Here is a 57,548-nt window from a genome sequence, read left to right as displayed (position 1 = left end):
CAGGCTGATGCGCCGGCGCAATACATCCGAGGCATTGGGTTCGCCATGTACCACATAGGTGTGTTTCGGCGGCCGCTTGAAGCCGCGCAACCACAGCATGATTTCATCGCAGTCGGCGTGTGCGGACAGGGTTTCCATCGGCACCACTTCGGCGCGAATCGGCACGTCCTTGCCGTGAATACGTACCGACGGGGCGCCTGCGATGATCTGCGCGCCGCGGGTGCCGCCCGCCTGAAAGCCCGGCACCAGCAGCGTATTGAGTGGGTTGGGCGCCAGCGCCTTGAGGTGGTGCAGCACCCGCCCGCCAGTGGCCATGCCGCTGGCGGCGATGATCACCGCCGGTGTGCGCTGCTGGTCCAGCTCGATGGAATCTCTGGTTGAGCGCACAAAACGCGTGACACGGCACATGCCTTCGCACTCTTCCAGGGACAACCGGTGTTCACTGCGAAAACGCTGGTACAAGCGCGTGACGTCGGTGGCCATGGGGCTGTTGAGGTAGATCGGCAGGTCGGGAATCGCGCGTTTTTGTTGCAAGCGATACAGGTGATACATCAGCAATTGCGCGCGACCGACCGCGAACGATGGCACCAGCGTGATGCCATGGCGCAGCGCGGTACGGGTGATGACCTCGGCCAGTTGATCTTCCGGGGATTCGTCGGGATGCCGACGGTCACCATAGGTCGACTCCACCAGCAGATAATCGGCCTGCTCGATCGTCTCCGGGGCAAACATCAATGGATCGTTCGGCCGCCCCAGATCCCCGGAAAACACCAGGGTCATGCCATCGGCGATGACTTCCACGGTCGCTGCGCCCAGAATATGCCCGGCTCCGCGCAACAGAATGCTCATCCCCGGGACAATGTCGACCCGGTGGTGCAACTGCACCGGCCGCAGCAATTTCAATGCCCGCTCAGCGTCTTGCTCGGTGTACAGCGGCAAGGCCGGAGAGTGTTTGGAGAAGCCGTGGCGATTGGCGAACTCGGCCTCTTCTTCCTGCAAGCGGCCGCTGTCGCACAGCAGGATTTTCACCAATTCACAGGTGGCTGGCGTGGCATATACAGGGCCACGATAACCGTTGCGTACCAATACCGGCAGGTAGCCGCTGTGATCCAGATGAGCGTGGGTCAGCACAATGGCTTCGAGGTCGCGAACCGGCAACTGGAACGGGTCCCAGTTGTGCAAGCGCAGTTGTTTATAGCCCTGGAACAGACCGCAATCGATCAGCACATGCTGGTCGCGATGTTCCAGCAAATACTTGCTACCCGTGACCGTGCCCGCAGCACCGAGAAATGTCATTCGCATGGCCGTTTCCTTGAGCATTCATGGAGCACTATTGATCGCTCCTTTGCGCTTGTGGGCAGTTGATTTTTATCAATCTAGGTCACACTGGTTCATCTTCTCTGTCGAGCCGCGGCAATGGCTTGATGATCGTCAGGCTGCAGGGCGACCGGTTCAATACGCTTTCCGCCGTACTGCCGATGAACATATCGATCCCGCGATGGTAGGTCGTTCCCAGCACCACCATGTCGAAGGCATGTTGTTGCGCGAAATGGGCAATGACCTTGGGAGGGATGCCATGCAGCAGATGGCGCCGTTGTTTCTCGACTCCGTAGCGTTCGGCAAGCGCTTCAAAGGCCTCCAACTGGGCATCGTTGACGGCGTCTTCCAAACTGCCATCGAGAGTCGCCGTCGGCACATTCACTTGCGCCTCCCCCAACTCCGACCAGCCGCTGACATTGAGCAGGTGCAAGGTGGCGCCGCAAGATTCGGCCAGGCTCGAAGCCAAGTCGAGAATCCGGTCATTGAGCCCCTGGGTCAGTTCCTCCAGATGGGACAAGTCGATGGTCGCCAGTATGCTCAACGGCTTGGGATTTGTGGCATCGATGACCAGGTGCAAGGGCGCCGGACAGTCGCGCAGCAACTGCCAGTCCAGCGGACGATGGAAGGCGCGATCGAGCGCTGATACGCGGTGGGTGTCCTTGATCACCAGGTCTGCATGGAAGTCATTCACGTACTCCAGCAGATGCGCCAGGGTTGGTCTGGCCCACACCACTTCAGTGCTCACTTGCACGCCTTCGCGTCGTTGAAACCGGGCTTGCTGCTCCAGCCATTGACGATGTACCTGCAAGTAACCCTCCCGCGCCTGGGCCATGGCGTCGTGGTCAAACAGGCCGGCCGCCGCCAGCGCCTGGACATAATCGAAAGCGACAATGTGCAGCATCGCACCGGTTGCACAGGCCAGGGCCCGCGCCCGATCGAACGCCGGGGTGCGGACCATTTCGGTCGGGGCAATCAATAGCAAACGTTGAATTTTCACCCTCACCCACCTCATCTGGATAGCTTCAGGTTGTGGCTCAAGTATCGGGGGGCTCTCGCCATGCGGCTCTGATTTTTATCAACTAATGGCCGGCCAGCGATCGGCTTACCGCGCGACGCTCGAACCCGGCTGCCTGACTCCCAGAATGCTGCCCGGTACCGAGTACAACGCCCGCTCGGTGTTGCTGCCAATCAACCGGTCGATCCCCACGCGATGCACAGTGCCCATCACCACCACATCCGCCAGGTATTGCTCGACAAACTCGCTGATCACCGGCACCGGCAGGCCCATGACAAAGTGCCGACGCTCGGGAGGAACACCGTAGCGATCCGCCAGGGTGATAAACGCCCGGTGCAGGGATTCGCGCAGCTCCTCGACGAAGTCCATGCCCCAGCCACCGGCGATCAGCGGCGCATCACCATTGAACGCCGGCGACAAGTCATAGGCGTACAGCAGGTGCAGCGGTGCATCGCATTGCAGCGCCAGTGCGTTGGCCGTCTGGATGATGGTGTCGTTCAGGCCACTGATTTGCGTCGCCGGATCGAACGGGTCCACGGCGGCCACGACCCGGTGCGGCAACCCGTAACGGACCTGATTGACCAGGTGCACGGGGATCGTGCATTCGCGCAGCAAATGGCAATCGAGCGGAGTGATGAACACCCGTTTGAGCGCCGGTTCCAGGGTGACATCCTTGATCAGCAGGTCGGGCTTGAGGTCTTCGACTGCCTTCAAAATGTCCAGCAACGGATGGGTGGTGAAGACCGCTTCAACCGTCACGTCCACGCCCTGCCCGCTGAGCCGCTCGACCTCGTCGGCCACCCAACGATGACAGTGGCGCAGATAACGCTGATACCCCGCCTCGTCGATTTTTTCTTCCCATAAATGAACAATCGGTGCCGGATCGACAAAGGCCCGCACATCCAGCGCGGCCCCGCTCGCCTTGGCCAGCGCGATGGCCCGGAGCAAGGCAGGAGACTGATGCAGGGTCCGGTCGGCGATCAGTAACAAACGTTGATATTGCCCCATCTCACACCTCCGCTCGAAACCGGTCCCTTACCCGCCGGCATGGGCCAAGACTGCGCTCGTTGCCCCCTCCCCGAGGTTGATTTACATCAAATACCCGCAAATGAACGCCCTCGTGACGGGTGTCTGATCCAGATCAGATTCAAGGGCTGCCAGTGGCGTAGAAAGGAATCAACCGCGTGATGGGTGAATACGCACCGACCTTTCAAACAAGATGGAGGATCATCCATGCTCACTGTCAAAGACCATAATGATCGGGCCGCGGCCGCCTATGCCGCAGTCCCCGGAAAATACTGGATCGAAGCGCTCAAGGACGGCCGCCATGTGCTGATCCGGCCACTGCTGGAAAAGGACCGCGAACTTGAATACGCCTTCATCAAGCGCCTGTCGCCCGAGTCCCGGCACATGCGTTTTCTCGCGCAGATCAACGAGCCCGGCGCCGCCATGCTCGATCAGTTGATGGACACCGATAACAAACAGCGCATGGCTTACATTGCGCTGGTTCACGAAAACGGCAAATTGATCGAAATCGGCATCAGCCGCTACGCCGCCACGTCGGAACATGAGTGTGAGTGCGCGGTGACAGTCGCCGATGAATGGCAGCATCTGGGCCTCGGCACCGCCTTGATGGAGCATCTGATCAAGGCCGCCCGCAGAAACGGCTTTAATCAGATGTATTCGATCGATGCTGCAAGCAATACCCCCATGCGCGACCTGGCCAAAGCCATGGGTTTCGAGCGGCACAATGACCCCAACGACAGCCGCCAGGTCATCCATCGTCTGTATATGTCATAAAAGCCGATTGCCCCACGACGTACCGGCCAACGGTCCGCCGTGGGGCAAGTCTACGTTCAGGGTTACAACGACCTGTCGGGTTTGATCGCCAGCACACTGCAAGGGGCTCGGTGCAAGAGCTGTTCGGCAGTGGTCCCCAATAGCTTGTTCAACCCCGAGTGCTGCACCGTCCCCATCACAATGACATCGGTGTGATGGTCCTCGACGAACTTGCAAATACTCGGCACTGGCGCACCTTCGATGAAGTGCCGACGCTGCGACGGCACGCCGTGACGCTCGGCCAGCGCCGTGAACGCCTGGTGTTGCGCCGTGCCCATGGCTTCGTAAAGACCGGAGGCCAACGGGAGTGCGCCAACGCCCATGTCCAGGGCATACACGGCTGTCCAGTCATACGCATGCACCAACTCGATCTGCGCCTCACACTGTTCAGCCAGCTTGGTGGCGGCGTCGATAATCTGGTCATTGAACATCAGGTCCTGCTCTTCGCTGCGCAGCACATCGACGATGGCCAGCACGTTACGTGGCCGCGCGTTCCGGGCGTTGGTCACCAGATGCACCGGCACCGGACAATCGCGCAACAACTGCCAATCCAGCGGGGTGAAAAACACCCGTTTCAACGCCGACTCTTCCTGGGCGTCCTTGATGATCAGACTCAGCGACATCTCGTTGACGAATTGCAGGATTTCCTCGTAAGGGTGCTGTACCCACACCACCTCGCTGGTGACCTCGACGCCGTGCTTGCTTATCAAATGGGCTTGCTCGGCAAGCCATTGCCGATGGGTTTGCAAATAGCCTTCCCGGGCCTGGGCAATTTGCTCGGGGGCGAACAGGCCGGCGACGGCCAAGGCCTGCAAGTAATCGAATGCCACGATGTGCAGCGGCGATTGCATCGCGCGGGCCAACGCGGCGGCCCGGTCGAACGCCGGAGTACGGGTCATGGAATGGGGGGCGATCAACAGTAAACGCTGAGTCTGCGACATGGGACACCTCGGCACGCGGCCATCTCGATGCAATGAGTAGAACCCTAGAGTGATCGCGGCAGATTCGGGCGACTTGATCTTTATCAGCTACAGCGCTCGGATGCCCGTTAATGCAGCAACATGCCCACCCACATCGCCAACGTCAGCAAGACCTGGCCGGGAATGACATACGCGGCGAACCGTCGCCCACCACTGACCCAGGCCACCAGGCATTTGCTCAGGGAGTTACTGCTGATGGCAACCAGCGTTGGCCCGGCAATGGCGTCGAACGGCAACAGCCCGGCCTTGGCCAGGGCGCCAATGGACGCCGTCGAAGAATGGGCATCGGCGAAACCGGTGAGCGTCGTCGTGACCATCACGCCCACTTCGCCAAAGTGATTGAGCACCATCGAAGACACAAAGGTAACGCCGGTCATGGTCAGTGCGATGACCAACGCCAGCTTGAGGTTGAACGCACCGCCGACCTTGACCGGCTGATTGTCGCCACTCGCAGGTTTGGGCAACATCAGGCTCAAGCCATACAGCGCCGTGGCGGCGGCACCCAACAACAGCGGCCCCCACATGTAGCGCAATAGACCGATGTCGACCGCCCCCAGGATCAGGCCGACCTGAATGATGGTCGCCAGGTTGGACAGCATCGCTGCCGCACTCAAGACTTTGATGTTGCCTGGCTCCTTGGCGACAAGGTGCCCCATCGCGGCGATGGTCGCGATGCTGGAAGCAAACCCGGAGGCGATGGCGCTGACCACATAGCCGTAACGGGCACCCAGGGTACGAACGGCAATATGCCCGACCGCCCCGACGGCCATCAGCAACACCGTCAGGGTGCAAATGGTGCGCAGATTGATGGCGGCATAGGGGCCGATAAAGCGATCCGGCGCCAATGGCAACACCACCAGGGCAGCGACCAACAGCACCAGACCGTCGCGCATCTCCCTTTCAGTCAATTGGCTGCGCGCAAAATGATGCAGTTTCTGGCGATACGTCAGCAGCCCCGCCACCACCACGCCGATGGCGATGGCCAGTTCGGGCGCGCTGTTACACAACGCCCCCAGTGCCAATACCGTGAATAACGCCACTTCACTGGTGACACCAGGGTCAGTGCCCAGGCTTCGCCAATAAGCCACAGTGACCAGCAAGGCCACCGAAACCGCCATGATGCCCACCAGCAAACCACCACCGATTTGCATCGCCACATAACCCAGCAACGCGGTGATCGCGAACGTACGCAATCCGGCACAGGCGCGACTGTCCCCCCGCCCCTTGTGCCGTTCACGTTCAAGGCCGACGAGCATGCCGATCCCCAGCGCAGCTGCCGCCCCTGCCAGGCCCAAGGTTTCGTTCATATGACTCCTGTCCGGGTATAAGCCACAACCCCAAGACTGCACCGGCATGACGCAGGAGAGATTGATAGTGGTCAATGTTTTATAGATGGACCTGGCGCCCCCCGCCACACGTCGGGCAGCAAGCTGGATCACTCGCCAGATTGATAAAGATCAATCCCGGCCCCCCGGTCAGCGGCAGGATAAAAGCCAGAGGACCACTGCCCAAACGCAGGGGTGCCAGTGAGTACAGGAATATCTACGATTATTGACGGGAGTTTGGTCATGTCTGAGCAATCACGCTTCATGCTGGTCGTCTCGCCCCTGATGGAAAACAGCCCCGCGTTCGACCGCGCCGCTGCATTGGCCAAGGCCTCGGGCGCGGCCCTGCATATCGTCGCCTTCGATTACCTGCAAGGGCTGGCAACGGCGAGCATGGTCAACGAACAAGCGCTGGAGGAGATGCGGCTGGGGTATGTCGAGCGCCATCGGCAATGGCTCGAAGAACAGGCCCGCCCCTTGCGTAAAATCGGGGTGCCCGTCACCACGGAGGTGATCTGGGTTGAACGACCTTTGCAGGAAATCCTCATTCATCTCAAAGAACAGCCGATGGCGGTACTGATCAAGGCACTGGAATACGAGTCGCTGCTGTCACGCATCATGTTCACGCCCCTGGATATCCATTTGCTGCGCGAATGCCCGGTACCGCTGCATTTTGTCAGCCACGTGAAGCACGCGCTGCCGCGCAAAATCGTCGCCGCGGTCGATCCCTTCCATAGCAATACCCAGTACAAGGATTTCAACGACAGGATTTTGCGCGAGGCCTCAAAACTGGCCAGCACCTGTAACGCCCAGCTCGACGTAATCTACGCCCACGATCTTTCATCCCTCAGTGCGGACGAGTTCGATTTCGACAGTAGCTCAGCGCTGTTTTCCCCAGGCAAAGCCAAGACACTGTTTGATGCTCAGGCCGATGCCTTCCGTGAACTGGCTGAGCGCAATGGTATTGCGCCAGAGCAACAGCACATGATCATGGGCAACCCGACCAAGGTTCTTACCCAATACGCCGACGCCTACGACATCGACGTGCTTGTCATGGGCCGGGTCGGCCACCGGGGCGTGGGTCGACTGGTGGGCAGCACGGTGGAGCATCTGCTGTACAAAATGCCGTGCAGTGTCTGGGTGGTTTCACCTGAGGAACTGTAGAGGGCTGTTTCGCACCTGGCCTACCAACCTTTCAGACAAAGGACATCACCATGAACGACTTGAGTCTGCGTCAGAGCATTATGGATGAGCTTGAATTCCAGCCTGAGATCGATGCCGCCAACATCGGTGTGACCGTGGACAATGGCGTCGTCACGCTCACCGGGCACGTTAAGAGCTACGCGCAAAAAGTCAGCGCGGAACGCGCGGTAAAAAGCATAAAAGGGGTACGGGCCGTGGCCGAAGAAATTCAGGTCAGGCCGATGAAAAGCGCGGGCACGGCGGACGACGCCATTGCCTCCCGCGCCTTGAATATCCTCACCTGGAGCTCCGACATTCCTGAGCAGGACATCAAAGTCATCGTGCAGAAAGGGTGGATCACCCTTGAAGGCGAAGTGGACTGGCAGTACCAGAAAGAAACCGCCGAGATGGCTGTGCGCAAGCTGTCGGGGGTGGTAGGCGTGGACAATCGGCTCGTCCTTCGTCCGCAAGTGAACGTGGACGATATCCAGCGTCGCATCGAAGAAGCCCTCAAGCGCAATGCCGAAGTCGATGCCAAGGAAATTCACATCAAGGTCGAAGGCGATGTGGTGAAGCTGGAAGGCAAGGTTCATTTATGGCGCGAGCGTAAGATCGCCGAACGTGCCGCCTGGTCAGTACCGGGGGTGAGGCAAGTGGATGATCATCTGCGCATTGCCTGAGTCAACGAGCCCGGGGAAACCCTAATTTCCCCGGAGCATCAAGGGTTTGCGGCGGGCCAGCGGGCTTCCCGTTCGTCGATTGCTCCCGGCAATCCTCCGAACGGAGCCCGTGCCCAAATGCACAACACCTATGCTTTATATATAAACCCCCATGGCGCCATTGACATGACTGAAGTCCGCCTGCTTCAGGGTCAACACCTCAAGGCTGCCTGTTCCAATTGCAGTGTATTAGAGTTTTGCCTGCCTTTTGGTCTCGACAAACTGGAACTCGAGCGCCTGGACAAGCTGATTTTGCAACGGTTCAAGGTCAGGAAAGGCGCCCCCCTCTACCGCGCAGGCGATCCCTTGCACTTGCTGTATGCGATCCGTATTGGCTCATTCAAGACCAGCGTGCTGTCGCTCGATGGCCGCGAGCAGGTCACCGGCTTCCAGTTGCCCGGCGAGATGCTCGGCCTGGACGCCATCAGCACCGATGAGCACGCCTGTAATGCATTTGCCCTGGAGGACAGTGAAGTCTGTCCCATCCATTTTTCTCAGCTGGAAAAACTCGCCCGGGAGCTGCCGGCACTGCAACACAACCTGAACAGGTTTCTGAGCCGTGAAATCGTCCGCGATCACGATCTGCTGATGATGTTGGGCAACATGAACTCGGATGAGCGTCTGGCCGCCTTTCTGCTGAACCTGTCGCTACGCTTGAGCATGCGTGGCTACTCATCCAGCGAATTCATACTCAAGATGCGGCGCGACGAAATAGGCTCCTACCTGGGGTTGCGCCTGGAAACCATCTGCCGGGGTATCGCCCATCTGCGGGAACAGGAGCTGGTGGAAATAGCCGGTCGTGAGGTCAAGATCCTGAACCTGCACGGGCTCAAGCAGTTGGTCGCCGGTTGCCATTCGGTGGCCCTCCACTGACGCTGCATAGCTTTTCAGCGCTTATCAAGGTAGCGAAACAACTCTTCCTCCTGATCGAAGTGCAGTCGCACGAGGGTATCCAGGCGGATCAACTGATGCTGGATCTCATCGACAGAAGCTGTTGCAGGGTCGGCACTGAAATCCGTGCTCATGCGCGCCAGCAAATGGATCAGGCGAAAGATCTCACGGTGGACGTGGCTCATCGCCGACATGGGGTCCTCGCCGGGCAGGCTTTGCGTCAACAGCGGATACAGGTTTTTTTCGTCGTCCCGTTCATGGCGGGCCAGTGATTCCTGCAGGTTTTTTACCAGCGCCAGCAAGTCGCTCTGCGCTTGCTCGAGTGGGCGCTGGGCGAAGTCGCTTGCCAGTTGATGCAGATCGCTGAGTACCGAAGCGAGCTGGTCGTGCTCGTCCTGCAGGTGATCGATATGCTCGGCGGCCAGCTTGCGTTGGCGCAAACCCGGTAACGGCCCCAATGCACGCAAGGCATTGAAGATGATCACCACGTCGATACCCTCCTGCACCACGGCACCGACCAGCGGTGGCAAGTAGCCGAAGGCGGCTACCCCCATGGCCAGCACCGACATGCCCATGCCGGCCAATACGCCTTGACGGGCGATGTGGCGAGTCTGACGGGCGATGTCCAGCGCCTCGACCAGACGGTCCAGGCGATCCACCAGCAGCACCACACCCGCCGCTTGCGCGGACGCCGTGGCACCGCTCGCCCCCATGGCCACCCCGACATTGGCCGCCGCCAGGGCGGGGGCATCATTGATACCATCACCGACCATCAGTGTGCTGGCATGCTGGCAGGCATCCTGTACCGCACGCACCTTGTCCCCAGGACTCAACCCGGCGCGCAACTCGTCGATCCCGGCCGACAATGCAATCATCTCGGCGGTTTCCACGCGATCGCCGGTGAGCATGACGATCCGCTCGATGCCTCTGTTGCGCAGTCGGCGCAGGGTCAGCGGGGTTTCCCGACGCAGTTTGTCGGAGAAGATCAGCAGGCCGGCGAGCGCCCCGTCCACTTCAATGAAGCTGCCGCTGCACGCCAGGTAATCCATGCGACGCAGCATGCTGGTGGCCCAGTCGCCAACCGGCGATTCATTTTGAACAAACGACAACGTGCCGAAGCGCACCCGCAGACCATCGATCAACCCGCAAAGACCGGAGCCCGGACTTTCCTCGACCGCCTGCGGCACGCTGAGCGCCAATCCACGCTGACAGGCCGCCTCGACAATGGCCTGGGAGATGGGGTGCGTCGAGGCCTGTGCCAGTGAAGCGGCCAGGCTCAGCAGACGCTGCGGATCGAGCGCTCCGTTGGTCTCGATCGATTGCAGACGCGCGTGGCCGCTGGTCAACGTGCCGGTCTTGTCGAGAAACACTTGCTTGACCTCGGCCAGCGCTTCCAGGGTGACGCCATCCTTGATCAGGATCCCGCGCCGCGCTGCCCTGGAAATACCTGACATGATCGAAATCGGTACAGCCAGGATCAACGGGCAAGGCGTGGCCACCACCATAACTGCCAGCGCGCGCAAAGAGTCGCCACTCAGGTACCAGGCGAGGCCGGCAATCAGCAATGTCAGCGGTATGAAGAACAACGCGTAACGGTCGGCCAAACGCACAAAAGGCGCGCGCGATCGCCGTGCGGCTTCAGCCAGGCGCACGACCCCGGCGTAGGTGCTCTGCGCTGCGGTTCGAGTGGCTGTCAGCAGCATCGGCGTACCGACATTGGTCACCCCGCTGGGCAGTAGCTCTCCTTCCAGGCGGGTGACCGGCAATGACTCGCCGGTGAGTGCCGACTCGTCGAGAATCGCCGTGGGGCTGAGTAGACGACCATCGACCGGTACCACTTCCCCCAGGCGCACAAGCAGCGTCTGATGCGGTTGGATCTGCTCGACCGGAATCTGTCGTAAATTGCCGTTCTCCTGCAGCCAGGCAACGCGTGGCGCCCGGTCGACCAGCGCACGCAGTTCGCGTTCGGCGCGTTGTTGGGTGAAGAACTCCAGGATGCGCCCCGACGCCAGCATCAAGGCAATCACCGCCGCCACCAGCGTCTGCTGAAAAAACAACGCGGCGGCAATCGACAGCAGAGCGATAAGGTCCACACCCGCTTCGCGCCGGGCCAGGCGCCTGACAATCTCGACGAGCAGCACCAGGGCCATCACCAGACTGCCCGCGGCCCAGCAAATCGAGGCCCAGTCAGACTTGTGAGCAAGCTGCGCAATGCCCCCGGCCAGCAGGGTCAGGGTGGTGAGCAGCAATAAAACCGGGTCCAGCCACTTACTGAACATCGATGTGGGTTCCTCAAGAAACGCTGCGCAGCCCTCGTTGTACAAATGCCTGCGGCTCATCGCCGTCATGGGTAGAGCTTAGGTCTGGAATGCCCGGCATGTTCGCTGCGCGCTATCAATTGAAGCCTCGTCTGGCGTTAGCGCAATGGCCGCTGCGGGACAAAATCGCTGTGTGCTTTCTTTCTGATTTAAATCAAACAGCCAGGGGCCGTTCACGTAGACATTTAGAGTCAGCGTTCACACCGTCATATCTGCGGTCAGCGCTCTTTCTTTCGTTTCGTGGAGGCCTGACATGGCGACTCATCTGCACGGCACGCAACCGATCCTCCCGCCGACTGCCCCCCAACCCCTGGCCGGCAGTTGGCGACAACTGGAGCCTAAACGCCTGTCCCTGAGCCTGCTGACGGCTCTGGTGATCGGCTCGATGATCGGCAGCGGCATTTTCAGCCTGCCGCAAAACATGGCCGCCAGTGCGGGTGCCGGTGCCATCCTGATTGGCTGGCTGATCACCGGCGTCGGCATGCTGTCGCTGGCACTGGTCTATCAAACCTTGTCCAGCCGTCAGCCGACCCTGGACAACGGCGTGTTTGCCTATGCCCGGGCGTTGGGCGGTGAGTTCCTCGGCTTCAACTCCGCCTGGGGCTATTGGATCAGCGCCTGGGTCGGCAACGTCAGTTACATGGTGATTCTGTTTTCCGCGCTGAGTTTTTTCTTCCCGCTGTTTGGCGAAGGCAACAACAAAGCGGCGATTGTCGGGGCGTCCGTGGTGCTCTGGTCATTGCACTGGATGATCCTGCGGGGCATGCGCACCGCGGCCAAAGCCAACGCCCTGACCACACTGGCCAAAGTCGTGCCCTTGCTGCTGTTTATCGGGCTGGTGATCGCTGCCTTCCAGCGTAAAACCTTCATGGTCGACTTCTGGGGTTCTCCCGCACTGGGCAGCACGCTGGATCAGGTCAAAAGCACCATGCTGGTGACCGTCTGGGTGTTCATCGGGATCGAGGGTGCCAACGTGTTTTCCGCCCGAGCGGCAGAACGCGTCAATGTCGGCCGTGCCACCGTTATCGGTTTCGTCATTACCTTGTTGCTGCTGATTGCGGTGTCCCTGTTGTCGCTGGGCATTCTCGGACAACCGGAGCTGGCGACCCTGAAAAACCCTTCGATGGCGGGCGTACTTGAGGCAGTTGTCGGGCCGTGGGGCGCGATGCTGATCAGCATCGGCTTGATCATTTCAGTGGGTGGCGCCCTGCTCGCCTGGACGCTGCTGGCAGCCGAATCGATATTCACCCCCGCCAAGGAAAAGGTCATGCCGGGCACGCTCGCCATGGAGAGCACCCGTGGCGTGCCCGCCAATGCGCTGTGGATCACCAACGGCTGCATACAACTGTTCCTGCTGCTGACGCTGTACTCGAGCGCCACTTACCTGACCCTGATTTCCCTGGCCACTTCGATGATTCTGCTGCCGTACCTGTTCAGCGGTTTGTACGCATTGAAACTGACCTGGCAGGGCCAGACCTACGCCGGCCACCGAGGCCTGCAACTGCGTGACATGGCCATTGCCTCGGTCGCCACGCTGTATTGCCTGTGGTTGCTGTATGCCGCCGGGCTTAAATACATGTTGCTCAGCGCTTTGCTCTACGCCCCCGGCTCGTTGATTTACCTGGGCACCATGAAAGCTCGTCAGGGACAAGCGCTCAACGGCCCCGAGACGGGACTGTTGATCATTATCTGGGTGGCGGCAGCCATCGCCGGCTGGATGTTGTGGTCCGGAGCACTGGCCTTGTAAGGGCGAGTGCCGGGTTGTTGTTTTGTCGTGGTGGGCCGAAACCAATGCTCGCGGCTCACCTTATTCGCCAAGAGGAGAAAAGAAAATGAGCAACTCCGTGAAGAAAGTACCCGTTCATACCGAAGCGAAAGCCGCTCCGCGCCCAAAGACAACTGAACTGATGCGCCCCTTCGAAAAGCTTCGGCAACAGGTCGACCATCTGTTCGAAGACTTCAGTCTTGGCTCGGGGTTGTCGCTGTTCAACCGTGGACTGTTCGATGTCGCCCCCCTGTGGGACCGGGAGTTGATCGGTCAGAGCATGCCTGCGGTAGACATCGTCGAGAAAGATAAAAGCTTCGAAATCACTGCCGAACTTCCCGGCATGGATCAGAAGGACATCGAGATCAAACTGTCCAATGGCAGCCTGATCATCAAAGGGGAAAAGCAAGAAACGAAGGAAGAAAAAAAGAAAGGCTATCATCTCAGCGAACGTAGCTATGGCTCCTTCGAACGGATGTTCAACCTGCCCAAAGAGGTGGATGCCGATAAGATCGAAGCCAGTTACAGCAAAGGCGTACTGAGCATCTCGTTGCCGAAAAAGCCTGAAGCCCTGAAGGCTGACAAGGTCGTGCAGATCAAAAGCAACTGAGTCCCGGGCCTGCCCCTTGTCGGGAAACCGACAAGGGGTTTTTTATGGGTACCAGACAACCTCGCCCTTCATCTCCTGAACGTTGTGGGGCTCTTATCGACCAACCAATGCCTTGAGCTCGGTCAGCGAGCGGGTATTGATCACGTTGTGTTTTTCCAGCCAGCCACGGCGTGCCTGAGCGACGCCATAACGCAAGTTGGCGAAATCAGCAGTGCGGTGTGCATCCGAATTGACGCTGATCAGCACACCTTCATCCTTGGCGTACTGGCACTGCAGGTCGAACAGATCCATGCGTTGCGGTTGCGCGTTGAGTTCCAGGCAGCAACCACGCTGAGCGGCAGCCTTGATGATTGCCGGCAGGTCCAGGTTCAGCGGGTCGCGTTCATTGATCAGGCGACACAGGGGGTGGGCCAGGATGGTGAAGTAGCGATGGTCCATGGCCCTTAGCAGGCGTTGGGTCTGTTGACGCAGCGTCAGGCCGAAATGACTGTGGACGGCGCCCACCACCAGATCCAGACGTCCCAGAATATCGTCGGGTAAATCCAGGTTGCCGTCTTCGAGAATGTCCACCTCGATACCCTTGAGCAACGTCATGCCCTGCAAGCGACTGTTAAGCGCATCGATTTCCTCGATCTGCTTCAACAATTGCTCGACACCCAGCCCATGGGCCACCCTGAGGGACTGTGAATGGTCGGTAATCGCCAGGTATTCCAGCCCGCCCCCCCGGGCCGCCAGCGCCATCTCTTCCAGGCTGTTGCCTCCATCCGAAGCGCGGGTATGCGCATGAAGGTCGCCTTTGAGGTCGGTCAGCTCAATCAGCCCAGGTAAATGGCCGGCCAATGCCGCAGCGACTTCGCCACGGTCTTCGCGCAGTTCCGGCGTGATCCACGGCAAGCCCAATGCCTGATAGACCGAAACCTCGGTGGTGCTGGCCAGGCGATTCTTGGCCCGGAACACGCCATATTCATTGAGCTTGAGCCCCAGCTTCTGAGCCCTCTGACGAATCGCGATGTTATGTGCCTTGCTACCGGTGAAATACACCAGTGCAGCGCCATACACCGCCGGCTCGACGACACGCACATCCACTTGCATGCCTGAGTTCAGCATGACGCTTGCACGCGTGTGCCCCTTGACCAGTACGGTGGAAATGTCCGGATGGCTGATGAACTGCGTGGTGACATCCACCGAAGGCGCTGCCGCCACCAGAATATCGATGTCGCCGACGGTGTCGCGCAGGCGTCGCAGGCTTCCGGCAGTGGTTGCTTGCTCGACTCCCGGCATCTGCTGCAGGTATTCGGTCAGTCTGCGCGCCATCGGCTCAATCAAAGCCAACGGCAAACGACGATCCTTTCCGATCCCCTTCTGCGCGGCACTCAACAGCCGCGCTTCCATCCGCTCACCGAAGCCGGGCAAATGGCGAATGCGACCCTGTTGAGCGGCCAGACAGAGTTGCTGCGCAGTTTCGATACCCAGGTCGTGATAAAGGTTTTTGACGCGCCTGGGTCCCAACCCGGCAATGGAAAGCAGCCCGACCAGCCCGGGTGGCAATGTCGAACGCAAGCGTTGGCGTAGCGAGCAATCACCGGTGGTCACGATTTCATTGATCTTGCCGGCAAGATCAACCCCGATCCCGGTCAGTTTGGGTAGCGGCTCGCCACGAGCGAGGGTTTTCGCCACGTCAAAGGTCAGCGCCCTCAGGGTCCGTGCTGCATTGCGGTAAGCCCGGATCCGGAAGGGATTGGCGTCCTCGATGTCCAGCAGGTCAGCGATTTCATCAAAAACCGCAGCGATATGATCGTTGTCGACCACCTGACCGCCGCTGGTCGGCGGCGGCAAGGCCGACGAAGGTGCCTGGAAAGGCGCGACAGCGTGCTTCATGGCATGACTCCCATCGCACAGGCTTCATGAAATCAGCATTACCGATCCAGCCTTCCCGGCATTGATATAGGTCAGACAGCAACCGAACACTCATCGGCCATTTCGTGCACCGACTATTGATAAAACTCAAATGCTCGACTGCATTCAGGCGTAGGAATGATTGAAGAGGCGGTACAGGCCCGCGACGTCGAATGGATCGAAAACAACCCCGTGCGAGCCCTGCCCTGACAGTCGACGTGATGCCGCGCCGCATCGCACGTCGGGCAATCCACCCTTATGGGGATGACGTTCATGAACACACCTTCCCAGAACATGCTGAACCAGCTGTATGGCACGCATACCCACATTGACGAGGCCTCCATCGTCCCGCTCTTGCGCCAATACGCCGAACCCCTGCCGGAACTGAATTCACCGGCCTTTGGCGAAATGTTCGACCGCTTCGCCGATGCGCGCGTGGTGATGATCGGTGAAGCCAGCCATGGCACCAGTGACTTCTATCGGACCCGGGCGGCGATTACCCAACGGCTGATCGAGCAACACGGATTCAATATCGTGGCCGTTGAAGCAGACTGGCCGGACGCGGGCCATGTAGACCGTTATGTCAGAGGGTTGGCGCGCTCGGCCTGGACGCGGCACATTTTCAGCCGGTTCCCGACCTGGATGTGGCGCAACACCGATGTGAGAGCGTTCACCCATTGGCTGCATCAATACAACCACCAACACGCACCTGAACAGCGCGTCGAGTTTCGCGGTCTGGACGTTTACAGTTTGCGCAATTCCATCCATGAGGTGCTGAGCTATCTGGACCGTGTCGACCCGCAACTGGCACACGAAGCACGGCGTCGCTATGGCTGTTTGACCCCGTGGCAGGATGATCCTGCGCTGTACGGCCACTTCGTCGAACGCGACGGCATAATGCCCTGCGAGCATGCGGTGGTCGAACAGCTCAATGCCATGCTGGCCGAGCAACTGGCCGGGGATATCAAGGACGATGAAGCGTTCTTCGATGCGACCCAGAACGCCCGGGTCATCCTGGCGGCGGAACAATATTACCGAGCGATTTATCGAGGTTCGACGGCCTCCTGGAACCTGCGTGACAGGCACATGTTCGACACGTTACGTGTGTTGCTCGAACACCGCGGTCCGCAAGCCAAGGCCGTGGTGTGGGCGCACAACTCCCATATCGGCAATGCGGCCGCGACGGAGATGGGCTGGAAAGGTCAGTTCAATATCGGTCAACTGTGCCGCAATGCCTACGGGCGCGATGTGGTTCTGATCGGCATGAGCACCGACCGTGGCCAGGTGGCCGCGGCCGACGACTGGGATCGCGAGATGCTCATCAAGGACATCCGGCCGTCCCGGCCAGACAGTTGGGAGCGCAAGTTCCTCGACGCCGGCGTCCCGGCTTCATTGACCGACTGGCGGGATCCACAGCGAAAAGAGCTGCGCCGGGCCCTGTCCAAACCGCTGCTGGAGCGGGCCATCGGTGTAATTTATCGACCCGCGAGCGAACGCTTCAGCCATTACTTCGAGTCAGTGTTGACCGAACAATTCGACGCCATGGTCTGGATTGAACAGACGCAACCGGTAACCGCGTTGCCCCTGCCAAAAAGCCAGGCGCTGGAACCGGAAGACGAAACCTTTCCATTCGGCATATGACAGGCATCGGACGGTGGTCGTCTGCTTGGGATGACTACCGTCGCAAATACTGCTCGAACCAGTCGCCGGCCAGTCTGGCGACTTCTTCGAGGGTTCCTGCTTCTTCAAAAAGATGTGTCGCGCCCGCCACCACTTCCAGACGCTGTTCGCACTGCAGGGCGCGACTGCTTTGCACATTGAGATTGAGCACCACCGGATCCAGCTCACCGACAATCTGCAAGGTCGGCGCCTTCACGCGGGACAGCGCCTCACCCGCCAGATCGGTCCGCCCTCCCCGGCTCACCACCGCATGCACCACGTCCGCCCGCTCGGCCGCTGCCAACAGTGCCGCCGCAGCACCGGTGCTTGCGCCGAACAATCCGATCGGTAGCGGTTGCAGTTCGGCGTCCCGACCAATCCAGTCGATCACCTTCACCAGTCGGTAGGACAGCAGCGCAATATTGAAACGCAATTCCCGGGTCTGGTTGTCCAGGTATTGCTCTGGCTCCGTGAGCAGATCGAACAGCAACGTGCCCAACCCCCGCTCAGCCAGCGACAGCGCAACCTGTTGATTACGCGGGCTTGAACGACCACTGCCGCTGCCATGAACGAACACCACCAGGCCGCCAGCGTGCACCGGCAGACGCAAGTCGGCAGACAGCTCCACGTTCCCCAGGTCCAGCTTTCGATAGCGAAGCTCAAACATCGGAGTTCTCCTGACCGGAAGCACTCGTGCCGGATTCTCTGCGCCAGGCCCGATGCAAAAGATCGATGACTTCTTCGTCCGAGGTCTGGGAAAAATTCAAATACCAATTGCCGATCGACATCAGCCACTCGGGAGTGAGCGGGCAGATCACCTCATCGACTTCGCTAAACAGCGCCTCTACCGTCTCCGGTGGCGCCACCGGCACGGCGATGACAATACGCGACGGTGCTTGCAGGCGCGCCGCCTGGACCGCCGCCATCATCGAGGCCCCGGTCGCCAGGCCATCGTCGACCAGAATCACCACCTGATCCTTGAGCGCCAAGGGGGCTCGCGAGCCCCGGTACAGGCGCTCGCGACGCAACAGCTCCTGGGTTTCCCGTGCCACCACGTTATCGAGCGTGCGCTGATCGATACGGTTCGCCCGCAGCGTATCGTCATTAACGATCTGGATGCCGCCACTGGCAATCGCGCCCATGGCGAACTCCTGATGGAATGGCACCCCGAGCTTGCGGACCAGCATCAGGTCCAGGCGAACCTCCAGGGCCGTGGCAATTTCATAAGCCACCGGCACGCCGCCACGGGGCAAGGCGAGAACGATGACATCGGGTCGATGAGCGTATTTGAGCAGCGGCTCCACCAGCCTTCGACCGGCATCAACCCGGTCACGCAGGAGGGTTTGCGTTGAGGGACTATGAATCACTTGAAAACCTCCCCAGGCGAGCACACCTGTCGGTTCGTATCACACAACCTTGACCTCTCCACGTCCTTGCGGGATCAAGCATCAGTTTTTATTAAAAATCCTCCGCTGGAGTCTCCTTGTCGTTGATTTTTATCAAGCTCGCGCGCAAGGCCAATCCTGTCCGCGCAAGGGACCGGGCATTTCATTTCGCCGTTGTTGATCAATATCAATCAGGCTGGGGCCCAATGGATTACGTTGCCAATAGTGGACAGCGCCGCCCCGCAGCGGCGCGCTATGGGAGACTGTCATGCCGACCTTATTTGCGAGCCCGCGATTGCGCCTGTACGACAGCGATGAACTCGATTCGGTGCTGCAGGCAATGGCGCGCCAGGCCGCGGCACTGTTGCCATCCACTCAAGTGGCACTGATTGGCATCCAGCGCCGCGGCGAACCTCTGGCGCAGCGTTTACAGCAGCATCTGTCACATCAGATCGGCCAGCCAGGACTGCCGCTCTACCCCTTGAAGGTCAAGCGCTATGCCGATGACCTCAAAGTGCTGCATGCCCACACCGAACTGACCGAAAACCCGCAGCTGGGCGAGCTGGACCTTGCCAGCACCACCCTGCTCGTTGTCGACGATGTGCTGTTTGAAGGCCACTCGCTCCTGCGTACCTGCGCGTATCTGGCGCAACTCGGTGCTCGTCGGGTCTACACGGCCGTATTGGTCGACCGGCACGTCTGCCAGCAGCCGATCCATGCCGATATCGTCGGCGTGCATCTGCAAGTGGCCGCCACTGACATCGTCGAATGCAACGTGCCCCCTTACGAAAGGGAGTTTTGTATTGAAGTCTGGCGGCATGGCGCCGCGCGATGACGGCGCAACATGCGTAATCGAACAGTGAGTAGCGCTTACTGTTTGCTTTTTTCGTCCTGGTCGCCTTCCATCATTCGTGGTCTGACCATGTGCATCGGCATCTGCCAACGGTCATTGCCGTAGAGCCGGTGATGCACCACCGTCCAGAACAGGTCGAAAATGGTTTTCTGCTCAGCATCCAATACCCCGTAGAAAGTTTTGGTACGCACCAGCGCAGCATCCATGCGCTCCAGATGCGCCTCCATCCACTTGGTTTGTGTGCGCAAACGCTCTATCTCTCTGGCCATTCTTTCGGGGGTCGTTTCATCCGTCGACGCCCTCTTCGTGCTCGCGCTTTCATCACGTTCGGCCTTGGCCTTTTCCTGATGCTGATTGGCGTCCGCCATGACCCCCGTGGCCCATATGTCCCAGGCAGCCATTTGCTCCGGCTTGAGATTGAGCTTGCCCTTGAGATCGTCCAGGGTTTGTTGCGTGTATTTGACCCAGTCGAAATCCTGAAAACGATGATACATGCCACCACCTTGCGCAGCAGACGTCGGCGGGTTGGCGAAGACGCTGGTAGAGGGCACCAGCAACACGCTTGCCGCCATCAAAATGCATTGGCCGATCAGGCTTGATCTGTTCATTTCAGTTCATCTCGATACCGTGGGTTGATTCGAGAATAGGAGTCGGCCTGGGGGTGTATCTGATCCACATCAGAAAACAGGCAGACCGCCGGGCAAGTGGATAAACGGTCGAGCTGCCCCGTAAGAAGAGCGGCCAACAATCGTTATCCAGGTGCTGTCACCCAATCCAGCGGATCACGGGTTCATTCCGGGGCACGGGCGCGGGGGCAGATTTCGGGTGACCCACGATGATCGGTGCCACTGGCGTCCACTCGGTGGGAAGGCCAAGTGCATGCTTTCCTTGCGCAGTACCGAGAAACCCCTGGGCAAAACCGATCCAGCAACTCCCCAGCCCTTCAGCGTACGCCGCGAGCATCAGGTTCTCGGCAGCCAGTGCGCAGTCTTCGACAACCCACTGACCCGGCGCGGTTCCCGAAATCAGGATGAGTACCGGCGCGTGGTAGAAGATTTGATAGTTTTCATCATCGAGCAACGTATGGAAGTGCTCGGGCTGGGCCTCGGCGGGTATTGTCGCCAACAGGTGAGCCTTCGCTTCGCGCGAGACCCGATCCAGCAGGCTCTGGTTGCGTATGACGGTAAATGTCCACGGTTGTTGGTTCATCGCGCTGGGCGCCTGCGCAGCGGCACTGATCAAACGACGAATGATGTCTTCATCAACCGCTTCTGTTGTGTACTCCCGTGTCGAGCGACGGCCCAAGATCGCCTTATTGATGTTCATGGGGGGCATACCTCAAAAGAGTGTCATATCCTTTATAAAGTCATCCGCCCACGAGGGCTTGCTGTTGATCTAAATCAAATCAAGGCACAACCGGCCTCCCGTTTTGTCTGACGACTCGCCCCCCTCGGAGCGGACCACATTGCGCGAAATTGATCTGCACCAGATAGACGATGAACGCTCAATACACACTGCAAGCGTCTGGCTCGCGCAGGAGCGCTGACATGTGCGGGAAAATCATGGCGTGTATCGGTGGGAGTGTCGCGTTCCGGCTGCTGATCCGCATCATGCTGACAAGCGTCTGCGCACTGGCCTGGAGCACGGGCGGCGCCGCACAGAACGCCACACAGAACGCCGCACAGAGCGTCGAGCCAGGCGTCACGATCCTCGTTTACCACCGTTTCTCGGACACGGCGGACGACTCGATGACCGTGCGCATGAGCACCTTCGAAACTCAGTTACGCGTCCTGCGCGAGCACGGTTATCACATTGTGTCGCTACGCGAAGTGGTCGACTGGCTGCGCAATCCCGATGCGACACTAGCGTCGAAGCCGGTGGCGATCACCATCGACGACGGGCATCGTTCGGTCTTCGACAAACTGCTGCCCGTCATCCAGCGCGAACGCTTTCCGGTGACCCTGTTTATCTATCCATCGGCCATCTCCAACGCGTCCTATGCGCTGACCTGGGAGCAGTTGCGAACCCTGAAGCAGACCGGGCTCTTCGACATCCAGTCGCATACGTACTGGCATCCCAATTTCAACGTCGAACGCAGGCACCGCACGCCGGCGGACTTCCAGCAATTCGTCCGTACCCAACTGCAAAAATCACGTCAACGCATCGAGTCGCAAACCGGTGCGCAGCAGGTCGACATGCTCGCGTGGCCGTTCGGTATCTATGACGACGAGTTGATCGCACTCGCCTCCGAAGAGGGTTACGCAGTGGCCTTCACCCTAGACGCGCGCAAGGCTGACCGGCACGCGCGACTGCTCGCCCTGCCGCGCTTTCTGATGAGTGATGCCTACGGCGCACACGCGTTCGCGCAATTGCTCGGTGAACCGGACACTCAGCCGACCGCGGGAAACTCGCGATGACCTTCATCCGCGCATTGAGGCGCTATGCGATCCCGGCACTGCTCGTCGTCACTGCCCTGCTGACCGGGCGAGGCGCACTGGCCGTCACCGGTGTCGTGCTCGACTCGAGCACGCAGAAACCGCTTGCCGACGCGATCATCACGACCTCTGCCGGCGTGATGCGTACCGACGAAAACGGGCGGTTCGAGACGGCCGAGGCGGTCGAGAGTGTCGCCGCCCGCGCCCCAGGGTATTTGCGCACCGAGGCCAAAGTGAGCGACGAAACGCCCGTGACGCTCGCACTGACCCCGTTTCGCCCCAAAGCGGTCTATCTGTCGGTGTTCGGCGTGACCAGTTCGACCCTGCGCAACAACGCTGTCAGCCTTGCTGAAAACACCGAGATCAATGCATTGGTGATCGACGTCAAGGGTGACCGTGGCCTGACGCCCTATCGCAGTGCGGCGCGCGAGGCGATCGGCGCAACGGCCCACTTGACCACACGGGCACCTCAGATGCGCGACTTGCCGGCATTGCTTGCCAAGCTGCGCGCGCAACACCCGTACCTGATCGCGCGCATCGTGGTGTTCAAGGACGATCCATTGGCCAGTGCGCATCCAGAGTGGAGCGTGCACACCGCTGACGGCCAGCCGTGGCGGGATCTCGAAAAACTGCAATGGATGGATCCGTTTTCGCACGAGGTCTGGCAGCACAATCTCGATGTCGCCGAGGAGGCCGCGCAGATGGGTTTCGACGAGATCCAGTTCGACTATGTGCGCTTTCCCGACAAGAGCGGGCTGCGCTTTGCCCTCCCCAACAACCGCGCCAACCGGACCGCGGCGATCATCGGCTTTCTGCAGGCCGCACGCGCACGACTCGCCCCCTACAATGTATTTGTCTCCGCGGACATCTTCGGCTACGTCTGCTGGAACCTCGACGATACGGCGATCGGCCAGCAAATCGAACTGCTGGGCGCGGAGCTCGACTACATTTCGCCAATGTTGTACCCGTCCGGCTTCACATGGGGGCTGCCGGGCTTTACCAACCCGACAGCCGACCCCGGCCAGATTGTCAGGCGTACCCTGACGGAGGCGATAAAACGCACCCACCTGCCGGGCGTGCGCTTTCGTCCCTGGTTGCAGGCCTTTCGTGACTATGCCTTCGATCGTCGCCCGTTTGACGCGGCCGCGATCAGTGCGCAGGTTCACGCCGCCGACGCAGCCGGCACCGATGGATGGATGTTATGGAACCCACGCAATCACTACGAGGCCGCCGATTTGCCACAGCGCTGAAGCGCTGGGCGATGCTGCTTGGCCTGGCGATGGCGGCGCACATTGCATGCGCCGCCGATCTCGATGCGACGGCGCGCCTGCAAGCCGCACAGATCGTCGAGGGCCAGATCGCCGCCGGACGCGTTCCGGGAGCTGTTGTCCTGATCGGTGACGCCACAAAAGTGTTCTATCGTCAGGCCTTTGGACAACGCACGACGACGCCCCCCCGCGAGCCGATGACGCTGGACACCGAGTTCGATCTGGCATCGCTGACCAAAGTCATCGCGACGACCACGGCCATCCTGCAACTGGCCGAAACGGGCCGCATCAACCTGGACGCCCCCGTTGCCCGGTATTGGCCGGCCTTTGGGGCGCAGGACAAAGAGGCAGTGAAGGTGCGTGACCTGCTTGCACACACGTCCGGGCTGCGCCCAGATTTGCCTGGGCGGCCACCCGGTGCGGGCCGCAAAGGTGTGTTGAACGCCATCGCGGCGCAACGGCTGCGCAACGCGCCGGGTGCCCAAGTCATCTACAGTGACCTGAATTTCGTGGTGCTCGGCGAGCTGGTCGAACGCATCACCCACAGCTCGCTCGACGCCTATTGCCAGGCTCACATCTTCGGGCCGCTGGGCATGCGCGACACGGTTTTTCTGCCGGATACCCTGCGAACGATACGTAGCGCACCGACACTCGCCACCAAGGCCGGCACGCTCCGGGGGCACGTACACGATCCGACGGCGCAATGGATGGGCGGTGTCTCCGGCAACGCCGGGCTGTTTTCCACGGCGGACGACCTTGCGCGTTTCGCGCAGATGGTGCTGAACCAGGGGCGCGCCGGCAGCCGGCAGATTCTGCGGCCGGCGAGCATCGCCGCCCTCGCGAGCGCCGCTTCGCCGCTCGAGAGTGTGCCGTGGCGCGGCCTCGGCTGGGAACTGGCCGCACCGTTCGTATCGAACCATGATCGTCTGCCGCCGATTGGCGTCATCGGCCATACCGGATACACCGGCACGGGGCTGTGGATTGATCTGGTGACCCGCCAATTCATCGTCATCCTGAGCAACCGGGTGTATCCCGATGACAGCGGTGACGCTCGCCCGCTTCGCGCGCAATTGCTCGCATTGATGGCCAGTCGCGGGGCACCTGCGAACAGCGCGCAAATCAGTCGGTTGCTGCCCTCAGCGTTGCCGGCCCTGCGTGCCGCCGATCGCCTGCCCACCTCGACGGGCCCGGTGCAGACAGGCATTGACGTGCTTGAGGCACAGCAATTTGCCCCGCTCGCCGGCCTGCGCGTGGGCCTGATCACCAATCGCAGCGGATTCGACGCCAAAGGCCGACGCACCGTCGACGTCCTCGCCCACGCGCCAGGTGTCAGGCTGGCGGCATTGTTCTCGCCGGAGCATGGGCTGAACATCGACGTGGACGAACGAGTCGGCGACACCCGCGACCCGGCGACGGGCCTCACCGTGCACAGTCTCTACGGCGCAACGCAGCGCTTCCCGGCCGGTTCGCTCAAAGGGCTGGATGCGCTGATCTTCGATATTCAGGACGCCGGCGTGCGCTTCTTCACCTATGAGACGACACTCGGCTACGCACTCGAAGCCGCTGCGGCGCAAGGCATTGCGCTGTTCGTGCTGGACCGGCCCGACCCGCTCGGCGCACAACGTTTCGGCGGCCCGGTGATGGACAGTCGCCGTGAATCGTTTACCGGCTATTTCCCTGCACCGCTGCAGCCCGGCATGACCGTCGGCGAGCTGGCGCGTCTATTCAATCGCAACAAGCACATTGGTGCGGATCTGCGCGTTGTGCCGATGCTGGGATACCAGCGCGCGATGACCTTTGCCGACACCGGGTTGGGATGGGTGCCGCTCTCACCGAACCTGCGCACGCTCTCCCAGCTGGACCTGTACCCGGATATCGGTTTACTCGAAGGCGCAAATCTGAGTGTGGGGCGTGGCACGCCGCATCCGTTCGAGTGGGTCGGCGCGCCGTGGATCAACGCGACCCGGCTCGCAAACGCACTGAATGCGTTTGACGTCGGCGCGCATTTCGAGCCGGTCGACTTCGTCCCCACCGAATCAAACTGGCACGGTCGGCTCTGTCATGGTGTGAGCATCACCCGCCTCTCAACGCCTGCGCAACGCCCTGTAGCCAGCCTGGGGCTGACCCTGCTCGCCACCTTGCACACGCTCTATCCCCACCTACTCGACCTGGCGGCGACCCGTGATTCAATCGGCTCGCAAAGCGTGTGGCAGGCGATTCGCGATGGCGCGACACCTGACGCGGCGCAAGCGCTCGACGCGGTGCCGCTTGCGCGCTTCGCGCGGCTACGGCAGGAGAACTTGCTGTATTGACCCGCCCGTCAGCGTCATCGACTACCTATCGATGGCGCCTGTCCGCCGGTTTTTTCCTTTTGCATCAGATACGCGACGAGCTTGTCCAGGGTGTCGACCTGTTGGTAATCGACTTCAGGAATGACCACCCCCAGGCTCCGATTCAGGGCCTCGATGAGGCGAAGCCAATCCATGGAGTCCAGATCAACCTCCTCGCGTAGCGGGCGGTCACCGGGTAATTGCTCGGGGTCGACTTCAGGAGCGATGCTCTTCAACGCGTTCAACACCTGATTGCGTACCGATAGCGGGTCCATGGGCTCACCCTCACAAATTCTCTGGGGTTTGTAACAAACGACGGACTTCCCCCAGGAAGCGTGCGCCGTAGTGACCATCGCTGACCCGATGATCGGCTGACAAGCTGCTGACGACGGTGGGCATCACACACAACTGGCCATCCTTGACCCAGGGCCGCTCGCCGATACGGCCGAAACCGACCAAGGCAACCTGGGGTGGGTAGATCACCCCCAGTACGCTGTCTACGCCCTGATCGCCGAGCTGGGTGACCGTGATGCCGGCGCCACCCAGTTCGGAGCTGCGCAGAGAACCGCTGCGGGCGCGCTCCACCAGGCTGGACAGCTCACGCATCAGATCGGTCAAGGATGTGTCGGCCACATGCCGCAGGACCGGGGCGACCAGCCCGCCCTGGCGCAAGGTGATTGCCACGCCAAGGTCTGTATCGGCTGCCGGTTTAAAGCCGTTGTCCTGCCAGGAACCGTTGAGTTGTGGATAGTCGCGCAAGGCCAACGCCACCGCTTTGAGCAGCAAGACACCGGGTAACAGGCGCTCCGGCAATGGGCTTTGCGCGTTGTGTGCCTGCAGCCAGGCCATGGCCTTATCCAGGGCAATGGTTTCGCTCAGGTAGTAATGGGGAATCTCGCGTTTCGAACGACTCATCGCCGCCGCGATCGTGTGACGCATGGCCTGGTTGCGGTCAGGTTCCGGCGCCACACGGGCGGCTGCTTCGACATCTTCCAGGGTCACCACGCCGTGTGGACCATGACCCTGCAACTGACTGGCATCGAGCCCCAGTTCGGCCGCGCGCTTGCGCGCTGCGGGGGAAATCTTCGGCCGCTGCGCAGAAAGGTTTTCCACCTCACGCGGCACAGGCGCGGGCGTCGCTGTCCGTCGCGCGCTCTGCGGACTTTCACCCGGTTCCAGCAACTGCGCGATGACGGTACCGACAGGCACCTTGGCGCCGACATCGATCAGCAGTTGCAACACCGTGCCATCGTGCCAGCACTCCACATCGATAGCCGCCTTGGCCGTATCGACGACGGCAATCACCTGACCACGCTTGACCGCATCACCGGGATGGACTTTCCATTCCAGCAACGTGCCTTCATCCATATCAGCTCCCAGCGACGGCAATTTGAATTCGATCATGGTTGCCCCTCCTGGCCCGATACCTGGACGCGGTACATGCCTGTCATCACGTTGCATTCCCCTCGCACAGCTCATGTGCGGCGGCGACGATCGTCGACACTTGAGGCAGTGCGGCTTCTTCAAGATGCCGGGGATAAGGCATCGGCACTTCGGCGCTGCACACCCGCGCTGGCGGTGCATCCAGTTCGTAAAAGCCCTGCTCGACGATCCGCGTGATGATTTCCGCTGCCAGGCTGCCGCTGCGCCAGCCTTCATCGACGACGAGGGCGCGGCGGGTTTTGCAGACCGAGGTCATGATTGTGCTGTCATCCAGAGGGCGCAGAACCCGCAGGTCGATGACTTCACAATCAATGCCCTCCCCGGCCAGTTGCTCAGCCGCCGTCAGGGCTTTGCCGAGGGTGCCGCCATACGCAATCAGGGTCAGGTCCTTGCCGACTCGACGGACCTTGGCGGCACTGATATCCAGAGCCTTCCAGTCGCCGGTATCACCCTCCATGTTGTAGAGCTGGGCGTGTTCGAAAATCAGCACCGGGTCCGGATCCAGCAGCGCAGGCCAGAGCATGCCGCGTGCATCCTCGACGGTCGCCGGGGCGAGAATTTTCAGCCCGGGGATATGCGCATACCAGCCTTCGAGGCTGTGAGAGTGTTGCGCCGCAAGCTGACGTCCCGCGCCCGTCGCCATGCGCACCACCAGAGGAACCGAGAATTGTCCGCCGGACATATGCCGCAGGGCAGCAGCGGTGTTCATCAGAGGATCGAGGGCGAGCAGGCTGAAGTTCACGGTCATGATTTCTACGATCGGCCGCATGCCCCCCAGCGCCGCCCCGATACCGGCCCCCACGAAGCCCAATTCGGACAACGGCGCATCTCGAATGCGTTCCGGGCCGAATGCTTCAAGCAGCCCCAAAGAGACGGCATAGCTGCCACCGTAACGACCGACATCTTCGCCCATCAGAAATACCCGAGAGTCCCGTTGCAACGCCTCACGCAGTGCCTCGCGCAACGCATCGCGGTAGGTCATGCGAGTGCTCATGGCGCGGCCCTCGGGGTGTAGACATCGCGAGACAGATCCTCCAGCGGTTCCAGGCTGGCGCTTTCGGCATAAGCGATGGCGGCCTCCACTTCAGCGTCCACCTGGGCCAGGATCGCCAGAAAACCGGGTTCGTCTAACAGGCCTTCGGCCTTGAGCCGGGCACTGTAGGTGTGAATCGGTCCGCGGGTCTTCCACTGCTCCACCTCGGCCTTGTCGCGATACAGCTGCGGGTCGAACATCGAGTGGGCGCGAAACCGATAGGTACGAAACTCCAGGAAAAAAGGCCCGCGCCCTTGCCGGATATGTTCAACCGCCTCACGGGTGGCTTCGTACACCGCGACCACATCCATGCCATCGACAGACCGGGTCTGGACCTTGTACGCCGAAGCTTTGGCACACAGGTCGGTTTGCGACTGCGAACGTTCCAGGGCCGTGCCCATGGCATAGAGGTTGTTCTCGCAGCAAAACAGCATCGGCAACTGCCACAAGGCGGCCAGGTTGATCGACTCGTGAAACGCCCCTTCCGCCATGGCACCTTCACCGAAAAAGCAGGTGGAGAGCCGTGATCCACCCTGCATACGCTCGGCCAGCGCCAGGCCGACAGTAAGTGGCAAGCCGCCGGCGACGATGGCATTGCCGCCGAAGAAACGTGTACCGGCATCGAACAAGTGCATCGAACCGCCACGCCCTCGCGAGCAGCCTTCCTGGCGCCCGTACATCTCGGCCATGATGGTGTTCATGGGCACTCCCTTGATCAGGGCATGGCCATGTTCGCGATACGTCGCGACCACCGCATCGTCGGCTGCCAGCGCATGCAAAGCGCCGACCGCCACCGCTTCTTCACCGATGTACAGGTGCAGGAAGCCACGGATCTTGCCCTCCCCGTACAGCTCGCCGGCGCGCTCCTCAAGACGACGGATGCGCACCATGTCTCGCAGCAAGTCGAGAGCAAAGTCCTTGGGCAACGATTGCAGGCTCATGACGGATTCTCCAGGCTGGAAGTATCGCCCTCCGGCAAACCCAGCTCCCGGGCCTTGAGCAGACGTCGCATGAGCTTTCCGCTGCGGGTGTGCGGCAGTGCCTGCATGAACGCCAGTTCCTTTGGCGCGACCACGGCACCGAGACGCTTGCGTCCATGGCCCAGCAATTCATCGTGCAGGGCCGGGCTGGCGGTGAATCCGCTCTTGAGCGAAACAAACGCCTTCACGGTTTCACCCAGCAGAGGATCGGGCTTGCCAATCACGGCAGCCTCGGCCACCGCCGGATGTTCCATCAGTGAGCTTTCCACCTCGAACGGGCCGATCAGGTGCCCGGCCGACTTGATGACGTCGTCGCCGCGGCTGACGAACCAGTAATAACCGTCGGCATCGCGACGCACCAGATCACCACTGAGGTACCACTCACCGACGAAGCTCTGTCGATAGCGCTCCTCTTGCCCCAGATAAGTACGGAACATGGCGGGCCACGGTCGTTTCAGAGCCAGTTCACCGACTTCATTTGCCTCGAGAAACACCAGCGAACCGTCCGCCTTGCGCTCGACGATGGCCGCCTCGACACCGGGCAACGGTTTGCCCATGGAGCCCGGTTTAATGGCCATCGAGACCGTGTTGGCAATCATGATTCCGCCGGTTTCGGTCTGCCACCAGTTGTCGTGGATCGGCAGCCCCAACACCTCTTTGCCCCACCAGACAGCCTCGGGATTGAGCGGCTCACCGACACTGGCAATAAACCGCAGACAGGGAAAGTGATGGCGGCGCGCCAAGGCGTCACCGGCTTTCATCAAGAGGCGAATGGCCGTCGGTGCCGTGTACCAGACCGTCACCTGTTGCTCTTCGAGAATCCTGTACCAGCGTTCGGCATCGAATTCGTTGCCCTCGACCACGCTGGTCACCCCCATCAGCAACGGCGCGAAAATCCCGTATGAAGTCCCCGTGACCCAGCCCGGATCGGCGCTGCACCAGTAAATATCTTCAGGGTGTAAATCCAGGGCGTATTTGGCGGTGGCCCGGTGCGTCAACGCGGCGCCGTGCACATGCAACACGCCTTTGGGGGTGCCGGTCGTCCCGCTGGTGAAGTGTAAAAGTGCGGGGCTGTCGACCGTTGTCCGGGCGATGTCAAAATCGTCAGCGGCTTCGGCCAGCAATCGATGCACGTTGAGGGTGCCCTCAACGGCGTTCGTATCCCCACCCTCGGCGTCATACAGCAGTACATGCTTGAGTGCCGGCAAATGCTCACGAACCGCCGCGATCTTGCGTCGATAAAGAGTTTCGCTGGTCAACAGCACGCTGCCTTCACCAAGACGCATCCGGGTTTCGATGGGCTCGGGGCCGAACGCGCAGAATAACGGCGAAACCACGCAACCGAGCTTCAAGCCACCGAGCACGCCCAGATACAGCTCCAGCCCTTGGCCACAGAGCACAAACAAGCGTTCACCGGGGGCCACGCCCAATGTTTTCAGCACATTGGCAAAGCGGTTAGTCAGCGTGCTCAGTTGCCCATAGCTGATGTCGCGGTGCCCGCCATGGCGATCGAGAATGCGCAACGCCGTATGTTCACGCTCCCCTCCCATTGCATGCCGATCCACCGCCTCATAGGCGAGGTTCATGCCACCCCCTGGCAATCCGGCCAATTCGAGCGCCTCCACCTGCCAAGAAAAGGCTGCGCGGGCTTGCTCGCTGTCCAGCCAATTGGGCTTTGTCGGCAAACGGGTGAGTTTCTTTTTGATCATCGGCAAATGCATGGGCTTCACCTCAACGGCTGTTCATCACAACCCGTCACCCAGGGGTGTGATCAACCGTGAACGGGACTGTCCCTAGACCGCCAGGACGCTGCAAGGCACCTGATACAGAATATGTTCGGTCGTGCTGCCCACCAGTTTGTTCAATCCATGGGACTGGACTCTGCCCATCACGATCACGTCCACCTGATTTTCCTCGGCAAACTCACTCAGCGCCGAGACCGGGTGCCCCAGAATGAAATGCCGGCGGTCAGAGGCCACACCGTACCGACCGGCCAGCGCCAGGAATGATTTCTCCAGTTCCCTGCGCAACTGCTTGGTCAGCTGCGACAGAGTCAGGCCGCCGCCGCCCATATCGCCCAGATAGTCTGTCGTGTCGCAGGCATACAGCAGGTGCAACTCGGCATTGCACTGCAGCGCAAGGCCATTGGCCTGCTGGATGATCCGGTCATTCAACTCTTTGTCGGCATCGGTACCCGAAGCGTCAACGGCGGCCACGATCTTGTGCGGCAAGGTATGGCCACTGCCGCCAATCAGATAGACCGGCACTGGACAGTGGCGCAGCAAGTGCCAATCCAGCGGAGTGAAGAACGCGCGCTTGAGCGCCGATTCATGCTGAACCTCCTTGATCAACAGGTCAGGCTGCATTTCCGTGACGTGATCCAGAATGTCCTGCTGCAGGTCATCGGCCCAGGCCACTTCTGCCGTCACCTCGATCCCCAGGCCACGGATATTTTTTGCCTGATACTTCAACCAGTCGCGGTGGTCCTGCAAGTAGGTCTCCCGCGCCGTTTCCCGCACGCCCTCTTCAAGCAGCGACAGAATATCCAACGACTTTATCAAGGCAGCGATATGCAAACGTGCCCCGCTGGCCTTGGCCAGGGCCGCCGCATGTTGTATCGCAGGAGACTGGCGCAGGGCCGGGTTGATGATCAATAACAACCGTTGATACTGGCTCATGATCTGACTCCAGGCAGGTGGGCTTCAACGCGCCATGGCCTGTTGCGAGGGCGCGGTCGGTGCGCCCTCGCTGGACCAGGCACCAGCGTCACCCCAGACTCCTCCGTTGGAATCGCTTTGGCGTTGATATAAATCAAATACCTTCGCCGGGCAGGTTACCGGCAGCAGCCCTCCATCATGAGTCGCTCTTGTTCATGGTTTTCAACCATTCCTGGTGGGCTTGACGGTATTTGTCATCCGCCAGTTTTTTCGCTGCAGAAAATCGCTGTATCGTCTGGGTCGAAACAGGCTCGCTCAACAACGCATAGGCTTGCTTGCTCAGTCGGTCGGCTTCGGAAAAGAGCTCCGCGCAACGATTGATTGATTCAGAACAGGCGGCGGATTTTGTCGTTGAATCATTGGCGATCATGGTCGTACTCCTCGATCCCGACCTCCTGTCATTTCTTCAAGTTTTGTAGCGTCGAGTACACCTTCCCCCGGTTCTACTCGTTACGCGTCCAGTCGATGTTCACCCCGAACTCGTCATCGCTGTACTGATAATCGGCGTGCCCCTTGAAGGCCGCTTTCAGTGCATGACCCAAGCGGTTCGCGAGATGGATGCCCGTGGTGGTCACAACCAGCGCGCCCTCGGAGTCGGCCAGGCCGATGATGCGCTCCAGGGCATGTTCCGCTTTTTCCTTTTTCTCGGTGTTTTCGATCAGGTTGATGATTTCGTTTCGATGCGCGGGCAAGAAGCTGCCCGATAGCGTGAGCGTACCCGCCGGCTTGTTGTCATTGGTACGCTGACAGGCTGGGCAGGTCACTGATTGCGCATCATGAACCACCGTGTTTTCAGGAACTTTCCAGGTCCAGTTACCTGCCTGGTAAGCGGCCCCACACTGCGGGCAGACGGCAGAGCCTTCGATTTTCGGCAAGCAATAAGGATCATGGGCCGGTGTTTTGAACAGCTGGTTTTTCTGACTCTGCTGAAACTTGTCCATGGTCTTTCCTCGCAAATGAGTTGGCTAAAAATCCCACGCGAACCGTGTTTTCAAATCGCCCCCCCTTCCAGTCAGGTTCACTGAAAACACGGTGGATTTGAAGATTTCATTTGGGCCCGGTTTGCTGCGGCGCAGGTTGATATTTGTCAATTCGGGCCAACAACCGACGGTCGATCATCCGAACGGTACGTACTGCGACTGCACGCCTGCCTGTGTGACTTTGTTGATAAAAATCAACGCTGCACGTGCCATTTCATAGAAGCTGAAACAATGCAGAACTCTTCAGGAGAACAACCTGATGGCTCACACTAAAATCCTGTTTCGTGCTGGCGCTCGCGAGAAAATCCTCAGCGGAGCCACACAATTGGCGGACGCTGTCCGGGTGACCCTGGGACCGAAATCGAAATCGGTGTTGATCCAGAATAAATGGGGCAATCCGACGGTCTGCAATGACGGCGTGACGATTGCCAAACGGATCGACCTGCTGGACCCCGAGGAGAATCTGGGTGCGCAAATGCTGCGTCAGGCGGCGGAACGCACCGGCGAGGCCGTCGGGGACGGGACCAGCACATCAACGGTGCTGGCCCATGCAATCCTGGCTGACGGCATCCGCAACGTCGTCGCCGGTGCCAGTGCGATCGACCTCAAGCGCGGCATGGACCGGGGGCTTTCTCTGGTCATGCAATCACTGCTGGCGCAATCGCGCCCGGTCAGCACCCCCAAGGAAAAGGCCCAGGTCGCCACGCTTTCGGCCCATAACGACGCGGTCATCGGTCAGCTGGTGGCCGACGCTCTGGAAAAGGTCGGCATTGAAGGCGTGGTCAGTGTCGAAGAGTCCAAGACCACCGAAACAGTGGTCGAGGTCATGGAAGGGATGCGCCTGGATCGTGGATATGTCTCGCCCTACTTCGTGACCGATACCGAGAAGATGCAGGCCGAACTCGACGATGCCTACCTGCTGCTCTGTGACCATAAGATCGGCGTGCTCAAAGACCTGCTGCCATTGCTGGAACTGATTGCCAAAAGTGGCCAGCCACTGGTCCTGATCGCCGACGACATAGAGGGTGAAGCGTTGACCACGTTGGTGGTCAACCATATTCGGGGGGTATTGCGCGCGGTGGCGATCAAGGCGCCAGGCTTCGGTGATCGACGCAAGGAAATGCTTCAGGACATTGCCGTTCTGACCGGCGCAACCCTGATCTCCAATGAGTTGGGGATCAGCCTCGAACAGGTGGAATTGAGCCAGTTGGGCCGGGCTCATCGCGTCGTGGTGCAAAAAGACAGCACCGCGCTGATTGGCGGCGCAGGTAAACGCGAAGCTATCGAGGCGCGCCTGCAACAGATCCGCGTGCAAATGGACAACACCACCAGCGATTACGACCGGGAAAAACTGCAGGAACGCCTGGCCAGGCTGTCTGGCGGCGTGGCGGTGATCCGCGTCGGCGCGCCTTCCGAAGCGGAAATGAAAGCGCGTAAGGATGCACTCGACGATGCGATTTCCGCGACCCGGGCAGCGATCGCCGAAGGCATTGTTCCGGGGGGCGGCCTGGCGCTGCTCAAGGCGGTGCCGATGATCGCAGCCGAGGAAGCCAGCCATGAGGGCGATGTCAAAACCGGCCTGCAGATTCTGCGTCGGGCTCTGGAAGCACCGGCCCGGTTCATCGCTGAAAACTCGGCGGTGGATGCCGGCGTGGTCATTGCCCGCATGCTCGCCGAACCGGGCAACGTGGGCTTCGATGCGGCAACCAATTGTTATGTGGACATGTACGAAGCCGGCATCATCGACCCGACCAAAGTGGTACGCATTGCCCTGGAAAATGCCGTGTCGGTCGCCAGTGTCCTGCTGCTCACCGAGGCGACCATGACGGATATTCCAGAAAAGGAATCGCCTGCCCAGCCACCGTTCCCTGAATGACCGGCACGAGGTGAGGTGATCCAGACCCGAGGTCTCTGTGCACATCATCCGGCGCCCTGCGCGAGGGAGAAGCTGAAGCAGGCTATCTTTATAGTAAACGGGATGGCCGCTGGCTTACCGATATGCGTTCACACTCTGAGCCAAGGCCATGAAAAAGAACGACCAGTGGAACCTGTCCTACTTGGCGATTGCTTTTATCGTCATGGGCCTCATGCAGGTCTTCTTTGTCGAGCGCCAGGCCGTGCAGCCCCTGCCCTACAGCCAGTTCATGCAATTGTTGAACGAGCAAAAAGTCAGTGACTTGCAGATCGACAAAGACCGGATCAGCGGCAAATTGGTGGAACCCATCGACGGACGCGACCGGTTCTCCACGGTGCGGGTCGATCCGTCGCTGGCGACCGAACTCTCCCAATCGGGCGTCGGTTTTACCGGGGTCAACGAAAACACCTTTATGAACAGCCTGTTGGGCTGGTTGTTGCCGTTCATAATGATCATGGTGTTCTGGCATTTCCTGTTTCGCGGGATGGCGGACAAACAAGGCCTTGGCGGGTTGATGAATGTCGGCAAGTCGCGGGCCAGGATCTTTGTCGAACGCGACACTGGAGTGACCTTCGCCGATGTCGCGGGCATTGACGAAGCCAAGGCCGAACTGGTGGAAATCGTCTCGTTCCTCAAGGACAAGGCCCGATACGCACGCCTGGGTGCGCACATCCCCAAGGGCACCTTGCTGGTGGGCCCGCCAGGCACCGGCAAGACCCTGGTGGCCAAAGCCATCGCCGGTGAAGCCGGTGTGCCGTTTTTCTCGATTTCGGGGTCCGAATTTGTCGAAATGTTCGTCGGGGTCGGTGCGGCCCGGGTCCGCGACCTGTTCGAACAGGCCCGCCAGGCCTCACCCTGCATCATCTTCATTGATGAACTCGATGCGCTGGGCAAGATGCGTGGCGTCGGCGTGTTGGGCGGCAATGACGAAAAAGAACAGACCCTCAACCAGTTACTGGCCGAGCTGGACGGCTTCGATCCCCGGGAGGGCGTGGTTTTGCTGGCTGCGACCAACCGGCCAGAGGTCCTTGATCCGGCGCTGTTGCGCGCAGGGCGCTTCGACCGGCAGATTCTGATCGACCGTCCCGATCGCAAAGGGCGGCAGTCGATTCTTAAGGTTCATCTGAAGAAAATCACCGTGGAACCAGGCCTCGATAGCGCACGTATCGCCGAAATCACTACTGGTTTCACCGGCGCCGACCTGGCCAACCTGGTGAACGAAGCGGCCATCGTCGCCACCCGTCGCGGCGCCGAGGCGGTCAGCCTGAACGACTTCACCGCCGCGGTGGAACGCCTTATCGCGGGGCTTGAACGCAAGAGCAGCCTGCTCGATCCCGACGAGCGCCGGGTGGTGGCCTATCACGAGATGGGGCATGCCCTGGCCGCCAGCAGCCTGCCGGCCATGGACCCGGTGCATAAAGTGTCGATTGTGCCCCGGGCCATCGGCTCGCTGGGCTATACCTTGCAGCGACCGACCGAGGATCACTTCCTGATCAGTTGCCAGACACTCAAGGACCGGATTGTCGTGCTGATGGCCGGACGCGCCGCCGAGGACCTTGTCTACGGCCAGATCTCCACCGGGGCCGCCGACGATCTGGGCCGCGCGACCGATATCGCCCGGCAACTGATCACCCGCTTCGGCATGAGCCCCGAGCTCGGACAATCGGTGCTGGAAAAGCAAACCCCAACGTACCTGGGAGATCGCATGGCCACGATGGGCGAAAAGGATTATTCGGAACAGACCGCCCGGGAAATCGACCTGGGTATTCGCGCCCTGCTCGATGAAGCCTACCAACGGGCCAAGGCGTTGCTCCAGAGTCGTCGAGCCGACCTGGACGAGGGCGCCCGCCTGTTACTGGAAAAGGAAACCCTCACGCCCGAGGAGTTCCCGGCGCTGATGCCATTCAAGCCCACCCCGGCATTACCAGCCCCATGACGCTGCGAACAATCGCCCGCAGACGGCGCCCTGCCCCCATCGCTGAAGGCTCATCATGTTCGCAGTCACGCTAATCAACACGTTGGTGGTGGTCATCACGGTGGTGATTCACTACGAATGCCTGCTGCGCCTGAACGATTGGCTGCCCAGGCTCAAACTCTGGAGCCGCTTCCGGATCGTCGTCGGGGTATTCGGCGCAATGGCGGCCCATGCGTTAGAAGTCTGGTGTTTCGCGCTGGTCTATTACCTGCTGATCCGCTCCGGTGAATGGGGCAGCCTGAGCGGCAATTTCGATGGTTCGTTCATGGACTGCGTGTACTTTTCCTTCACCACGTTCACGACTATCGGTTTCGGCGATATTTCACCCATGGGTAACCTCAAGTACCTGACCGGGTTGGAGGCACTGACGGGGCTGGTGTTGATTTCCTGGACCGCTTCGTTCCTGTTTCTGGAGATGCAGAAGTACTGGAAGAGCAAGTAACGCCCGGAGCCGTCCATCAGCCCTGATTGCCCGGCGCAGGCGTCCATTGCCACTCCATCACTTCGGGCATGTCCTGCCCGTGTTCGATGAGGTAAAGCTTGTGTTTCTCCATCGTCGCCCAATAGCGCGCCCGGGCGGTCTGGAGTTGATCGTGCAGCCTGGGCACGCGCTCGATGACATCCAGGGCCAACTGATACCGATCCAGATTATTGAGCACTGCCATGTCGAACGGTGTGGTGGTCGCCCCCTCGTCCTTGAAGCCGCGAACATGGAAGTTTTCATGATTGGTGCGCTTGTACAGCAGCCGGTGGATCAGCGCGGGGTAGCCGTGGAAGGCAAAGATCACCGGCCGGTCGACGGTAAACAATTCATCGAAGGCGCTGTCGGGCAAACCGTGGGGATGGTGGTACGACGGCTGCAGGACCATCAGGTCGACGACATTGACCACCCGCACCCGAAGATCCGGCACGTATTCGCGCAGCAAAGTGACCGCCGCCAGGGTTTCCAGGGTCGGAACGTCGCCGGCACAGGCCATCACCACGTCCGGATCGCTGTCATCGCGGCAGGCCCAGTCCCAGCGTCCGATACCGGCCTGGCAATGACGAATGGCGGCATCGATGTCCAGCCACTGCCACTCCGGTTGCTTGCCGGCCACGATCACGTTGATGTAGTTGCGGCTCCTGAGGCAGTGATCGGCCACTGACAGCAGGCAATTGGCATCGGGCGGCAGGTAGATCCGCACCACGTCCGCCGTTTTGTTCGCCACCAGGTCGATGAACCCCGGGTCCTGATGGGAAAAACCGTTGTGGTCCTGGCGCCAGACATGGGAGGTGAGCACATAGTTGAGCGAGGCCACGGGTTTGCGCCATGGCACTTCGGCGGCGGTTTTCAGCCATTTGGCATGCTGGTTGAACATCGAGTCGACGATGTGGATGAACGCCTCGTAACAGGAAAACACCCCATGCCGGCCGGTCAGCAAATAACCTTCGAGCCAGCCTTCGCACACCTGTTCGCTCAGAATCTCCATCACCCGGCCATCGGCCGACAGATTGACGTCATCAGGCCCCAGCGGCTCCATCCACGCCTTGGCACTGACTTCATACACCGCATCCAGCCGGTTCGAGGCGGTTTCATCCGGGCCGAACAGGCGAAAATTGCTCGACGTCAGGTTGCATTTCATCACGTCGCGCAAAAACCGGCCCAGCACCCGCGTGGCCTCTGCCCGCAGGCCACCGGGCGCCTCGACGTTCACCGCGTACTGGGTGAACCGTGGCAGATCCAGCGCGCGCAACAGCAGCCCACCGTTGGCGTGGGGGTTGGCGCTCATTCGCCGATGGCCGGTCGGCGCCAACGCCGCGATCTCGGGCAACAGGGTGCCATTGGCGTCAAACAATTCGTCGGGGCGGTAGCTGCGGAGCCATTCCTCCAGTTGCCGCAGATGCTGCGGCTGCTGGAAGTCGGCCAAGGGCACTTGATGCGCCCGCCAGGTGCCTTCGACCCGCTGGCCATCGACGAATGTCGGCCCCGTCCAGCCCTTGGGCGTGCGCAAGATCAGCATCGGCCACAGGGGCCGCTCCAGCGTCCGGGACGACGATCGTTGACGCGCGCCCCGCTGAATGTCGCGAATCTCCTGCACGATGGTGTCCAGCGTTCTGGCCAGGGTTTGATGAACCTCTGCCGGGTCATCGCCTTCGACGAAATATGGGTCGTAGCCATAGCCGTACATCAACGCCGACAACTCCTCCTCGCTGATGCTGGAGAGCACCGTCGGGTTGGCGATTTTGTATCCGTTCAAATGCAGAATCGGCAACACCGCCCCGTCACGCGCCGGGTTGAGAAACTTGTTGGAATGCCAACTGGCCGCCAACGCCCCGGTTTCCGCCTCGCCGTCGCCAATCACACACGCCACGATCAGGTCCGGGTTGTCGAACGCGGCACCGTAGGCATGGGCCAGGCTGTAGCCCAGCTCGCCGCCTTCATGGATCGATCCCGGAATCTGCGCCGACACATGGCTGGAAATGCCATACGGCCAGGAAAACTGCCGAAACAGTCGGGCCAGGCCATTGGTATTGCGCCCCACCGACGGGTAGAGCTCGGTGTACGTGCCTTCCAGGTAGGTCTGGGCCACGATGGCCGGCCCGCCATGCCCGGGGCCGGCGATGAAGATCATGTTCAGGTCGTGGGCCGTGATCAGGCGATTGAGGTGCGTATAGATCAGGTTCAACCCCGGCGTCGTGCCCCAGTGCCCCAGTAACCGTGGCTTTACATCCGCCAGCGTCAGCGGCACCGCCAGCAGCGGATTGTCCTTGAGGTAGATCTGCCCGACCGCCAGGTAATTGGACGCCCGCCAGTAGGCATCCAGCCCTTCCAGTTGCTCGGCACTCAGAAAATCGCTCATGACGTCCTCCGCCAGGGGCCCCGGTAAACCGGGAGACATGCGTCGATTCTGGGTGTCTGCACGGCCTAAGACTTGATTTACATCAAGTCTTGGGCCGTCTATCCCGGCTCAACAGGAACAAGATTTTCCCCGCTCATCGATTCTATCTGTAAACGCCCGATTGAAACGGGGGATCCGAACTATGCTCTAAGCTCCTGTCAGGGGGAGTTTTTGCGATGCCTGAAACCCGGCCATATCAACATCACTATCTGAAAGCCGCGTGCTCCAATTGCAGCGTTCTGGAGTTGTGTCTGCCGATTGGCCTGACCAGCAACGAAGTCGAACGACTGGATACCCTGATCATTCAGCGTGTAAAGGTTAAAAAAGGTGCAGCCCTGTACCGGGCCGGCGATCCGTTGCGCTCGCTCTACGCGGTGCGGATCGGTTCATTCAAGACCAGCATGCTGTCGGTCGACGGCCGCGAGCAGGTCACCGGGTTTCAGATCCCCGGCGAGATGCTCGGTCTGGACGCTATTAGCGACGATCATCACACTTGCAGTGCCTTTGCCCTGGAGGACAGTGAAGTCTGCCCCTTCAACTTCGCCCAACTGGAGAAACTCGCCCTGGAGCTGCCCTCGTTGCAGCACAACATGAACAAGATCCTGAGCCGGGAAATCGTCCGTGAGCACAACCTGCTGATGATGATGGGCAACATGAACTCCGATGAACGCCTGGCCGCCTTCCTCCTGAACCTGTCGCAACGGCTGAGCATTCGGGGGTACTCGTCCCGAGACTTTGTGCTGAAGATGCGTCGCGAAGAGATCGGCTCCTACTTGGGCCTGCGTCTGGAAACCATTTGTCGGGGCATCGCTCATCTACGGGACTCGGAACTGGTCGAGATTTCCGGGCGTAACGTCAAAGTGCTGAATCTGGACGGGCTCAAGCAACTGGTCGCCGGCTGCCACCGGGAATCCCCCCTGTAACGCCTTGCGGTGCATCGGCTTTTGGAGAATCGTCATGCGCGCCATGGTTCTGCATGCCCCCGGCCAGCCGCTGCAACGGGAAGAACGTCCCGTGCCGCAGCCCGGCGCGCAGCAACTGTTGATCAAGGTGTTGGCCTGTGGCGTGTGCCGCACCGACCTGCATTTAGTGGACGGTGAACTGCCGCAAGCAGTGCTGCCGCGGGTGCCGGGCCATGAAATCGTCGGTGAAGTGACAGCGGTGGGTGGCGACGTTTCGCCCGACTGGGTCGGCAAGCGCGTCGGCGTTCCCTGGCTTGGCTGGACGTGCGGTGAGTGCACGTTTTGCTGCTCGGGCCGTGAAAACCTCTGCGACCGGGCACAGTTCACCGGCTGTCATCGGGATGGCGGTTATGCCGACTACACGGTTGCCGATGCCCACTTCTGTTTCCCCCTCCCGGACGCGCTCTCGACCACCGAAGCCGCACCGCTGCTGTGTGCCGGGCTGATCGGTTTTCGCGCCCTGCAAATGGCCAAAGGTGCACGTCACCTGGGCCTCTATGGCTTCGGTGCGGCAGCGCATCTGGCGATTCAGGTGGCGCGGGGCCGGGGGCAGCAGGTGTACGCCTTCACTCGACCGGGCGACAGCGAGGGCCAGGCTTATGCCCGGACTCTGGGAGCCGTGTGGGCAGGCCCTTCGGATCAGCCACCACCGCATCCGCTCGACGCCAGCCTGATCTTCGCCCCCGTCGGTGCGCTGGTGCCGCTGGCGCTGGAGGCCAGCGTCAAGGGCGGTTGTGTGATTTGCGCCGGCATCCACATGAGCGACATCCCCAGCTTCCCCTATCGACTGTTGTGGGGCGAACGCAGCGTCCGCTCGGTGGCGAACCTGACCCGCGAAGACGGCACCGCGTTTTTTGCCGAACTGCGCCATACGCCCGTGCACAGCGACGTCACCTGTTTTGCCCTGGACGATGCCAATCAGGCGCTGGCAAGCCTGCGGGCCGGTCAGGTCAAAGGGGCGATCGTGCTCGTCCCCTGACGCTCGCCCCTGCCGTTCGGTGTTTTTTCCGGCACCGTCCACCAACAACGCTAGGCTTACGGATGACGTGGCGATGCCTCGTCATTCTGCAGGGAGCGCAAAAAATGGAATTAATTGACCGTTGGCAGCCTCTCTCTCTCAGGACAGCCTGTATCAGGGAGGAATGCCGCCATGCAGATTTCTAATCATTACAAATGGTCTGCCTTGGCAGCCATTGCACTGACCCTCTTCAGCGTACTGATATTTTTGCTGATCAAATCCTACTCGTACGACACATCGACCTACTTCGAGTCGCGCGACTTCGTGCGTCAACTCAAGCAATACGATGCCAATTGGAACGTGAAGCTCCTGCGAGCAAAAATCGGCATGAACAACAACCTGTTGCTGGTGGCGCCGCCTGAAGCGGAAGAGCGCTGGCAACAGCTCGATAGCCTCAACGCTGTCGGCCCGCTCCCGACCCTTTGGCAAACCCGACGTCAGGGTTATCTGGAAGCGGTAGAAAACAAAGCCCGGTTGGTTGAGCAATTCAAACAGCACAACACGGCCTTGCGAACAGCATTCGAGGCCCTGCCTACGCTGGAAGATGCCATTCGGGTGTTGCAGGAAGATTCCAACGACAAACTCTCGTCGGTGGATGCTCGGGCGGCGTCAGTGGTGTTCGACCTTACCTTGGACACCCTTGAGTACGCCCTCTATGTCAGCAGCGAACGGGCTGAGGAAATCTCCGGGCATCTGGAATACCTGAATGAGTACATCAATCAACTGCCGCCTGAACGGCGCCCGACTTTCACTGCACTTGTAGACGCTGTGAATGCCATTGTGCGAGAGCAGCCCATCGTCAATGACCTGGTTGATCGCATCAGTGTCATTCCGGTCGCACAGCAACTGGACAGCATCAACGAGTTATTGAACGAGACACAACGGCGCACAGCCGCGACAGATCGCCAATACCACCTCTACCTGGGGATCTGCGCTGGCATCATGGCGCTGCTGTTGCTGTACCTGGCGGCCCGTCTGATTCGCAGTTATGCGCTGATCAACAAGATGAACAACCAATTGCAGACAGCGAACGAGCGGCTGGAGCAACGCGTCGAGGAACGCACCCATGAACTGTTGGAAGCCGAGCGCGAACTGATCGACGCCGCGCGGATGGCCGGTATGGCAGAGATCGCGACCAACGTGCTGCACAACGTCGGTAATGTGTTGAATAGCGTTAACGTCTCCGCGGAATTGATCACCCGCAAATTGTCGACCAGCAAAACCCTCGGCCTGGGCAAAGCGGTAAAAATGATCAATGAACATGCCGAAGACCTGGGGCAGTTCATAACGCACGATGAAAAAGGCAAACTGCTGCCCCTTTACTTCAATCAACTGGTCGATTCCATCGCGACCGAGCAATCGAGCATCGTTGACGAGCTGGCGCAACTCACCAAGAGCATCGATCACATCAAAGATATTGTTGCCACCCAACAGGCCTATGCCGGCGCCGCCCGGCTGGTCGAGCCGTTGAATGTCGTCGATCTGTTCGAAGATGCGTTACGCATGAATTCCGGCGCCTTGAGCCGGCACCATGTCACGGTCATTAAAGACTACCAGGCCACACCGACCATCATCGGCGACAAACACCGACTGTTGTTGATCCTGATCAACCTGATCAGCAATGCCAAATATGCGATGTCCAGGGTCAGCGATCATCAGCGCCGTATGACGCTGGGCGTCAGGATTATCGATAACGCAACGCTGCGCTTCAGCGTAGAGGATCAGGGCGAAGGGATCGCCGCCGAGAACATGGCCCGCATCTTCAATCACGGCTTTACCACGCGCAAGGAAGGTCATGGTTTTGGCCTGCACAGTTGCGCACTCGCGGCGGTGGAAATGAACGGGCACCTTCGCGTCCATAGCGATGGACCCGGCCAGGGAGCGATTTTTACCCTGGAAATTCCGCTGGAGATGGCGCAAGTAATGCCAGCCGCCGTAAGCCTGTAGCCGTCAACCTGGCTACCCCACCAGCGCAATCAATTGCTGGCGCTGTGCATCCGTGAGCATCGGGCCGAAACCTGCACCGGCGTTTTCCGCCATGTAGCGCGGGTTGCCGGTGCCGGGGATGACGCAGGTCACCGCCGGATGAGCCAGCAGGAACTTGAGCGCCAGTTGCGCCCAGCTGTTGATCCCCACTTGCGCAGCCCACCCCGGTAGCGGTTTGCCTTTCAATCGAGCGATCAGGCCGCCGCCACCGAAGGGCCGATTGCAGATCACCGCCACACCGCGCTCACGACACAGCGGCAGAATTCGCTTTTCGACAGCGCGGTCGTCCAGGGCATAGTTGATCTGCAAAAAATCCATCGGCTCGCCTTTCAACACCGCCTCCACTTCGTCGTAGGCCGACGCCGTGTAATGGCTGATGCCGATGTAGCGGATGCGCCCTTCTGCCTTCCATTGACGCAAGGTCGGCAAATGGGTTTTCCAGTCCAGCAGGTTGTGAATCTGCATCAGGTCGATCCGGTCGGTCTGCAACAGTTTGAACGACTGCTCCATCTGCGCGATGCCTTCTTCGCGGCCACGGGTCCAGACCTTGGTGGCCAGGAAGGCCGGCGAGCGAGGGCGATGGATCGACAGCAGCTCACCGGTGGTCTGCTCGGCGCGACCGTACATGGGCGAACTGTCGATCACCTTTCCACCCTTCTCGAACAACGCGCTGAGCACCGCCTGCAGTTGCTTGTAAGCAGCGTCGGCTGGCGTGACATCAAAACCGCGATAAGTACCCAGGCCGACGATGGGCAACGGCTCGTTGCTGGAAGGAATGGCTCGGGTCAGCATGTTCTTGCCTCCGTGTGGCGAGGGGGCTTGCCCCCGTTCGGCTGCGCAGCAGTCGTAAACCATTGCATGTGGTGTACCGCGATTGCAGGTTTTGGGGCCGCTTCGCGACCCAACGGGGGCGAGCCCCCTCGCCACAGGTGCTCGCACCCACACGGGCATTGGGCGGCGCTTCTGCACAGCTGAAATTGCTGGACTACACTCTGGCGACGCTCCAGCAATAGCTGTCTCAAGGCCCGAAGCAGTCCATGCCGTCCACTAAACTTAGCCGAATGTCGCGAACCCTGGTGTCTATCTTCGCTTTCATTGCCGTTGCATACCTGCTGCTCTGCGTCGCGCTGTTCGTGTTTCAACGGGCCCTCATCTACTACCCGCAACCTCGCGCCATCGACACACCCGAATCGCTTCTTACCTTGTCAGTCGCCGACGCGCAGGTGCTGGTGACCGTCAGGCCGCACGACGGGCCGAAGGCGTTGATCTACTTTGGTGGCAATGCCGAGGACGTTTCCCGCAGCCTGCCCGGGTTTTCGCAAGCGTTTGCGGATCATGCGATCTACTTGCTGCATTACCGAGGCTACGGTGGCAGTACCGGGTCGCCGTCCGAGGAGGCGATTCAGCGTGACGCCATGGCCTTGTTCGACTATGTCTACAACAGCCATCCCGATATTGCAGTGATCGGACGCAGCCTGGGTTCAGGCGTTGCCGTGCGCCTCGCCAGCCAGCGCCCGGCGTCGCGGCTGATCCTGATCACGCCCTACAACAGCCTTGAAGACCTCGCCGCCCGCCAGTTTCCCTGGTTCCCGGTGAAATGGCTGTTGCAGGACAAATTCGAATCCTGGAAATACGCCGCTCACATCACCGTCCCGACGCTGTTGGTTGCGGCCGAGCACGACGAAGTCATACCGCGCGCAAGCACAGACCGGCTCTACACCCATTTCGCCAAAGGCGTGGCCTCGCTGCAGGTCATACCGGACACGGGCCACAACTCGATCTCCGAGAGCCCCAACTACCTGAAAATGCTAGGCGCCGCGTTGTGAGCACCCTCATACCAGCACGCCTTTAAGCAGGCGGTCAGAAAAACGAAGTAATTACTTAACGTTTTTTTTACAATCCAACTGGCAGGGTATACGGCTGCCATTTCTGCGGCTCATGATGTGCACTGCACAGAACTTTACCAATACAATGGAGCAAGGCATGGAGCCAATGGTGGCAAAAAGCCCAAAAAATATACTGATCAGCGAGTACTTACAGGGGATTGTGATGCAAAAGCGCCCTTTGCGCAGAATCGGAATCAGTCACGCACAGGCGCAGGCCTCATGACGGTTCTGGTTACTGGCGCCGCCGGTTTTATTGGGTATCACACCGTCAAGCGTTTGTGTCAAGAAGGCCTTGAAGTCGTCGGTATCGACAATCTCAACGACTATTACAGCGTAGAACTCAAACACGCACGGCTCAAAGAGCTTGAATCCTTGCCGGGCTTTCGTTTCCAGGCCTTGGACATCGTCGACAAACCGGCCTTGATGGCCTTGTTCACAGACCATGCTTTCACCGAGGTTGTGCACCTGGCCGCCCAGGCGGGTGTTCGCTATTCACTGGACAACCCGGATGTCTATGCGCAGTCCAATCTGGTGGGCTTTCTGAATGTGCTGGAAGCTTGCCGGCAACATCGCCCCGCGCATTTGATCTATGCCTCGAGCAGCTCGGTGTATGGCACCAACAGCAAAATGCCGTTCTGTGTCGAAGACGCCGTCGATCACCCCATTTCGCTGTACGCCGCCAGCAAACGCGCCAATGAACTGCTGGCGCACAGCTATTGCCACCTTTATGGCCTGAAGGCCAGCGGCCTGCGCTTTTTCACCGTTTACGGACCTTGGGGGCGCCCCGACATGGCGCTGTTCAAGTTTACCGAGGCGATCCTGAAAGGCTTGCCGATCGACATCTATAACCATGGCCAGATGTCGCGCGATTTCACCTATGTCGACGACATCGTTGAAAGCGTCGCCCGCCTGCGCTCCAAGCCACCGGTGCCGAACGAGCCGGGCGCTGGCGTAAACCGGATTTTCAACATCGGCCGTGGCCAACCCGTGCCACTGCTGGAGTTTGTCGACTGCCTGGAATCGGCGCTGGGCATCAAGGCCCAACGCAATTTCATGCCGCTACAGGCAGGCGATGTGATCAAGACCTGGGCCGACATTTCGGCGCTGGCCGAGTGGGTCGATTTCCGCCCTCAAGTGGCGGTTGAAACTGGCGTAGCGGAATTTGTGAAGTGGTATCGCCACTTCTATCAGATATAAAACGTTAGCCCTTGATAAAAATAGACCAGGGAGCAAGGGAGAGGACTCTATGAGCCAAGACATTTTTGTATCTGTATTGATTCCAGCAAAGAATGAAGCAAACAACCTCAAGCCGTTACTTGAGGAAGTCCACGCCGCATTGAACGGTGAGGCCTACGAAATCATTGTGGTGGACGATGGCAGCACCGACTCCACCCTGCATGAGCTGCGGCAGCTGAAAAACAATGGCCTGGACGCGTTGCGCATCCTGCGCCATGAGCGCTCGCTGGGGCAAAGCACCTCCCTCTACCACGCGGCAATCGCCGCCCGGGGGCAATGGCTGGCCACGCTTGATGGCGACGGTCAAAACGACCCCGCGGACATCCCCGGGATGTTGGCGCTGGTGCGCGGTGAAAAGGGTCTGGTCGACGTTCAGCTGGTAGCCGGGCACCGGGTCAACCGCCGCGATACCGCAAGCAAACGCTGGGCTTCGCGTTTTGCCAACGGGCTGCGTCGCCGCCTGCTCAATGACGATACCCCGGACACCGGCTGCGGGCTGAAGCTGATCGAACGCGCGGCGTTTCTGCGCCTGCCGTACTTCGACCACATGCATCGGTACATTCCCGCGCTGATCCAGCGTCACAACGGCCGAATGATCGTCCACCCGGTCAACCACCGGCCCCGCACCGCGGGCGTGTCCAAATACGGCAACATCGACCGCGCCCTGGTGGGTATTCTTGACCTGTTCGGTGTGTGGTGGCTGATCAAGCGCACGCGGTTGAACACCAACGCGCAGGAGATCGAAGGATGAACCTCTCCCGCGAAACCCTGTGGCTGGTGGTCGGCTTCGCTGGCCAGATCGCCTTTACCGGTCGCTTCATCCTGCAGTGGCTGTATAGCGAGTACAAAAAACGCAGCGTGATCCCGGTGAGTTTCTGGTACCTGAGCATTGTCGGCAGCGCGCTGCTGCTCGCTTATGCCATTTACCGGGCAGACCCGGTGTTCATCGCTGGCCAGGCCTTTGGTTCCATCGTCTATCTGCGCAATTTGCAATTGATTGCCCGCACCAAACACCTGAAGGACTGAGCCATGCGTAAAACCCTGTCGCCCAGCATCGAATGCCTGGGCCTGGTGCTGCTTGCCTTGCTGTTGATCGGCGCTGGCCTGGGGCTGCGTCAACCGCAAAACGTCGACGAGGAACGTTTCCTCGGCGTAGCGCTGGAGATGCTGCACAACGGGTCATGGTTCATCCCTCACCGCGCTGCGGAGATCTACGGCGATAAACCGCCGGTCTTCATGTGGATGGTGGCGTTCTTCGCGTGGCTCACCGGCCTGCCCGCCCTCGCCCTGTATATTCCGGGGATGTTGTCGGCGGCGACGGTCACGGCCGTGGTCTACGACCTGGGCCGCCGGCTGTGGAATCAGCGCATCGGTCGAATAGCCGCGCTGTTGTACCTGGCCACCTATCAGACTTACAGCATCCTGCGTACCGGCCAGATCGACAGCCTGTTGATTCTGTTTACCTCCCTGGGCCTGTACGGACTGGCGCGGCACCTGCTGCTCGGGCCAGCCTGGCGCTGGTTTTACGTGGGCTGCGCCGCCATGGGAATTGGCATAATCACCAAAGGGGTCGGCTTCGTCCCGGCCTTGATGCTGATTCCGTATGCCTACGCGGTGCGCAAAAACTGGTCCGGCGTGGTGGCCATGCCCGGCCAGAAGCGCAAATGGTTCCTGGGCTTTCTGGTGGCGCTCGGGGCTATCGCGATCTGGCTGCTGCCTCTGGCACTGTCCATTGTGCTCAATGGCACCGCGGAAGAAGTCGCCTATGCGCGAGAAATCCTGCTGCGCCAGACAGCGGGACGCTATGCCGCCGCGTGGGACCATCGCGAACCGTTCTGGTACTTCTTCGTCAACGTGATCCCGCAATACTGGCTGCCGTTGGTGCTGGCCCTGCCATGGCTGGTGCCGGCCTGGCGCAAGCAACTGCGCAAGCACGACGGTCGAGTGCTGGTGCTGTTGAGCTGGGTCGTGCTGGTGGTGCTGTTTTTCTGCCTGAGCACCGGCAAGCGCAAGTTGTACATCTATCCGGCATTGCCCGGTCTGGTGCTGGTGGCGGCGCCGCTGATTCCCTGGCTGCTCAAGCGCTGGTTCGGAAAACGTCCGCGCGGTATGCGGGTATTCCGGGCGATCGTGGTGGCCTGGTTCGTTCTGTGGTTCGCCCGCGGGTTCATCGAGCCGATCAAGGAAGGTCCGAACCCCCACGAAGCGATCATGGCGCAGGCGGCGACCATGACCCACGGTGCCGAGCTGGTGCTGGTCGACTGGCGCGAGGGCCACTGGTTATTCGCCCGGCAGCCGATCGTGCATTTCGGGATGAGCAGTTCCTCGGTCGAACAAGCGGCGCAATGGCTACGCGAACACCGTGATGCCTACGCCCTGGTCCCGGACGAAGTGCTGAGCAAGTGTTTCAATCCCGAGGCCGCTCATGAGCTCGGCGAAACGTCTCGCGCGCAATGGTCGATCGTCGGCGCCGATGCCGATAACGGCCAATGCCAGCCCGGACAACCCAAAAAGGTCTATCGCTTCAGCTGGGACAAGGACAAGTCATGAGCAAGAGAGGGAAGCTGGGGATATTGTTCATTGTTGTATTGCTTGGCGCCTACGTGGTTTCTGCACATTTCATGGTTCACCAGCAGCTGTATGCGTACTGGAAAACTCTTTGGCATGGTAATCAGGCGCCCGATAAAAATATCTGGCTGCCGGACTATAAAGCCGTGATCCAGGCCAAGCCTGTCGCGGACATCACCAATCTGTCCGGCATCGCCTATGACCCGGACCATGATCGACTGCTGGGCATCACCAATGGTGGGCCCATGCAGATTGTGGCCATGAACCGCAACGGCGATCTGCTTGAACGTTACCCGCTGATCGGCTTCCAGGACACCGAAGGCCTTGCTTACCTGGGTAACGGACGCGTAGTGATCGCCGATGAACAGTTGCAGCGACTGTACGTCATCACCTTGCCGGACAGCCCTGGCCCGATCCATGTCGAGAACGCCCCGTTCGTTGCCATCGAGATCAACCTGAGCGAACACAACAAGGGCTTTGAAGGCGTGACCTATGATGCGGCCAATGACCGTATCTTCGCGATCAAGGAACGCGATCCGCGGCAGCTGTTTACGGTCACGGGCATGCTGGCGTCCATCGGCAGCCCGTTGCAGGTGCACATCCAGGACTTGACCCACTGGATCGACCGTAGCGTCTTCGGCCTGGACCTTTCCGAGGGATACTACGACCCGCGGACCGGTCACTTGCTGTTATTGAGCGAGCAATCCAGCAACGTGACCGAACTGGACCAGGACGGCAACTTCGTCAGCTTCCGCTCCCTGCTCGGCCTGAATGACCTGAAAAAAACCATACCGCAAGCCGAAGGCATGACCATGGACACCTCCGGCGAGCTGTACATTGTGAGCGAGCCCAACCTGTTCTATCGGTTCTCCAAGTCCAAAGCTGCTGTGGCGGAAAATCAGCAGAAGCAATAATGGGTTTTGCACCGGATGGGCCGGCCCCGACCATCTATCGGACTAGTTTCCAATCTCTGCGCCATTGAGGACATTCCGGGTCTTTAATGGTTGCAGGATTCCAAGCCAGCCCCCCATCCCGACCAGAAATACGACGTCCAAGCGGGGCTGACACCTCGCACCCCACTGCGCACGCATCGGGAGACTCGTCATGAAAATCGTCGTGATTGGCGGTACCGGGCTGATCGGCAGGCAGCTCTGCAAAAACCTGCAAGACCTGGGGCATGAAACCCTGGCCGCATCACCGAGCACCGGCGTCAACGCCCTCACCGGCGAGGGCTTGCAAAACGCCTTGCACGGCGCCGATGTGGTGGTCGACGTGGCCAACTCGCCCTCCTTCGAAGATGCTGCCGTGCTCGAGTTCTTCGAAACCTCCGGGCGCAACCTGCTCGCCGCCGAGAAGGCCGCCGGGGTCAAACACCATGTCGCGCTTTCGGTGGTAGGCACCGAGCGCATGCTCGACAGCGGCTATTTCCGGGCAAAAATGGCCCAGGAACAACTCATCAAGAACTCAGGCATTCCTTACACAATCCTGCGGGCCACGCAGTTCTTCGAATTCATCGGGGCCATTTCCCACTCGGGCGTACAGGAAGGCGACACCGTGCGCTTGACCTCCGCCGCGTTGCAGCCGATTGCCGCAACCGATGTCGCGATGGCGCTGGCGAAAGTCGCGGTGCAAGCGCCGAGCAATAACACCCTGGAAGTGGCCGGGCCTGAGCGCTGGCCGCTGGTGGAGTTCGTGCGCTTGTTTTTGCAACACACCAACGACCCGCGCCAGGCCCAACCGGACGACACGGTTCCCTACTTCGGCGCGCCGATCGATGACCACTCGCTGACGCCGGGAGAGCACCCCATCGTCGGGCCGACACGCTTCGAAACCTGGCTCAAGAGCAATAGTTGAGGGGCCGTCGAGGGCCTAGGGGGCGTTCTCCATTAGTTTCCCCGCCGCGTTGTCGCCTTAAAGCGAGCCAGGCAAGGCGCAGGCTGCTGGGAATGGTTGTTCCCTTTCCAAGGCCTGCAACGCAGGCTGGCCCGCTTTAAGGCACGACCCGAAGGGCCGGGAAACTAATGGAGAACGCCCCCTAGACCAACCGCTCGATCTTCTGATGCTGCCAGACCATTTTGTAGTACAGCGTCTGCAGCATCAGCATGCCCAGATACGCCACTGGAAACGCCATCCACACCCCTGGCAGCCCGAAGCGCGTATCCAGCAGATACGCCACCGGCAACTGCACCCCGACCACGCAAACGATCGACACCGCGACCGGCACCAATACCGTGCCGCTGGCGCGCATGATGCCGCCGACAATCGCCTGAAAACCAAACACCAGCAGGCTCCAGAGCATGATGTGCAACAAGTGCTCGGCCATTGCCCGGGTGGAATCATCCGTAAGAAACAACCCCAGCAACCAGTGCGACAGCAGATACCCCAACAGCACCAGGCCACCGGTCAGGCACACATTGATCAACAACCCGGTGCGCAAAATCGCCCCCATGCGCTCAATGCGCCCTGCCCCGATCGCCTGCGCGCCAAGGATCGACGCAGTGATCGCAATTGACAGCGCCGGGAACTGCACGTAATTGACGATCTGCGTCACCGCCCCGTACGCCGCCGTCGCCTGGGAACCGTGCTGGTTCACCAGCGCCAGAATCACTAACTCCGACAACGACAGCACCACCATCTGCAACCCGGTCGGCAGCCCGATGCGCAACACCTTGCCGAGGATGACCCTGTCGAGCCGCATCGCCGCAAACATCTCCCGATCCGGCGCCAACGGATGCCCCTTGCGAATCAACCGCCACGCCAGCCACCCCATCGCCGACAAGTTACCCACCAACCCCGCCCACGCCGCACTCTGAATCCCCATCGGCGGCAGCCCCAACCACCCGAGAATCAACGCCGGCGTCAGCGCCAGCCCGACACACGTCGACACCACCAGCGCCAACAACGGCGACAGCGTATCGCTCACCCCACGCAGCAACTGCGTGAACAACACAAACACCAACAGCGACGGCAAAATCCACATCATCACATGGGCATACGCCACCGCATCGTCCAGCACATCCCCCGGCGTGCCCAACCCCTGCAACGCCGGCCGGGCAAACACACTGCCCAACACCGCCGCCACCAACCCGATCATCGCCCCCAACAGCAACGTCGAACCGGCGATGGCCTTCACCAGATGCGGCTCACGGGCGCCCCAGGCCTGACCGATCAACACCCCAGCACCGGCGCCGAGGCCAATGACCAGGGCGATGAAGAAGAACACCACGGGGAACATGCCGGACACCGCCGCTAACGCCTGGGTGCCGAGCAATTGGCCGATGTAGATGCTGTTGACGGTGCCGGACATGGACTGGAGGAAGTTGGAAAGGACCATGGGGGCGAGGAATAGGAGGTAGGTTTGCCAGAGGGGGTGTTGGGGTTTGGCTGGGGTTTGCATTGAGGGTCCGTCTCGGGTGGGGGCTGGCGTTTTGGAAATTCTACGCTAGGGGACTGGGAATAACGCGGTCCTGTTTTGTGGATTTGGATGTGTAATGGCCGCTTCCGGGCTAGGCCGAAAGCGAACGATCGACGGATGAGTGCGTGGTCGTTAAGCTTCTATTTTTCACGGAAGGTCGAGTGAGTGACGAAGGTTTACCAGGGAAGCTGCCTTTGTGCAGCGGTGAGTTACGAGATGCTTGTTCCGCCAAAAGCGGTGAATCATTGCCATTGCGGCCAGTGTCGGAAAAGCCACGGGGCGGCATTCGCTACTTACGGCAGTGTTCTACGCAGTGAGTTTCGGATCTTGAGCGGCGCATCTGATATCAAGTCCTACCCTTCGTCCGAATCTGTGCTTCGCCAGTTCTGTGCGCACTGTGGCTCGACATTGTTCTGGTCAAGAATTCAAGGCGAGTACGCCCATTGGATTTCTGTAGCTCTGGGCACGCTGGACACTCCCTTCATACCGCAGAAACAGAAACATATTCATGTTGCCTCCAAGGCACCATGGTATGAACTTCACGAATCGTATCCGCCGTGCGAATGAGCGCTAAGCAGATACGCAACGCTGCATGCTCCGGACTCCAACTTTCAACCAAACTGATCACGCCAGCTTTACATACAAGTCCTACACCAACCTCGGAAATCGCCCCTACCCCCTACTGGCGCGAAGAACCTATAGTCACCCCGCCGCCCACGAAGCGACCAGGTTTGGCGACCTGCAGATCGGATCAGTCCCTTTAAATCTGATTCGGAGTTTCACCTATGGATAGATACATGCCCCTCACCGGAATCGACCTGATCCCGGCCTCCCTGCTCATCGACACCCAAGCCCCACTCGACGTCCTGCAAGCCATGGCCGACTACCGCATCCGCGCGGTCACGCAGGTGCTGGAAAACATCGCCTTCCGCGCCGAGATCGGTTGCGACACGGTGGTGCTGTCGGATTTTGCCAAACTGCTGGCCATACCGTTGCGCGATGGTTGTGATTTGATGGATGTGATCGGCAGACGCTTGCGGGCGCAGGCCGCGGAATAAATGGAAACGGGCGCCTCGTCAGGCGCCCGTTTTGTTTTTTTCGAACCCGGCCAACACGCAGAGGTCGAAACCAGTGATGGCATCGCTACTGATCACAGGCCTCTGGCCTGCTTCATTCAAGGGCGACGCCAGTAGCTCACACACTTTAGGGTGCGCCGGATAATTTCAGCAGGCCCGGATTCTGCCGAGGGCAGGTGCTGACTGCTGCTCACATCCAATGCTCCCGTATCGGAGTACTAACATGACTCAGTCAATGCGGTTCTTCCTATCGATCGTCCTTGCGACAGCCTCACTGGCATCGGCAAGTTTCCTGAACACTGCTGGTGCGGCAACCGCCGAGGATCTGAATGTCGACTCTCGGCAAGCGTTGCAAACGCTCTACAAGGCCAGACCAGTTGCCGAAAAAATCTCACACGACGCTAAAGCGATTCTTGTCTTCCCGAAAATCATCAAGGCGGGCCTGGTGTTTGGCGGCAGCTATGGCGAAGGCGAATTGTTGATGGGTAAGAAAGTCGAGGACTATTACAACTCCGTAACCGGGTCCTGGGGGTTGCAGGCAGGCGCCCAGTCATATGGCTATGTGGTGTTCCTGATGACCGATAAAGCCGTGAACTATTTACGTGAAACCAAGGGTTGGGAAATTGGCGTAGGCCCCACTGTTGTTGTGGTTGATGAAGGGGTGGCGAAGAATCTGTCCAGCTCCACGCTGAAGGACGATGCTTACGCGTTCATTTTCGACCAGCAGGGATTAATGGCTGGGGTCAGCATCGAAGGAACCAAGATTTCCCGGATCAAGCGCTGAAACCGGTCGTTTGGCGCTTGCGGGCGCAAGCGGTGAAGTGAAATGAAAGCGGGCAGCCGAGTGGCGCCCGCTTTTTTATGTCCGCGATTCGTGATGCGTCAGGCCCCCTGGAGCGTTACTGCATGCTTTCGATCAAGACTTTCACCAAAACCACGGATCATCTCCAGCAACGACTTCACCCGCAGCGGCAGATTGCCGGCCGGGTACACCGCGTGCATCTGCGGGCTCTCACCGCTGCTGGAGGTGAGTTTGTACTCGGGACAGACCCGCAGCAGGCGCCCCGCTTGCACTTCGGGCTCTGCCAGCCAGTCCGCCAGGCGGGCAATGCCGAGGCCTGCCAGGGCCGCCTGGAACACCGCCGAACCGGAGTTGAAACGAAACTTGGGATGAGCCCGAACGCTGATGGCCTGCACCTCACTGCGAAAATTCCACTCTTTGAGAATCCGCGGCGCCGTGTGCAGGATCAGCGAGTGCGCCTCCAGCGCCTCGATGGAGTCGGGTATCCCGTACCGCTCCAGATACTCGGGGCTGGCGTACAGATAACGTGAATAACTCCAGAGTGGAAAGCCGATCAGGTCACTGGATTGCGGATACCCGCCGCGAATCGAGAAGTCCAGTTTGCTCTTGGCCGGGTCGATGGTTTCATCGGTGAAAATCCCATCGACGTTCACGTCCGGATAACGCTCGGCGTACTGCGCGATCAGCCGGGGCAATACCCCGTGCCCGAGAAACTCGGGGGCGGAAAAGCGGACCCAGCCGTAGGCCTGGCCACTGATGCCGGCCAGGTCTTCATCCGCCTCACGTTGCAGATCCAGCATTTTGTAAGCGTGAGGCAACAAGCGCTCACCCGCCTCGGTCAAGCTCACGGCATTGGAGGAGCGATTGAACAACTTGACTCCGACACTTTCCTCCAAGGCCTGAACTGCGCGGGTCAGCGCGCTGGGAGAGCGCCCCAGAGTTCGTGCTGCCGCGACGAAGCTGCGCTTGCGAGCCACCGTCGCGAAGGCTTCAAGTTCCCCCAACATATCCAATGCCATGCGCCACCTCGTTGCACTTTTCACAACGTGGCATTGCAACACAAAAAAAGCGCTTTGGTTAACCTTCCGTTCAACCCCGGACTCTCACCCACCTTTCACCGTCAGAGCCTGATTCCATGATCGATATTGTCATCCTTTGCGTATTCGCCTTCTCTGCCGGCCTGATCGATGCGGCGGTGGGCGGCGGTGGACTGATCCAGATACCCGCGCTGTTCAACGTGCTACCCACGGCACAACCAGCGGCGCTGCTGGGGACCAACAAGGTTGCGGCAGCCTGCGGCACTGCATTCGCCGCCCGATCCTTCGTGCGCAAGGTGGTGATCAACTGGAGTCTGGTGATCCCCGCCGCCAGTGCGGCGTTTGTCATGTCCTTCTTCGGAGCGGCCACGGTGTCGTTCGTGCCCCAGTCGGTGATCCGGCCAGCGGTGCTGGTGTTGATCGTGCTGATGGCGATCTACACCTTCTGGAAAAAGGACTTCGGCGCCCTGCACAAGCCCATGCACATCGGCACCAAGGAAAAACTGCTGGCGATCGTCATCGGCGGCGCCATCGGTTTCTACGACGGACTGTTCGGGCCCGGCACTGGCAGCTTCCTGATCTTCCTGTTTATCCGCTGCTTCGCCTTCGACTTCCTGCATGCCTCGGCGTCGGCCAAGTTGGTGAACATCGCCACCAACGTAGCGGCGCTGATGTTCTTCATTCCAACCGGTAACGTGCTCTACCTGATCGCCATCCCCATGGCCGCATTCAACATCCTCGGCGCGCTGACCGGCACCTGGCTGGCGGTTCATAAAGGCGTGCCCTTTGTCCGGGCGCTGTTCCTGGTGTTGCTGCTGATCCTGATCGGCAAACTGTCCTATGACCTGTTCGTGTAAGCGTGTTTTCTGCCGCTACACTCAAGCGGAGCAAGGCATTTCACATAGGCATTACGCCATTTCCATCGTCTATTGAGAGTGAGTCGTTCATGAACCGTCGATTGCTCACCGTTTTCATCGCGATTTCTCTTTCATGGACCAGTGCACAGGCCGGCTACTGGAAGGATTCAAACGGCAATCCAATCCCGGACTCTGAATCAAGACGAACCATCGGAGAGTTTGGTGGCTCGCTGTTAATCACTTCCGATCCCGACTGGGAGAAAAAGTGGAATACGCCGGCCGAAACCACTCCAGTATTTACCGAAGCCCAAATAGTCAGCCGAGGTGAAAGGATCTTCGCGCTTACGTTTTTTGCAAACCCGAAGCTCAATGCCAATCACGAAGCCAACATCACGTGCGATTTGAAAGCCACAAGGCCGAACGGTACAGAGTCGATCAATCAGCGAGATGCCGTTTGTTTTCAAGGGCGTCTTAAAGGGGATCCGAACAACATGTATCTCGCCGCCCCCGTGATCGGTTTCATCGGTGAGCCTGACGATCCCGTAGGCGTCTGGACGCTGGAAATCACCCTCAAAGACAACTTGCGCAAGGTAGTCATGCCGCTCAAAGCAACATTCACGCTGAAGTAAGTGGTTCTTTACACCGCTGACCGCCGTTGTCAGCCTGGCTGTAGCGGCATAGAGCATCACTCCCAGCACCGCCAGATTGGCTGGGGTTGTCCACCACGTTTCAACCATTGTTGACGTCGATAGTCACCATCACGTCAATGAAGTTCTCATAAAAAATCCCCGGCGTAACATCCGCTCCATACCCAACCAATAACACCCCGGAGCACACCATCATGAAACGCCAAACCCTTCTCAGCATCGCTTTCTCGGTTTTTGCAGTAAACGCTTTCGCCGCTTCCCCTGCTCACCCGGTCGTCGCTGAAGGCGGCTCGGATCGCCTGATTGAAAGCCGCGTCGCTGAAGGTGGTTCGGATCGTCTGATCGA

The 57,548-nt window shown here is 60.0% G+C and carries 52 protein-coding genes (1 of these 52 only partly in view); 29 read left to right on the top strand and 23 right to left on the bottom strand.

The features are described from left to right. The 3 genes from F475_RS09060 to F475_RS09050 all read right to left on the bottom strand — a co-directional run. Positions 1–1,302, bottom strand: the 5' portion of a protein-coding gene (locus tag F475_RS09060; protein WP_256597086.1) for an MBL fold metallo-hydrolase RNA specificity domain-containing protein. 66 nt of this gene lie to the left of the window's left edge; 1,302 of the gene's 1,368 nt are visible here — the first part of the coding sequence; its start codon is at positions 1,300–1,302; its stop codon lies beyond the left edge, outside the window. A gap of 79 nt (positions 1,303–1,381) precedes the next feature. Further along, positions 1,382–2,317, bottom strand: a complete 936-nt coding sequence (locus tag F475_RS09055; protein ID WP_111453750.1) for a universal stress protein — start codon at positions 2,315–2,317, stop codon at positions 1,382–1,384. Between the two features lie 105 nt (positions 2,318–2,422). Further along, positions 2,423–3,343, bottom strand: a complete 921-nt coding sequence (locus F475_RS09050) for a universal stress protein (RefSeq protein ID WP_111453749.1) — start codon at positions 3,341–3,343, stop codon at positions 2,423–2,425. A gap of 225 nt (positions 3,344–3,568) precedes the next feature. On the opposite strand from F475_RS09050, the gene F475_RS09045 reads away from it, so the two are divergent. Then, on the top strand, positions 3,569–4,135 hold the full coding sequence (locus tag F475_RS09045) for a GNAT family N-acetyltransferase (protein WP_086945372.1): 567 nt from the start codon (positions 3,569–3,571) through the stop codon (positions 4,133–4,135). A gap of 62 nt (positions 4,136–4,197) precedes the next feature. Here the strand turns inward: F475_RS09045 and F475_RS09040 are convergent, their stop codons facing one another. Both F475_RS09040 and F475_RS09035 read right to left on the bottom strand, forming a co-directional pair. After that, positions 4,198–5,115: a universal stress protein gene (locus F475_RS09040; RefSeq protein WP_111453748.1), complete on the bottom strand. Its 918-nt coding sequence runs from the start codon at positions 5,113–5,115 to the stop codon at positions 4,198–4,200. A gap of 107 nt (positions 5,116–5,222) precedes the next feature. Further along, on the bottom strand, positions 5,223–6,461 hold the full coding sequence (locus F475_RS09035) for a DUF4010 domain-containing protein (protein ID WP_096480726.1): 1,239 nt from the start codon (positions 6,459–6,461) through the stop codon (positions 5,223–5,225). 261 nt (positions 6,462–6,722) lie between these two features. Between F475_RS09035 and F475_RS09030 the strand changes: the two genes are divergently transcribed. From F475_RS09030 to fnr, 3 genes are all read left to right on the top strand, one after another. Then, positions 6,723–7,643 (top strand): universal stress protein, encoded by a 921-nt coding sequence (locus tag F475_RS09030; RefSeq protein WP_018928184.1) that lies wholly within the window; start codon positions 6,723–6,725, stop codon positions 7,641–7,643. Between the two features lie 50 nt (positions 7,644–7,693). After that, complete coding sequence (locus tag F475_RS09025) at positions 7,694–8,341, top strand: BON domain-containing protein (protein WP_064616928.1); 648 nt, start codon at positions 7,694–7,696, stop codon at positions 8,339–8,341. A 165-nt stretch (positions 8,342–8,506) separates the two neighbouring features. Further along, the gene (gene fnr / locus F475_RS09020) at positions 8,507–9,253 is read left to right on the top strand and encodes a fumarate/nitrate reduction transcriptional regulator Fnr (protein ID WP_111453747.1); all 747 of its coding nucleotides are present in this window, start codon (positions 8,507–8,509) and stop codon (positions 9,251–9,253) included. A gap of 14 nt (positions 9,254–9,267) precedes the next feature. Here the strand turns inward: fnr and F475_RS09015 are convergent, their stop codons facing one another. Continuing rightward, a complete protein-coding gene (locus tag F475_RS09015) occupies positions 9,268–11,550 on the bottom strand; it encodes a heavy metal translocating P-type ATPase (protein ID WP_111453746.1) in 2,283 nt (760 codons plus the stop codon). 292 nt (positions 11,551–11,842) lie between these two features. Here F475_RS09015 and arcD point away from each other — a divergent pair, with 292 nt between their 5' ends. Continuing rightward, complete coding sequence (gene arcD, locus F475_RS09010; protein ID WP_111453745.1) at positions 11,843–13,336, top strand: arginine-ornithine antiporter; 1,494 nt, start codon at positions 11,843–11,845, stop codon at positions 13,334–13,336. Between the two features lie 85 nt (positions 13,337–13,421). After that, positions 13,422–13,964: an Hsp20/alpha crystallin family protein gene (locus F475_RS09005; protein ID WP_111453744.1), complete on the top strand. Its 543-nt coding sequence runs from the start codon at positions 13,422–13,424 to the stop codon at positions 13,962–13,964. A 93-nt stretch (positions 13,965–14,057) separates the two neighbouring features. On the opposite strand, the gene polX is transcribed toward F475_RS09005, so the two are convergent. Then, on the bottom strand, positions 14,058–15,842 hold the full coding sequence (gene polX, locus F475_RS09000; protein ID WP_111453743.1) for a DNA polymerase/3'-5' exonuclease PolX: 1,785 nt from the start codon (positions 15,840–15,842) through the stop codon (positions 14,058–14,060). Between the two features lie 291 nt (positions 15,843–16,133). Here polX and F475_RS08995 point away from each other — a divergent pair, with 291 nt between their 5' ends. Further along, entirely contained in the window at positions 16,134–17,501 is a 1,368-nt protein-coding gene (locus F475_RS08995) for an erythromycin esterase family protein (RefSeq protein ID WP_111453742.1), read from the top strand. Between the two features lie 34 nt (positions 17,502–17,535). Here the strand turns inward: F475_RS08995 and F475_RS08990 are convergent, their stop codons facing one another. Together F475_RS08990 and F475_RS08985 are read right to left on the bottom strand one after the other, a co-directional pair. Beyond that, positions 17,536–18,186, bottom strand: a complete 651-nt coding sequence (locus F475_RS08990; RefSeq protein ID WP_111453741.1) for a dienelactone hydrolase family protein — start codon at positions 18,184–18,186, stop codon at positions 17,536–17,538. After that, the gene (locus F475_RS08985) at positions 18,179–18,883 is read right to left on the bottom strand and encodes a phosphoribosyltransferase (protein ID WP_111453881.1); all 705 of its coding nucleotides are present in this window, start codon (positions 18,881–18,883) and stop codon (positions 18,179–18,181) included. Before F475_RS08985 ends, F475_RS08990 begins: the two co-directional genes overlap by 8 nt. 289 nt (positions 18,884–19,172) lie before the next feature. Here F475_RS08985 and F475_RS08980 point away from each other — a divergent pair, with 289 nt between their 5' ends. Then, complete coding sequence (locus F475_RS08980; RefSeq protein ID WP_111453740.1) at positions 19,173–19,739, top strand: phosphoribosyltransferase family protein; 567 nt, start codon at positions 19,173–19,175, stop codon at positions 19,737–19,739. A gap of 35 nt (positions 19,740–19,774) precedes the next feature. Here the strand turns inward: F475_RS08980 and F475_RS08975 are convergent, their stop codons facing one another. Both F475_RS08975 and F475_RS08970 read right to left on the bottom strand, forming a co-directional pair. Further along, positions 19,775–20,365 carry a Spy/CpxP family protein refolding chaperone gene (locus F475_RS08975; RefSeq protein ID WP_177431098.1) on the bottom strand — a complete coding sequence of 197 codons (591 nt, stop codon included), beginning with the start codon at positions 20,363–20,365 and terminating at the stop codon, positions 19,775–19,777. A 157-nt stretch (positions 20,366–20,522) separates the two neighbouring features. Then, positions 20,523–21,083 carry a nitroreductase gene (locus F475_RS08970; protein ID WP_111453879.1) on the bottom strand — a complete coding sequence of 187 codons (561 nt, stop codon included), beginning with the start codon at positions 21,081–21,083 and terminating at the stop codon, positions 20,523–20,525. A gap of 284 nt (positions 21,084–21,367) precedes the next feature. On the opposite strand from F475_RS08970, the gene F475_RS08965 reads away from it, so the two are divergent. The 3 genes from F475_RS08965 to F475_RS08955 are packed head-to-tail and all read left to right on the top strand — an operon-like array spanning position 21,368 to position 25,772. Next, positions 21,368–22,174: a polysaccharide deacetylase family protein gene (locus F475_RS08965; protein ID WP_256597085.1), complete on the top strand. Its 807-nt coding sequence runs from the start codon at positions 21,368–21,370 to the stop codon at positions 22,172–22,174. Then, the gene (locus F475_RS08960) at positions 22,171–23,442 is read left to right on the top strand and encodes a putative glycoside hydrolase (protein WP_111453738.1); all 1,272 of its coding nucleotides are present in this window, start codon (positions 22,171–22,173) and stop codon (positions 23,440–23,442) included. Before F475_RS08965 ends, F475_RS08960 begins: the two co-directional genes overlap by 4 nt. Beyond that, on the top strand, positions 23,394–25,772 hold the full coding sequence (locus F475_RS08955) for an exo-beta-N-acetylmuramidase NamZ domain-containing protein (RefSeq protein WP_256597084.1): 2,379 nt from the start codon (positions 23,394–23,396) through the stop codon (positions 25,770–25,772). Before F475_RS08960 ends, F475_RS08955 begins: the two co-directional genes overlap by 49 nt. 14 nt (positions 25,773–25,786) lie before the next feature. On the opposite strand, the gene F475_RS08950 is transcribed toward F475_RS08955, so the two are convergent. The 8 genes from F475_RS08950 to F475_RS08915 form a co-directional block, all read right to left on the bottom strand. Beyond that, positions 25,787–26,065, bottom strand: a complete 279-nt coding sequence (locus tag F475_RS08950) for an acyl carrier protein (RefSeq protein ID WP_111453736.1) — start codon at positions 26,063–26,065, stop codon at positions 25,787–25,789. Between the two features lie 10 nt (positions 26,066–26,075). Then, positions 26,076–27,194 carry a dihydrolipoamide acetyltransferase family protein gene (locus tag F475_RS08945; protein WP_018928201.1) on the bottom strand — a complete coding sequence of 373 codons (1,119 nt, stop codon included), beginning with the start codon at positions 27,192–27,194 and terminating at the stop codon, positions 26,076–26,078. Between the two features lie 46 nt (positions 27,195–27,240). Continuing rightward, complete coding sequence (locus tag F475_RS08940) at positions 27,241–28,227, bottom strand: alpha-ketoacid dehydrogenase subunit beta (protein ID WP_111453735.1); 987 nt, start codon at positions 28,225–28,227, stop codon at positions 27,241–27,243. Then, positions 28,224–29,207, bottom strand: coding sequence for a pyruvate dehydrogenase (acetyl-transferring) E1 component subunit alpha (gene pdhA, locus F475_RS08935; RefSeq protein WP_064616914.1), 984 nt, complete (start codon positions 29,205–29,207; stop codon positions 28,224–28,226). Before pdhA ends, F475_RS08940 begins: the two co-directional genes overlap by 4 nt. After that, positions 29,204–30,967 (bottom strand): acetate--CoA ligase, encoded by a 1,764-nt coding sequence (gene acsA, locus F475_RS08930; RefSeq protein ID WP_111453734.1) that lies wholly within the window; start codon positions 30,965–30,967, stop codon positions 29,204–29,206. Before acsA ends, pdhA begins: the two co-directional genes overlap by 4 nt. 72 nt (positions 30,968–31,039) lie before the next feature. Next, positions 31,040–31,924 (bottom strand): universal stress protein, encoded by an 885-nt coding sequence (locus F475_RS08925; RefSeq protein ID WP_111453733.1) that lies wholly within the window; start codon positions 31,922–31,924, stop codon positions 31,040–31,042. Between the two features lie 175 nt (positions 31,925–32,099). Further along, the gene (locus F475_RS08920; protein ID WP_111453732.1) at positions 32,100–32,333 is read right to left on the bottom strand and encodes a hypothetical protein; all 234 of its coding nucleotides are present in this window, start codon (positions 32,331–32,333) and stop codon (positions 32,100–32,102) included. Positions 32,334–32,406: 73 nt separating this feature from the next. After that, a complete protein-coding gene (locus F475_RS08915) occupies positions 32,407–32,904 on the bottom strand; it encodes a BCAM0308 family protein (RefSeq protein ID WP_111453731.1) in 498 nt (165 codons plus the stop codon). A gap of 298 nt (positions 32,905–33,202) precedes the next feature. Here F475_RS08915 and groL point away from each other — a divergent pair, with 298 nt between their 5' ends. From groL to F475_RS08900, 3 genes are all read left to right on the top strand, one after another. Next, a complete protein-coding gene (gene groL, locus F475_RS08910; RefSeq protein ID WP_111453730.1) occupies positions 33,203–34,819 on the top strand; it encodes a chaperonin GroEL in 1,617 nt (538 codons plus the stop codon). Between the two features lie 148 nt (positions 34,820–34,967). Continuing rightward, the gene (ftsH, locus tag F475_RS08905; protein WP_111453729.1) at positions 34,968–36,794 is read left to right on the top strand and encodes an ATP-dependent zinc metalloprotease FtsH; all 1,827 of its coding nucleotides are present in this window, start codon (positions 34,968–34,970) and stop codon (positions 36,792–36,794) included. 55 nt (positions 36,795–36,849) lie between these two features. Then, entirely contained in the window at positions 36,850–37,275 is a 426-nt protein-coding gene (locus F475_RS08900) for a potassium channel family protein (protein ID WP_111453728.1), read from the top strand. A gap of 16 nt (positions 37,276–37,291) precedes the next feature. On the opposite strand, the gene F475_RS08895 is transcribed toward F475_RS08900, so the two are convergent. Further along, positions 37,292–39,673, bottom strand: a complete 2,382-nt coding sequence (locus F475_RS08895) for a phosphoketolase (protein WP_111453727.1) — start codon at positions 39,671–39,673, stop codon at positions 37,292–37,294. 215 nt (positions 39,674–39,888) lie between these two features. Here F475_RS08895 and F475_RS08890 point away from each other — a divergent pair, with 215 nt between their 5' ends. From F475_RS08890 to F475_RS08880, 3 genes are all read left to right on the top strand, one after another. Continuing rightward, positions 39,889–40,635: a cyclic nucleotide-binding domain-containing protein gene (locus tag F475_RS08890; RefSeq protein ID WP_111453726.1), complete on the top strand. Its 747-nt coding sequence runs from the start codon at positions 39,889–39,891 to the stop codon at positions 40,633–40,635. Between the two features lie 34 nt (positions 40,636–40,669). After that, a complete protein-coding gene (locus F475_RS08885; protein ID WP_028939745.1) occupies positions 40,670–41,653 on the top strand; it encodes a zinc-dependent alcohol dehydrogenase family protein in 984 nt (327 codons plus the stop codon). A gap of 171 nt (positions 41,654–41,824) precedes the next feature. Then, complete coding sequence (locus F475_RS08880) at positions 41,825–43,639, top strand: DAHL domain-containing protein (protein WP_111453725.1); 1,815 nt, start codon at positions 41,825–41,827, stop codon at positions 43,637–43,639. 12 nt (positions 43,640–43,651) lie between these two features. Here the strand turns inward: F475_RS08880 and F475_RS08875 are convergent, their stop codons facing one another. Continuing rightward, entirely contained in the window at positions 43,652–44,470 is an 819-nt protein-coding gene (locus tag F475_RS08875; protein WP_018928215.1) for an aldo/keto reductase, read from the bottom strand. A 245-nt stretch (positions 44,471–44,715) separates the two neighbouring features. Here F475_RS08875 and F475_RS08870 point away from each other — a divergent pair, with 245 nt between their 5' ends. The 7 genes from F475_RS08870 to F475_RS08840 all read left to right on the top strand — a co-directional run bounded on the left by F475_RS08870 (position 44,716) and on the right by F475_RS08840 (position 51,222). Continuing rightward, positions 44,716–45,504 carry an alpha/beta hydrolase gene (locus F475_RS08870; protein ID WP_064616903.1) on the top strand — a complete coding sequence of 263 codons (789 nt, stop codon included), beginning with the start codon at positions 44,716–44,718 and terminating at the stop codon, positions 45,502–45,504. A gap of 279 nt (positions 45,505–45,783) precedes the next feature. Then, a complete protein-coding gene (locus tag F475_RS08865) occupies positions 45,784–46,761 on the top strand; it encodes an NAD-dependent epimerase (protein ID WP_111453724.1) in 978 nt (325 codons plus the stop codon). A 49-nt stretch (positions 46,762–46,810) separates the two neighbouring features. Further along, positions 46,811–47,551: a glycosyltransferase family 2 protein gene (locus F475_RS08860; protein ID WP_018928219.1), complete on the top strand. Its 741-nt coding sequence runs from the start codon at positions 46,811–46,813 to the stop codon at positions 47,549–47,551. Continuing rightward, positions 47,548–47,826: a lipid-A-disaccharide synthase N-terminal domain-containing protein gene (locus F475_RS08855; RefSeq protein WP_018928220.1), complete on the top strand. Its 279-nt coding sequence runs from the start codon at positions 47,548–47,550 to the stop codon at positions 47,824–47,826. Before F475_RS08860 ends, F475_RS08855 begins: the two co-directional genes overlap by 4 nt. Positions 47,827–47,829: 3 nt before the next feature. After that, positions 47,830–49,350, top strand: a complete 1,521-nt coding sequence (locus F475_RS08850; protein WP_111453723.1) for a glycosyltransferase family 39 protein — start codon at positions 47,830–47,832, stop codon at positions 49,348–49,350. Next, positions 49,347–50,282: an SdiA-regulated domain-containing protein gene (locus F475_RS08845; protein ID WP_111453722.1), complete on the top strand. Its 936-nt coding sequence runs from the start codon at positions 49,347–49,349 to the stop codon at positions 50,280–50,282. The genes F475_RS08850 and F475_RS08845 overlap by 4 nt, the downstream gene beginning before the upstream one ends. A gap of 190 nt (positions 50,283–50,472) precedes the next feature. Further along, positions 50,473–51,222, top strand: a complete 750-nt coding sequence (locus F475_RS08840; protein WP_111453721.1) for an SDR family oxidoreductase — start codon at positions 50,473–50,475, stop codon at positions 51,220–51,222. A gap of 181 nt (positions 51,223–51,403) precedes the next feature. Here the strand turns inward: F475_RS08840 and F475_RS08835 are convergent, their stop codons facing one another. Further along, positions 51,404–52,765 (bottom strand): MATE family efflux transporter, encoded by a 1,362-nt coding sequence (locus tag F475_RS08835; RefSeq protein ID WP_111453720.1) that lies wholly within the window; start codon positions 52,763–52,765, stop codon positions 51,404–51,406. 183 nt (positions 52,766–52,948) lie between these two features. Between F475_RS08835 and F475_RS08830 the strand changes: the two genes are divergently transcribed. The 3 genes from F475_RS08830 (at position 52,949) to F475_RS08820 (ending at position 54,643) form a co-directional block, all read left to right on the top strand. Continuing rightward, complete coding sequence (locus tag F475_RS08830) at positions 52,949–53,350, top strand: GFA family protein (RefSeq protein ID WP_111453719.1); 402 nt, start codon at positions 52,949–52,951, stop codon at positions 53,348–53,350. 218 nt (positions 53,351–53,568) lie between these two features. Further along, entirely contained in the window at positions 53,569–53,841 is a 273-nt protein-coding gene (locus F475_RS08825) for a hypothetical protein (RefSeq protein WP_026331910.1), read from the top strand. A 241-nt stretch (positions 53,842–54,082) separates the two neighbouring features. Continuing rightward, a complete protein-coding gene (locus F475_RS08820) occupies positions 54,083–54,643 on the top strand; it encodes a YSC84-related protein (protein ID WP_086945340.1) in 561 nt (186 codons plus the stop codon). Positions 54,644–54,741: 98 nt separating this feature from the next. On the opposite strand, the gene F475_RS08815 is transcribed toward F475_RS08820, so the two are convergent. After that, entirely contained in the window at positions 54,742–55,680 is a 939-nt protein-coding gene (locus F475_RS08815) for a LysR family transcriptional regulator (protein WP_111453718.1), read from the bottom strand. 116 nt (positions 55,681–55,796) lie between these two features. Between F475_RS08815 and F475_RS08810 the strand changes: the two genes are divergently transcribed. Then, positions 55,797–56,555, top strand: coding sequence for a TSUP family transporter (locus F475_RS08810; RefSeq protein WP_019649478.1), 759 nt, complete (start codon positions 55,797–55,799; stop codon positions 56,553–56,555). 89 nt (positions 56,556–56,644) lie between these two features. Next, a complete protein-coding gene (locus F475_RS08805) occupies positions 56,645–57,184 on the top strand; it encodes a hypothetical protein (protein ID WP_177431097.1) in 540 nt (179 codons plus the stop codon). The last annotated feature ends 364 nt before the right edge of the window (positions 57,185–57,548 follow it).

Origin of the sequence: Pseudomonas sp. URMO17WK12:I6 (assembly GCF_003253625.1) — a bacterium.
Taxonomy (GTDB): Bacteria; Pseudomonadota; Gammaproteobacteria; order Pseudomonadales; family Pseudomonadaceae; genus Aquipseudomonas.
Note: the sequence above shows the minus strand (reverse complement) of the source record. Positions and strands in the feature narration are given on the sequence as shown.

What these genes read in the sequence shown, in the direction of transcription:
- F475_RS08885 (WP_028939745.1), top strand. Translation starts at nt 40,670, where the DNA reads ATGCGCGCCATGGTTCTGCATGCCCCCGGCCAGCCGCTGCAACGGGAA.
- F475_RS08970 (WP_111453879.1), bottom strand. Translation starts at nt 21,083, where the DNA reads ATGAACATCAATAAGGCGATCTTGGGCCGTCGCTCGACACGGGAGTAC.
- F475_RS08960 (WP_111453738.1), top strand. Translation starts at nt 22,171, where the DNA reads ATGACCTTCATCCGCGCATTGAGGCGCTATGCGATCCCGGCACTGCTC.
- F475_RS08850 (WP_111453723.1), top strand. Translation starts at nt 47,830, where the DNA reads ATGCGTAAAACCCTGTCGCCCAGCATCGAATGCCTGGGCCTGGTGCTG.
- F475_RS08980 (WP_111453740.1), top strand. Translation starts at nt 19,173, where the DNA reads ATGCCGACCTTATTTGCGAGCCCGCGATTGCGCCTGTACGACAGCGAT.
- F475_RS09025 (WP_064616928.1), top strand. Translation starts at nt 7,694, where the DNA reads ATGAACGACTTGAGTCTGCGTCAGAGCATTATGGATGAGCTTGAATTC.
- F475_RS09005 (WP_111453744.1), top strand. Translation starts at nt 13,422, where the DNA reads ATGAGCAACTCCGTGAAGAAAGTACCCGTTCATACCGAAGCGAAAGCC.
- F475_RS09040 (WP_111453748.1), bottom strand. Translation starts at nt 5,115, where the DNA reads ATGTCGCAGACTCAGCGTTTACTGTTGATCGCCCCCCATTCCATGACC.
- F475_RS08925 (WP_111453733.1), bottom strand. Translation starts at nt 31,924, where the DNA reads ATGAGCCAGTATCAACGGTTGTTATTGATCATCAACCCGGCCCTGCGC.
- F475_RS09035 (WP_096480726.1), bottom strand. Translation starts at nt 6,461, where the DNA reads ATGAACGAAACCTTGGGCCTGGCAGGGGCGGCAGCTGCGCTGGGGATC.
- F475_RS08940 (WP_111453735.1), bottom strand. Translation starts at nt 28,227, where the DNA reads ATGAGCACTCGCATGACCTACCGCGATGCGTTGCGCGAGGCACTGCGT.
- F475_RS08890 (WP_111453726.1), top strand. Translation starts at nt 39,889, where the DNA reads ATGCCTGAAACCCGGCCATATCAACATCACTATCTGAAAGCCGCGTGC.
- F475_RS09015 (WP_111453746.1), bottom strand. Translation starts at nt 11,550, where the DNA reads ATGTTCAGTAAGTGGCTGGACCCGGTTTTATTGCTGCTCACCACCCTG.
- F475_RS08915 (WP_111453731.1), bottom strand. Translation starts at nt 32,904, where the DNA reads ATGGACAAGTTTCAGCAGAGTCAGAAAAACCAGCTGTTCAAAACACCG.
- F475_RS08835 (WP_111453720.1), bottom strand. Translation starts at nt 52,765, where the DNA reads ATGCAAACCCCAGCCAAACCCCAACACCCCCTCTGGCAAACCTACCTC.
- F475_RS08805 (WP_177431097.1), top strand. Translation starts at nt 56,645, where the DNA reads ATGAACCGTCGATTGCTCACCGTTTTCATCGCGATTTCTCTTTCATGG.
- F475_RS08950 (WP_111453736.1), bottom strand. Translation starts at nt 26,065, where the DNA reads ATGGACCCGCTATCGGTACGCAATCAGGTGTTGAACGCGTTGAAGAGC.
- polX (WP_111453743.1), bottom strand. Translation starts at nt 15,842, where the DNA reads ATGAAGCACGCTGTCGCGCCTTTCCAGGCACCTTCGTCGGCCTTGCCG.
- F475_RS09045 (WP_086945372.1), top strand. Translation starts at nt 3,569, where the DNA reads ATGCTCACTGTCAAAGACCATAATGATCGGGCCGCGGCCGCCTATGCC.
- F475_RS08860 (WP_018928219.1), top strand. Translation starts at nt 46,811, where the DNA reads ATGAGCCAAGACATTTTTGTATCTGTATTGATTCCAGCAAAGAATGAA.
- F475_RS08900 (WP_111453728.1), top strand. Translation starts at nt 36,850, where the DNA reads ATGTTCGCAGTCACGCTAATCAACACGTTGGTGGTGGTCATCACGGTG.
- F475_RS08975 (WP_177431098.1), bottom strand. Translation starts at nt 20,365, where the DNA reads ATGAACAGATCAAGCCTGATCGGCCAATGCATTTTGATGGCGGCAAGC.
- F475_RS08995 (WP_111453742.1), top strand. Translation starts at nt 16,134, where the DNA reads ATGAACACACCTTCCCAGAACATGCTGAACCAGCTGTATGGCACGCAT.
- F475_RS09030 (WP_018928184.1), top strand. Translation starts at nt 6,723, where the DNA reads ATGTCTGAGCAATCACGCTTCATGCTGGTCGTCTCGCCCCTGATGGAA.
- groL (WP_111453730.1), top strand. Translation starts at nt 33,203, where the DNA reads ATGGCTCACACTAAAATCCTGTTTCGTGCTGGCGCTCGCGAGAAAATC.
- fnr (WP_111453747.1), top strand. Translation starts at nt 8,507, where the DNA reads ATGACTGAAGTCCGCCTGCTTCAGGGTCAACACCTCAAGGCTGCCTGT.
- pdhA (WP_064616914.1), bottom strand. Translation starts at nt 29,207, where the DNA reads ATGAGCCTGCAATCGTTGCCCAAGGACTTTGCTCTCGACTTGCTGCGA.
- F475_RS08990 (WP_111453741.1), bottom strand. Translation starts at nt 18,186, where the DNA reads ATGTTTGAGCTTCGCTATCGAAAGCTGGACCTGGGGAACGTGGAGCTG.
- F475_RS08840 (WP_111453721.1), top strand. Translation starts at nt 50,473, where the DNA reads ATGAAAATCGTCGTGATTGGCGGTACCGGGCTGATCGGCAGGCAGCTC.
- ftsH (WP_111453729.1), top strand. Translation starts at nt 34,968, where the DNA reads ATGAAAAAGAACGACCAGTGGAACCTGTCCTACTTGGCGATTGCTTTT.
- F475_RS08810 (WP_019649478.1), top strand. Translation starts at nt 55,797, where the DNA reads ATGATCGATATTGTCATCCTTTGCGTATTCGCCTTCTCTGCCGGCCTG.
- F475_RS08955 (WP_256597084.1), top strand. Translation starts at nt 23,394, where the DNA reads ATGGAACCCACGCAATCACTACGAGGCCGCCGATTTGCCACAGCGCTG.
- F475_RS08875 (WP_018928215.1), bottom strand. Translation starts at nt 44,470, where the DNA reads ATGCTGACCCGAGCCATTCCTTCCAGCAACGAGCCGTTGCCCATCGTC.
- F475_RS08920 (WP_111453732.1), bottom strand. Translation starts at nt 32,333, where the DNA reads ATGATCGCCAATGATTCAACGACAAAATCCGCCGCCTGTTCTGAATCA.
- F475_RS08895 (WP_111453727.1), bottom strand. Translation starts at nt 39,673, where the DNA reads ATGAGCGATTTTCTGAGTGCCGAGCAACTGGAAGGGCTGGATGCCTAC.
- F475_RS08825 (WP_026331910.1), top strand. Translation starts at nt 53,569, where the DNA reads ATGGATAGATACATGCCCCTCACCGGAATCGACCTGATCCCGGCCTCC.
- acsA (WP_111453734.1), bottom strand. Translation starts at nt 30,967, where the DNA reads ATGCATTTGCCGATGATCAAAAAGAAACTCACCCGTTTGCCGACAAAG.
- F475_RS08870 (WP_064616903.1), top strand. Translation starts at nt 44,716, where the DNA reads ATGCCGTCCACTAAACTTAGCCGAATGTCGCGAACCCTGGTGTCTATC.
- F475_RS08815 (WP_111453718.1), bottom strand. Translation starts at nt 55,680, where the DNA reads ATGGCATTGGATATGTTGGGGGAACTTGAAGCCTTCGCGACGGTGGCT.
- F475_RS08965 (WP_256597085.1), top strand. Translation starts at nt 21,368, where the DNA reads ATGCTGACAAGCGTCTGCGCACTGGCCTGGAGCACGGGCGGCGCCGCA.
- F475_RS08880 (WP_111453725.1), top strand. Translation starts at nt 41,825, where the DNA reads ATGCAGATTTCTAATCATTACAAATGGTCTGCCTTGGCAGCCATTGCA.
- arcD (WP_111453745.1), top strand. Translation starts at nt 11,843, where the DNA reads ATGGCGACTCATCTGCACGGCACGCAACCGATCCTCCCGCCGACTGCC.
- F475_RS08855 (WP_018928220.1), top strand. Translation starts at nt 47,548, where the DNA reads ATGAACCTCTCCCGCGAAACCCTGTGGCTGGTGGTCGGCTTCGCTGGC.
- F475_RS08865 (WP_111453724.1), top strand. Translation starts at nt 45,784, where the DNA reads ATGACGGTTCTGGTTACTGGCGCCGCCGGTTTTATTGGGTATCACACC.
- F475_RS08845 (WP_111453722.1), top strand. Translation starts at nt 49,347, where the DNA reads ATGAGCAAGAGAGGGAAGCTGGGGATATTGTTCATTGTTGTATTGCTT.
- F475_RS09050 (WP_111453749.1), bottom strand. Translation starts at nt 3,343, where the DNA reads ATGGGGCAATATCAACGTTTGTTACTGATCGCCGACCGGACCCTGCAT.
- F475_RS08820 (WP_086945340.1), top strand. Translation starts at nt 54,083, where the DNA reads ATGACTCAGTCAATGCGGTTCTTCCTATCGATCGTCCTTGCGACAGCC.
- F475_RS08945 (WP_018928201.1), bottom strand. Translation starts at nt 27,194, where the DNA reads ATGATCGAATTCAAATTGCCGTCGCTGGGAGCTGATATGGATGAAGGC.